Source organism: Polynucleobacter sp. AP-Elch-400A-B2 (assembly GCF_018688355.1).
Lineage (GTDB): Bacteria > Pseudomonadota > Gammaproteobacteria > Burkholderiales > Burkholderiaceae > Polynucleobacter.
Genome location: NZ_CP061317.1, coordinates 340,944 through 396,586, shown reverse-complemented (window position 1 = coordinate 396,586; position 55,643 = coordinate 340,944). Strand labels below are relative to the sequence as shown.

Sequence of the window (55,643 nt, the reverse complement as noted above, 5' to 3'; positions counted from 1 at the left end):
ATGCGGATAGCACAATCCATCTAGGCCACGGCACCGCCCAAAGCCTGAAGCAACACAATAACCATGTTTTACTGGTCGATGAAATTCCCCTGGCGCAACGTAAGACGATGTCTGGATTTTTATATCCCACACGGTATGATTTAGGCCAAGTCTTTAATAATGCAGTGCCCCTAGCGCGCAGTATTCGCCAGATTGATGAACATCTTTGGTATGCCACCAGTACCAAACTGCGATCTGAAGTTGAGCATCGCTTTGCAAAATATCCTCAGCTTGATGTGCGACTTGTTCAAGAAGAAATGGGCATTGACTATGTCATCTTTCCCACGATTGATCCGCAAGCGCAAATTGTGGCGTTTTATGGCAGCAATATTCAGCGGATTTTAGTCACTGCAGGTGATCAAGCATCACTTACTAGGGCCCTGGTAATGTTACGCCAAATGGCTATTTTTCAGGTAGATGAACCACTCGCAGTCATCATTGTTGGCGGGGAAGATGAGGCTGCAGGCACAGCTGCTTTCGAACGACTACAACTTGCAGCCAGGTCTGCCTTGCATGAGGAAATTGAATTGATTGGCTGGATTGCTGCAGTAACTGCGCAGCGGGTCACATTAGATCCAGATGACCTGAGTTGGAATCCGTCAAGCGAGGGCCCGCGAGAAGAATTTGTTTTACCGATGGGCTTTTTCAAAGCAATTTCTGCGAAAATTAGCAGTTAACAGTAATTCACCTTTAACTCTGCCTTTTACCGATTAAGCGATCTGTCATTGAAGCCTTCTAGTTATTTTGCATCTCTTGATATTGATGAAGCCATTCGCACTCATTTACCTCTGGTAAAGCGGATCGCCCATCAAATTTGCTCTCGCTTACCGCCTAATGTTGAGGTAGATGATCTCATCCAGGAAGGTTTAACGGGTTTATTAGATGCTCTCAAGCGCTATGAACCCCAACCCAATTTAGCATTTGAGGCCTATGCGAAAACCCGCATACGGGGTGCTATTTATGACTCCTGCCGCAAAAATGACATTTTGCCGCGCAATCAACGAGATGAATTGGTCGGAATCGAAAAAGTGACTCGCCGCTTGGAGCAAACCTTAGGACGCCACCCATCTGAAAAAGAAATTGCTCAAGGAGCTGATTTAAGTATTGAGGCATACCACGCCATCATCACCAACATGGTGCATTTAATGCCTTTAGATGATTTATCGGATGATCTCATGCCTTCAGATACCGATGAATCTGACCCAATGCGCTCTGTAGCAATGAGTCAATTTGCAGAACGAATAGCCCTTATTTTGTCAGGCTTACCTGATAATGAAAAATTAGTCATGGCCTTGCATTATCAGGAAGATCTCTCTTACCGAGAAATTGCCCAAGTGATGAATATCACCCCTGGGCGCATTAGCCAGATCCATACGCAAGGCATGATCCGTATTCGGGCAAAACTAAAGTCTTAGTACTAAACGCTTTTTGCCCTAGACTTTTCGAGACAGTACACCGCCTACGGATCCTGGAACTCCGCCATCACTTCCGTAAGTAGCGCTAGGAGCTTGCTGAGCAATAAAAGACTGCATGGCAGAGCTGCGCTGCATCGCTAAGCGAATCAGGTCGCCATTGATTTGATGATTAACTGAAGCTTCATCGAGTAGCGCTAATAATTGGGTCGTTTTTGCTGGCTCAAATTGGTGAATATCTTGCTTGAGTTTGTCAGCGCCACCTGGATAATTCTGAATGGCATCCAAAGCTTCATTGGTACTATCAAGCGCTTCTGGAAGTCGGTCCATATCATTTGCTTCTAAGGCACTGCGTAGACTCTCAATAGCACTTGCAATACCCTTTAAGAACTTCAATAGATCGTCAAAAGACATGGATGGATGTGGTTTTACCATCTGAGGGGTAGATTTCTTAGGGTGAAAAAAGGAGAGATGAGTGTGCTCGAGGAAGGAGCAAGGAAATTAAAGCAAAGCCAGTAAATCAGAGCAAATCTTAGCTTTGTGAATGACTTGGTTTTTGGCCAATTGCTGCAACCACATCTTTTAACATTGACTGAGAGATTTTGTTGTAATCAATCTCAAATTGACCAGTAGCAACCTTGTCGCGTAGTTTTTTAATCAGCAATTCGTCGCTTACCTGATTGGTAGCGCTTGTACTGCTTTGCGCTTCGGCCAACTTGGCTGCTAAACCAATGTCTAAATTGACTGCAGGGCGACTGACCGCAGATGCTGAGGTTTGATTTAAAGCTGTATTCGTTGTATTGGCAGTCGAGTTCGAGCCTGGCACAGGTTTGGCTGTTCCAGTATTTGGCGGAATTAGTGGTGCATTCTCGTTAATCTTCATCTCATTCTCCTCAGTGCTGCCTAATAAAACATACCATCTACCTACTGATGTTACCGCAAATTAGCGATTTATTCCATATTAACGCCAATTATTCCAGGCCTCAATACCTTACCTTGTAAAACCTGCCCGTCGGACAAGCGCACTCTGACCATATCCCCAATCATCCCAGGAGATTGAGCAACACCCTCACCGGAAACCTGAAAATCTTTACCTGTCAATTGAATCCTAACAGGATCTCCTACTTTTATTACGGCAGATTCTTTTAAATCGTTTAGCCCAATTGGCATGCCCATTTGCAAGGATTTACCCAAAATCCGCTCATAAGCTGCTTTAGGGTTCCGTAGTACATCATCTGGTAGCACGGTTAAATCGCCCTCTATTACCCGAATATCCCCAATTTCGAGCTTTTGGCCAAAAGGAAGGTAGCGGCTGGCGACAACATAATCTCCATAAGCATGGATATTGACCGGGACATTGATTAACCAGGCAGCTTTAGTGCAGCGCAATTGGATCATCGACCTTCCCCATAAGCGCGCACCTGTAGGGGTCAAAATCTCAATGCTACCGCCTAAGCAGGCTGGGATGGTCAGATTCGGTTCAAGCCACTCTGTCTCCACCCGCAAGCCATTGACAGTGGGACTTTTTTGAATAAACCGCTTAATAGTTTGCTCAAGATCTGGGGGTAAAGCAGCACAAAGGCTTTGCGACAGCGTACAAAATAGCAGCCCCATCAAAAAACGATTAAAAAGCGGCATTATTTGGTAAACCGATCTAAAGCTACCCAAGGATACACATTATTCATGCCATCTAAAGCCATACCGGCTAACCAATACGGTCGCTCTAGTAATTTAGGAATATTGAGGTGGATATTCATATTCTGAACCCCTAAAAATTCATGGGCATAAATAGAGTAACGCTGATTGCCCACAAGCAGATTAATCATCCTGGCGGGATGCAAAATCTCGCCCAATGCATCGACCTTGCTATCCACGGGTTTATTGAGAGCCTCTTCCCCTAAATATTGAATTGCAGAAATGGCATAGTTTTGCCCGTGACGTCCAAAAAAGACCATGGGCATTCTTAATAAACTTGATGGGCACGATAAACGGACTCCTTCATGATGTATTTCAAGTGACCCCCCAATTTCGGCCATCATTTTGCCTGCTGACAAGAGATGTTCAGCCGATAAGGCTATGTGATCTAAATCAATAAAAATCATTAAATCTTGCTGAACTGCAAAAATACTGGGGCAAGGTGGCAAGATGCTAATGATCGTGACCAGTTGCTGAACAATCTCAGGATCAGCATACACTTCATCAATTAAAAGCTCGTCTGTCAAATTCTCAAATACATGACGCAATGATTGTTGACCAGATTTAGTGAGCTCATCTTGCTCACGCCCAAGTAAGAAATCTAGCTCTACAGCATTCCAGTTGTCAGCCTTCGTGACTAAACTTCGTGCTATTTGCATACGGTTGAGATTATGAGTGCGGTCCAAGGAAAAGTGCTTATCTAAGTAACGCTGACTTCCTGAATAATCTAATGAATTTTCACGCTCTAGAGGACGAGTCAAACCTTCAGGAAAAGAAAATGCTTTGGGCTCTGGAGGAGTAAAGACTAACGGAGACTCTTCATGAAGACGCGGCGCAAATAAAGCGCTCAGCTCTGCAAGAGAAGGCTCTGGGAATACCTCGGGCGCAGTTGGGGCAGCAGGCAACTCAGAAATTGACGTCCTCGCAAGGACTTGCTCTTCCTCTTCACCACTGACAGTCTCAATCGCTTCTTGAGTCACCTCAGAAGCTAACTCAGCAGGCAGATCTTGCGCTAATACTGCATCAGGATTTTTGGTGATCGGCAAACCATTTTTGATTTGCGATAAATTAGCGGCAAATAATACTTTTGCTTGATTTAATTGCTCTAGAGTACAAGACGCTCCACTCGCTACCGATGGATGCGTAAATGCAACTTCTGACTTGACTAGACTAACTAGATCATCCAGAACTAAAAAAGCTTGTGCATCATTTTTCTCAAAACACTGCGCTAATTCGTTAGTCATCCCACTTAAATCATCTAATCCAGCGCCATCTAGAGCATTAGCTAAATCAACGCTATGCATGATCAAGGGCTCAATCGATACTGCTGACACCGAACCTTTTTTGGGGGCAGCAGTCTGCAGACCTTCAATAGCACGATCAATATCAATTAAAAACAGGGGTTTTTCTTCGGCCATATTTGCATTACGCCTTATAAAAAATCAATTGCATTAGACCCTTGCTTCTCGTTTTAATTCAGCGAAAGCTTTATTTAATCCATCAAATTCACCTTGCCATAACTGAAGATCGCGCATGACCTGTTTGGCATCCATACTCAGAAGCTCAATAGCCTCTAAAGAAATCTGTGGCGCTTGCACTTCCATAGGCGTTGCTTGTTCCAGTGCGACAGCTAGCGTCGAGCGCATCTTCGATACAGTAGCCTCGACTCTCTCTACTAATAAATTGAGCTGCTCTGTTTCTACGGCAAGCTGTTTACTAGAATGGTTATCTAATATGGCCAAGTAAAGCCGGACACCCTGTTGCTTTAAAGCAGAAAAAGCATCTTGGAGCTGGTCTAAAGGTCCGCCCCTACTAATACCCATCTCTTGGCTGTAAGGTGAGTTACTACTTTTATCAGATACATTTGTACGAATCTGACCACTCTTCTCATGCAGGGTATCAATAGAATGGCGTAATTTGGTATTGAGCTGGGCAAGTACTTTAAAGTGCGTGTCAATTTTTTTAATTTTATTTTTTAAATCATCACTTAACTCGGAAATGACATTCATCACTGTCTTCACATTGAGTTGGTCTGTCGATTGATCAGAATCACTGTTTTGTGAATTAGCCTTGGATGTTTTGTTACTTGGCGCACTAGCAAAGCCTAAGTCAATTGTTTTTAATAGCTGACCGGCAGCCCTAGTCTGTTTAGATGCCCGCTGCAAATCTTGCGCATTACGTTGGGTATTCACAAGCGCCATATAAGCACCTAAGATGATTCCAAAAGCAGCAATGATCGAAACTAAAATTAAACCTAAAAATCCACCAGCATCTTTAAAATCAAAATATTGAATTGATTGAGATTTTTTTTGCGCAGCAAGACGCAAAGACCCATAGTCGTTAGCAAAATCCTTAATTACCCGCATATTTAAAACATATGTATTCAGTACTGCCGTACTTTCTTGCGGCAACTTAGAATACCAAGGACTTTGCGGCACCTTAGGCGCTGCATCTGTGAGCTTGAGGTTTGACTTACCAGCTGTTTTTTTACCGATATCAATTTCCAAAAGCATCTTTTGCTCAAGAACTGCGCCAAGTGCTTTTTGAAGATCTAATATCAGCGTAATATCAGTGGCATTTTTTTGCCAAGCATTTTGTGCTTTGACAAAATTACCTATACTTTCTGCATATTTTTTTACAGCAGATTCAGAGGGCAGTTTATCCAACTCAAGTGGTCCCTTAGGGCCAATTAATACTTCACCAGACCTAGCTAAGACAGTCAAATCATTTAAGCCTTTTTCTTGTCCGAGTATTACTCCGATTGCCTGCTCAGTATTTTTAGCACTCAGCAATACCTCAAGAGGGGTAGAAGGTTTTGGATTTTTCTTGAGATTTTCAGCTTCCTCTGACTGTTCGGATTTCTCATCGTCATTTTTTTTATCGGACTTGACAGCATATTTCTCAGGCTTACCGAAAACGACAGTCATTACCTTAGCGTCCAATCTTTGAAAAAGAGCAACTACCGGATTGTCGGATAGTGGCAACAAAGGAGTAGATGATTCTGCTTCCTTAGTCGTGCTAGGATTTTTTATAGCTGGAGCGGCAACTCCGCTACTCAAAGACTTCAATGCAGAAGGTTCACTTATCCCCTTGGTCGACACAGCAGATGCTGAATTAGGACTTAGCTCAGGCTGGTTCTTCAAGTCTGCTGTTGCTGACTTTAAGAAGATCTCAGCTTTTTTTAAGTTTGTAAAAAAAACAGGCTCTAAGGCAACAGGACCGTTTGTTTGCTGCTGTAACTCTTTTAAGAAAGGAATCAAACGTAACACTTGAATCTGTTCGCCATCAATGGATTGCAGATATTTACCTTCAGATACCCAAGAGCGCGCAGCGAGAAAAGCACCGATACTGGCAGCCAATACCAGCGCAAACGAGACATATGAAACCCACTGCCAAAAAAGAATTGGGTACTGGGAAAAGATATGGCTATTATTTTTCTTATTCATATAAATGATCTCGACTAGCGATTAAGTGACTGATCGGTATTGTCGGCCTTAAGAGACCCCTACCAAATGATAATCAGCGCCGTTGTGATAAAAGAATGAGGAATCAGGTATCGTTTCAGCATAAAAAGGTCCCACAATATTATTAATCCTGAAACCCAAGCCTTCTTGAGGGCCATTTCTCAACACAATAATCCAAGGTGCGCTAGACTGCTTTAGAGTCTGATGCCAATCCACAAAACTATCTCCGCGTTGATCAAAGCGTAGTAGTTGAAAATGATTACGCAAGCAAATGGGTTCACCCTTGTAGACTACAACGCCATTAATGCGTAAATCTTTCATGCCCTGCTCAGGCTCAGGATGCAAAAAGACGGCATGTATGAATTTAGTCGAAATTGCATAACGGCCACCATTAATCCGCATTCCTAACCAGTAATCTTGCATTTGTAGTGTTGTCATGACTTTTTTCCTGATTCACGACGTTGATACCAAAACATGGCAAGTGCCACAACGAAAATGAGCACACTGCACACAAAACCAACAAATGCATCTCCGATCCCCGTCATATATGAAACATTCTTAGCTTCAATCTTGCGTCTCTGGGAAAAGTAAATATCAATATTTTCTGCAACCTTTTTTCCATGCCAGACAACTACATCTTTGGTTTGTAATCTGACTGGATTTACACCGGTTGGATCAATCACGTTTTTTGCAATAGCATTCAGTCGTCTAGCAATTTGCATTAGATCATTAGATACTTCGGCCCGCCAATCTACCGGGATCGCTGACAATACATCACGACGATATAGCTCTGCAAGCCGCTTGGTCTCAACTTCTGTCAGGTAGATAACATCGCCAGGAAGGGTAAATTTAATCCCACAATTGCTTCCCGTGATTATCGACCTATCTGCCATGCGCATTACGACTGTCAAGCTATCTTTTTTATTTCTTAATAATTTAACGTTTACATCTGCGGAAGTTTTTTCGTTCAATGCAAGATAAAAACCTAAGGCAGATTCAATCTTTGTTGCATTAACAGATAAGATTAAATCGCCCGGTTTAATGCCTGCTGCCTCAGCAGGTGAGCCAAGCTCAATTGACTCTACAGCGGGCAATTCAAGTGCAAGCAATGATGCAGAACGTTTGTTTTCAAATTCAGAAAAAAATTGAAAAGCACGATTCACTGCCTCATCTGTATTTACTGGAATAATTGCACCATCGACTAACTTTGGAATATCGCTAGGCTTTAAGCGGCGCTGATTTTTGTTGAGGCGAACATCAATTTTTTGAGTTGCAACAAAATCCTCTAATACCGGCATTGCAACTCTAAGCTGCTTCAACTCCGAAGAAGATTCTGATAAATCGTTTGCAGCCCCAAGTAACACCAATAAAGAGACCGCAAATAGGAATCCAGAAAAGGTTAAAAACCAAAAATAGATATTTTTTTGTGAGTAGAAAGTAATTTTTTCAGTCACAATGATCAATCGCCCTTGCGCGACTTAGCAGTAACTTTATTTGCTACAAGCCTATCGCCAGCGTTATTTAAAATGAAACGCTTTTTTAGCATCTCTACTTCTCGATGCTCAGCCATTAATTGAACCTCAGTTTTGCGCTTATCCATTAACAGTCGGCAACTAGCAAGATCATCTATCCACTCACCGGACTTCATTTCAATAATGGCTGTTTCTAAAATCTCTCTACCGGTTAATTCACTAGCCTTAATGCGAACTACAAATAAGCGAGTGTTATCAACATCTCGTAAAGTCAACTCAACAAAATAGGTTCTAGCAAAGCGATGATTGATGGCGCTGAGCGTATACGGATAATTCTGTAAAGTGAATTGAATAACAGTGCCATCATCTAATGGCATCGGCTCAACCTTAAGCTCTGTAATACCTGCTTTGGCATGCCATTCCAAATCCGTTTGCTGAGCTTCTACATTTTTTCTAGGGAAGGCTCGTGTCTCAAAATAAATCTGATAAAGAGTTTCTGGAAGATGTCGTTCAAATGCTAGGTTTTTTAACACATCAGCCGTAGAAGTAATACGCAAGCGTTCAGCCATTAAATCTAGCTTCATGTTAGCAATCTTTTGATTGATTACTTCTTCAAGCTGATTTGTTTTATTTAAGCTGGTCACCATAATGGGCTCAACCGGGATAGATGGGCCAGTATTTTTTACCTCATCAACCACTTTGCTGTAAAAATCACGAATAAAAAAATACAGCAGTGGAACAAGCATGATCACACTGAGGATCATGATCAATTTTCCACTTGTAAAGTTAGTAAACAAGCTCATGACTTTAGCTTCATCATCTTAGGGTGTAAGCATTATGTTTATTCACACCAACTAGCCGACGCATACCAACGATTTAAGCGTCCTTGTACACGGGCATTTTCAATGGCATTTCTAGTAGACTCAAATTCTTTGAGCGCGGTTTTGCTAGGGTTGTATAGCTCGCAACCCGCTCGAATTCGATCAAGCGCTTTACCAGGGCGGACATTACGGATGATTAAGTCGATACTGCCTGAGCGGTATTTTTGGCGCTCAAAGTATCCTGAATGCCAATAGCGCCCCACTTCAACTTCAGCTGCACCCAAACGAATATCTAGCAAAATCCCATGATCAGAAACATCGGCCACTTTTGCTAATAATTCTTGACCAGCCCCCAGTGAAAGAACGAAATTAAACTGCTCATCACTCGGCCCCAACGTCCTAAATTCTTTACGACGCTGAATCACAGTAAGTTCTTGCGGGAGAGAGCAGGTTATTAAACTACCATCTTCATGCATCCTAAAATCACTCGAAAGAAACTGCATTTTTGAGTTTTCATTACAAGCTACAACAATCTGACTGGTGCCAATGATGCTACTGAACCCCTTAGGAGGCTCGGTCTCTGGCTTTAGCACCAATAATCCTTTGTAGATATCCAGGACAGTGGCTGCAAACTCAGCACCAGATCCATCAACCGCATACACCCCTGCCAAAGGGGTTTTACTAATTTCTCGAAGCATAGTTTTAGTAATAGCTGAGTGCTCTATGTGAAATTTAGGATCTATCTTGTCTGCTAACTCGGGGGGGTAGGTAATGATGGCCATATAAATTGGAATTAAATTAAGGATTGCAAACTTGTTTTTGTATGATTGCTAGAGCGCTATCTTCTGGCACTGGATCATCCGCCAGATTGAAACCGGTTTCTGTTTGTAAAATCTTCTTACCCAGTGCATTTGGCTCGGAGTATTGAACAGCAGCCAAAGTAGAGTAAGTTTTATATTTACAATTAAATACAATATTGCTTCGCACAGATCCAATGCGCTGCTTCGTGGCTTCGTCTATTGTTTGGCGATTGGTAATAATCCACACCTTTTTTGACTCTGGAGGCAATGCTTTAATAGAGCTTTTATAGTAAGCAATGGAATAGCCTTTTTTATCCACAACAGTCACCATATCATTTTCGGCCTGAGCCATTGCGAAGCTCGACTCATGAGAGCCCAAAAGCAAAACAAAGGTAAAAAAAAGGCGACGAGAATAAATCATGCTAATAATCCAAATTAATGGATGATTATACGATTTTATGGTCTAAATTGAACCGCTTAAGATGGTTTTGCTACTTTTAGGGCATTTGCTGAAATATGCTGAATTAGCCCTAAATAAACATCAAAATCAAGCTATCACTGCCCTTCAGGCTTAACGTCTAATAATTCCTCAACAGCAAGAGTCTCTTTATCGATCACATTCTTGACCCAATAGCGTGCCGCGGCAATATTAGTCGTATAAAAAGCAATTTTGTTGTTTTTTTCTATGGCGTAAAAGCGATCACCGCGAATACGGTGCTCTGTAATGACAGGATTTTCCATAATATGAAATGCTTTATAGTGTCTATTGACTCTTTATTACGGCCAGTTTGCTACATTTGCATAGTTTAATTTAGACTAAGGTTTCTGAAAATTCCCAAAAGTTTCCTTAACCCTCTAATTTATATGGATTTTTTATTATAAATGGTTAGAATGAATGAAATCGATTGAGCACTTCTTTTGCAATAGACGAATTGATCAAATTTAGACAGCCGATATGAGCCGAAAGCCTCCCAAAGACTTCTTGTGCGATATTGAATTAGGTCAGCGACGATAGAATTTTCATTAGCGAACCACAAGAAAATATAAAAATGGCTATTTCGCTTAATACTAGAGTTAGTCAGCAGGTTACCCTAACACCTCAACTGCAACAAACAATCCGGTTATTGCAGTTATCCAATAATGAACTAGAGCAGGAATTAGCAAAAGCCGCTGAGGATAATCCCTTACTGGAATTTGAGCCTAATCCAGAAATTGAGTTTAATCTCACTCAATCTTCTGAGCGGGTTGAGCAGACGCAAAACTCATGGACCTCAAGCAATAGAGCGTCGCAGGATGATGACGATGACTGGGCAGAGCGCTATGAGCGCATAGCTCATCAACAAACTCTTTTAGAGTATATCGAGGAGCAAATTCATCTACTTCATGTAAGCCCACAAGAGCAGTCGATCATTACCTATCTGGCGGGCTGCCTGGATGACAGAGGCTACCTAATTGATGATCTCGAGTCAATTCATGCTGAGATCAAAAATGAACTTGATAGTCAAGAATCAAGCTCACTTAATCTAATTGAGTCTGCACTAAAAAAACTACAGTCACTTGATCCGCCTGGTATTGGTGGACGCAATTTAGCAGAATGCCTCTCGCTGCAAATTGATCGTATTTTGGAACAGCCCACCCCGGATAAATCAGCATGGGAACTAGCCAAATATATTGTCAATACCCATTTAAATAAGGTTGGCTCAAAAGATTGGCTTAAGATCAAACAGGCAAGTAGCAAAACTGAGGCGGAAGTCCTCAAAGCAGTAGAGCTCATACGCAGTTTGCAACATAATCCTGGCGCTTACTTTGACCGTGAAAACGATCAATGGATTTTGCCTGATGTCGTGGTCAAATCTATCAACAACTTATGGGTTGTCGAATCAAATCCAAATGCTAGGCCACGCATCTCACTCAATGGCGAGTACGCCAAAATACTCAAAGAGAGTGGCCAAGGGAAGGCTGATGGAGTTTTAAGACAAAAAATTCTAGAGGCAAGTTGGCTTATCAAAAATATTGCTCAAAGAGAGGATACGATCCTCAGGGTTGCGAATGAAATAGTCAAACATCAACAAAAGTTTTTTTCCATGGGCGCAATTGGAATGAAGCCACTTGTTCTTCGTGAAATAGCAGAAACATTAGAGATGCATGAATCAACAATTTCGAGAGTGACAACACAAAAATATCTATCCTGTCCGCTAGGTATTTTTGAATTTAAATACTTTTTTAGCAGCCAATTAAATTCTGATAAAGGTGTAGCAATATCCTCGACAGCAATCCAAGAACTGATTAAGCGAATTATTCAAGAAGAGCCTGCAATAAAACCTATATCTGACAGCAGAATTACCAAGTTACTGGGCGATCAAGGATACGAAATTGCCAGACGAACGGTAGCAAAATATCGAGAAGGGATGCGCATTCCAGCAGTGCATCTTCGAAAAAAATAGACCTCTAAGAGTAAAACTCGGCGCAGTTCTTCCCGGCTTTTTTAGCAAGGTACATTGCTTTATCAGATCTCTCAATCAAGTCCATTGAATTGAGATTCACATCATCCAAGATTGCAATACCAGCACTTGCGCTAAGCATTAGTTGCAATGACTCTTGAGATTTAAGCTGAAGAGGTTGTGAGATTGCTGTTAGCAATCGATTGACCAATTGACTGATTAAATCTTTACTTGTGATGGCTTGCAACACCAAAACGAACTCATCACCACCCCACCGACAGGCTAAATCCTGCGCCCGAATAGATGCAGTGATTCTTCTGCCGATAATTGATATCACTTCATCTCCAGCACTATGGCCATACTGATCATTAATTACTTTAAAGTCATCTAGGTCAACAAATATGATGGCTGTTAAATGATGCGCTTGAAGAGTCTTCGATAAAGTAAATTTGAGTTTTTCCAAAAAACTAGTACGGTCCAATAAGCCAGTTAAATGGTCATACCTAGTTTCTATTCCAAACTCTTCGCCATAAATCATCAGATCCAGTATGCGACGCTGGATAGCTGTTGTGTTGCCACCTTCATGAAAATATCTCAATAAATCATTTTGATTGGCTGTTTGTATAAACTGCTGCAAGTTTGCGACTAAGCTTGAAAAATGCTCAGCTGCTTGAATTGAATCAGCAGCAGAGCCTGTGATTAAATTCGAAGTATTCTGATTCAAGCTTTCTTCCATTTGAATCCTCTGTAGTCAGTGGCCAGGCGTTACGGTAGAAGATGGGCGATCTGAGTACTCACCCTAGATGAACAAATGCCTAACTTAGCTGCAAACAATCTTCTTAATATCCGACTCAGTTGTAGTAGGTTCAATTTTCATGACATTGGATTTATTTTTCTCAGAGTAAATCTCATTAAGCTTTTTCGTCTTAGCATCAAAATACATATAAGAAATTAGATAGTAGAAGGTACTGTTGTCCTTGCAATCCAGGGCGCCACTTGCGCTAAATAAGTTGAAAGTTTGGCTATTTGGGGCAGTTTGATTTTCATTGAAATGCGCGGAAACAGTAAACCAAACATAAGGCCCTTCTGCCTTTCCCCAGCCTGATAATAAATACAGGGTACTTTGAGTATTTTTACTCAATATAGTGTCTTTATCGTTCGCTAACTTTGGTTCAGATTTTTGTAAATTTGATTTAAGAGGTTGGGGCTCCTGTGAAGATTTTGCAGGGACGATCGTCACCCAAAATGACATGATTAAAAAGCTGATGACAATCTTCATCATTGCACTCCTGCTTTCTTAAAGCCTTGCCACTTCTCAAAAGCTAGTGGGATAGTTTTACTATCCTCTAGTCCATAAAAAGTTAACTCCCCGCTTTTTCTAAGAGCTAAATATACTTTGCCATTGGCGGGCTCAATTACAAAAGCGGCGCTAGATTCCTCGCAATCTGACTTTTTACACCCAGCACCTAGCAATTGGCTACCTACATAAATGATGGGTACACTTTCTTCAAGTGAATTTTGAAATGCTTCAACCTCTGCCCCAAGCATATAAGCAAGAATGAATTTTCCATTCGCACGCGTTGTCAATATCGAGGAAGAACTACCAACCAGTAAAGGAGCGTAGGTTGCTAGATTTTTTCTCAAATCATCGAATTCTATTTCTTGTTCTTTGGCAAGGATTTTTGCTGCTTTTTCTTCTTCATATTCGCCCTTATATTCCCAAACTTTGAAAGAGGCGTATGCTAAAACGAGGATGATCAATGTATAAAGAAGCCACTTGGTGAAATTCATCACCAACTTCCTTATTTTTGCAGCAGTGGATATTGGTTGTTTGGGCATAGTTCAGGCGAAATCTAGTTGATCATCCTGCAAATTGAATTTGCTATCATTAACTAACTATAAAGCAAATCTTTTGAGCCCCTCCTAAAGATAGCGGAAAAACACAATGGAGCTCAGCAAACACTAAGCAAATTCGACTTTTTTCTAATAATCACCTACTATAAAGCCATATTTATCAAATCGATGTCTAATTCACCCTATAGCCTTAGCCATCAGTTACGATTAAAAAATGCCGAAAATAATTTATTTCTAGTGTCGGGTAAATATGAGTAATCTGGATGAATCCGTTGTTAATGAGCTTAAAGAAGTTAATAAACATCTTTCGATAATCGGCGATCTCTTGCAACAAAAAGATCAAAAATTGGATGAGAGCTTAAATGTCATCCGTAAGGATCTTTGGAATATTAAAAATATTATTTCTGAGGAAGTAGCCCAAAATAAAAGTTTACAAAATGGTGTGGAAAAAACTATAGAAAATACTATAGAAAAAACACTACTGAAGTCTATAGCCTATGTATTTGCTGCGGGAATAACTTTGTACATAGTAGGCAGATTTTTTCTATAAATATTTGTAATAAGCTACTCAGATGAAAGAAATCAAACCTCGTCATGACGCCTGATACAACAAATCGCCAAAAAAGCTATGCGCATATTGCAAAACTTCTGGATTCTGCGAGCAAATCTTATGAAAATGCAGCGCTTGGTTTAGAACAAGGCGGGAGTGAAGAACAGGCTTACCAGCACATTAAAAATGCACGCGCTACACTAGAGGCAGCATTCCCAGAATTTTTTACTGTACAAAAGCCATCCCCCATCAGTAAAACAGTTTCGCAGAAACGTGATTACTCAATTATAAAAATAGGCTTAATTGCGGGATTAATCATCGGCATCTTATATACATTTGTGGTGTATGGCCCCACAGGGGATTTAAGTAAAAGCTGGAACACTGAGAATTTCCAGAAGAACGTTGCTTATCCCAAATAACTATTTTTAATCTACTGGCTTTACAGATTCGATCTTGACTGAATAATCTGTAGGCCCTGTTAATCGCCGCCAGACTGTATCCTTCTCCATCTCTCGATTGACTACCTGATAGCCTATAGAGTAAGTACCTTGGCTGGTGAGTAGATTAGTAAAACAAGTACGCACCCCATTGCGATGCGACACTTCTACAATATTATTAAAAGCTAGTGTGCGTGACTCTTGAATCAAAGTCTCGTTATTCCGAATCTCTTGGTTTAACAATATTTGTATATATTCGTCCTTACATTCAGGCAAATCCCGAGTGTAGTAGCTATAAAAAAGCCCTCCTGAAGCTAGCAATAAAACAAAGAGACCCAGAAGAAGGCGAGGGATTTTTATTGGGGCAGGCATTCTTATTTCAACACCATAAACTTACGAACGATCTTGTAGATTTTTAATATCACTCTGCTTTAGCCAATAGAACAACATTACTTGGTATCTCCTCATTACTTAAAGAGAGATTTTTTTGCTCAGCGGCATCTGGTAATAAACACCTAAGATTACCGTTGACCTTAGCATCTGGGTGCACATTAATCTGCGCATAAGTAACATCCCCAATGACAACCGCTCCAGGATAAATTTCTACGCGTCCTTTTGCGAAAACCGAACCCTCGATTCTTCCAATAATAATTGCATGTGGGCTGTAAATATTCCCCAATAAGAATCCAGTTGATCCGATTACAGCAGTATGGCCATTGCCAGAGCCCTCTTCCTCAGTCTGGGAAATATCGCCAATTAAATGCCCTAATAAAAGCATGTTTCCACTATGAATAAAGTCACCCTTCATAATGGAACCGGCCCCAACTGTAGTTAAATATGTCAGTTGAGTATCTGTATTGGGATTACTTTTTTTAGAAAATTCAAACATTTGCACACCTTAATTTTGTTTCTTTTAACTTGTGGACACTTTACAAGGAAACTTCCAGTAATTTAATCTGCTTTGCGCCTGCGTTTGGTGGGCGCACTCTCCAACCCTGAAAATACATTTCAACACTATCTAAATCCTGAGTAATCACCACAAATGGAGAGGTGCCTCGAAATGCGTAAGAAGCATTTGACTCTAAATTAACGACGGTTTGTTTCCCAGAATTATCTACAACACAAACGGCTTGCTTAATCAGTGATTTGATATTTACAGTGTCTCCCCGTTTAGAGGGATTGGGCGATTGAAAGCTGGGTAATTGCGCATCTTGTTTATAAGGGCACTGCTCACTAGGAGTAGTTTGAAGCGCTTGAGCTGGCTGAGTTTCTGGCGATTTAACCGCAGTATCAGAACTCTCGGGCTTGAGAGCTAAATCTTCATCAACTTTTACATCCTGAGCATCATTAGCTACTATGGCCTTTTGCGGGGGGCTCACCAGCCCATTAGCTAAATTGATGAGGTTAAACCGTTCATTTAAACCATAAATAGCGCCCGTCAGCACTGAAAAACTAAACAGGATTACCATCACTCTGATGGTTGCAACGCTAGCCCCGGCAGTGTTGAACTTAAACCCATGTTTTCCATCAACATGACTTAGTGATTCCTCAAGATTCAGAACCTGAGGATTTGCAAGCTCTGCGAGAGATATGGTCTCGTTTTTTAACGGGGGATTCTTTGAGCCTGAGTCAGTTCCGACTACCTCAAGTTTTTTAGGGGCGGAAATTTCTTTTTCTTCAATTGGCGTATCTAAAGTGTCGTCAGCAGATTCTGTGGCTCTAGGATCTATCAAATATGATGCTTCATCTAGCTCCAACATCCTACCAACTCGCTTAGCCGTGGCAATCTTTAATTCAAATGTGTAGAAAGAGCTCATGCCACCCTCCTCCAACTCCAAAATCATTTTGGTGGATAAACAACATGAGTTGGCAAACTCTGCCCGGGCTAGATTTTTTTTCTCTCTGGCATCTTTTAATACTGAGCCAATAATTTCTAGTTGAGCATCGTGCTTGTGAGGCCGCATTGTTGTAACGCCATTAAATTATTGCAACGCACAAATTGTCTTGAATATCCAAGACATCCCATATTTCCAGAAATAAGCATTACTTTTATTACATTGCATATTATCAAATTATCTTTAAATAAGCCTATTAAAAAGAAAAAAGTCTCAATACACTGGAATGATAGAATCCACTCATAACAATTCAAGGGCTAACAATGCAGTTAATTTGGATTTCTGGGTCTACTTCATCTATGAAGCAGATAAAAATTACCCGCAAAACCGTTATTAAGATTGCGCTTTTATCCTTTAGCGTATTTATTCTAATTGGCATGAGTATTCATTTTTTTGGCTTTAGGGTGGCAATCCGCTTTAATCCCGAAATGGCAAAACAAATGGGGGGGGCCATTTCCCGCAAGGAGATGGATGATTTAGAACTCATCTACCAGCAGAAAATCCAGACATTTCAGACCCAGCTCCCCATGATTGAGAGCAAAATTCTTACTCTTAAGAATTTAAAGGATCAGTTTGCGGAACTATCCATCCCTACAAGCACCAAAGATTAACTTTTATACCGATAGCTCAGACAGTGTCACGACCCTCCGAGCTTCCCTATAAGTTGTTAGTATTGTTATATTATTAGCTGGTACTAACTTATTCAGGAAATATGATGGCAGATAACAATCCTAAGGGGTCACTTTTTGTAGGTGAAGGGGTCATTGTCAGGGGCACCTTTGAGGTACCAGAAATGGCAGTGGTTGCAGGCCTTGTGGAAGGTGAACTGAATACCAAAGAAGTCTTGGTTGACACCTCAGGAATTGTTAATGGAAGAATCAACGCCGAAGTTGTTGAAGTCCGCGGTGAAGTTACCCAAGGTCTTAATGTCACGAATCATTTGAATGTTCGATCCAGTGCAAAAATTACTGGTCTTACACAATATGCTGAAATGAGTGTAGAAAAAGGAGCGAAGCTTAGTGGTGAGCTACGCTTAATTGATGCCCCCGTATCTTCTGTCAGTCATCCTACTGAAACTGACATTCAGCCAAAAGATGAGAATAGCGATACCGAATAAATGCAGCTTTTAGACAAAATTTCCCTTCTTGTAAGGATCTTTTGAGCACTATTGGCGGGCATTCACAAATTACTGACTTTTAATTTTATTCCAATTTGCCTGGAAAATTGCGGTTGAATCAGTTGCGCCCTCTGGTTCATCACTACTTTTGGAAATCATTAAACCGTTTAACTTGGCACCATGCTCGATTCCGAGTTGGCCATAAGTAATATCTCCACGCACTTCTGCCCCCTCATGCAACTCCACGCGCTCAGTGGCATAAATATTACCCTCAACTCGTCCCGCAACTAGTACCCTAAAAGCATTGATATCGCCTTGCACCACACCAGTGCGCCCGAGAGCAATGCTCACGTTTTTTCCTTGGCGTGATTCTATATTTCCAACCACGCGACCATCAATGCGTAAACTTTCGTTCGCAACAATTCGTCCATGAACCTCGGTAGCTGGGCCCACTATTGTTTCAAAGGACTCCATTGTGGGCTGTAGAAACTTAATAGACTGTGATTTTTTGAAAACCATTTTTCATTCCTTTAACTATCGTGCAATGAAGCAATAAGCTACTTGCTCCAATATTCCCGCCGGACTACTATTTTATCTTTATCTAGACTATCTTTACGAAATTTAAATAGTGGTCTTAATGGTTATTGGAATGTATGGGTAATAAAAGTGAGTATCTACTAACTACATTTCAGATTGATGTGCCATCAACAGCAACTCAGCCAAATGCTTGACCTTGCGCCCAGTCTCTTGCTCAATCTGCTCTCTACAACTAAAGCCATTAGTCAGAATGATGGTCTCTTGCTCGGCAGACCGAATTGCTGGCAGCAAAACGAGTTCGCCAACCGCTTTGGATATGCCGATATGCTCTGGATTAAATCCAAATGAGCCTGCCATGCCGCAGCAACCGCTATCAATAAAGTTTGCTTTAGCACCCAAAGCAGCTAACAGTGCTACATCACCCTTAGTGCCGAATAGTGATTTCTGATGGCAATGTGAGTGGACTAAGACATTACAGTCTAGCGGCGGTGGGGTATAGCCTTGCTCATGTAAGAAATCCCCCAACAAATAGCTACTCGATGCTAAAAGAGTTGCTCTTGGGTCATTTGGGAAAAACTTCAGTAATTCATCTTTAAATACCGACATACAGCCTGGCTCAAGACCGACCACTGCGATAGGCGAATTAGGATTTTCACTAATCTCACTTCCGATTACATCTAGAATTTTCTCTAGTTTCTGCTTGGCAAGATCTAGATAACCGAAATCATATAAAGGACGGCCGCAGCACAAAGGCGTTTTTGGCAAGGTCGCCTCAAAGCCTGCATGAGCAAGTACTTCCACTGCTGCATTAGCAACCTCTGGATGAAAATGCTCGCAGAATGTATCTACCCAAAGAATCACTTTCTTCTGACCAATACTGGAATTCTTGGATTGCCTAAATTGGCTTCTAAATGACTGACTTGCAAACTTAGGCAGGCTACGCTCTTGCGCTACGCCACCAACCCATTTAGCAATATTAGAAATTACGGGCGTTTGCATGATGCCATTCATCAACCAAGAGAGCTTGCTTGCCAGCGGCGCCCAATCACCAATGCGACCCATGGTCAGAGCCTGACGAGGTCTGCTATTGGTCTCGTGATAATGCGATAAGAACTCGGCCTTATAGGAAGCCATGTCAACGTGAGCAGGACAGTCACTCTTACAGCCTTTACAAGAGAGGCAGGTATCTAGAGCTTCTTTAAGCTCTTTACTTTCCCAGCCATCTTGAATAACTTCGCCCTGAATCATTTCCCAAAAGAGGCGTGAGCGTCCACGAGTAGAGAAACGCTCTTCTTTTGTGGCTCGATAACTTGGACACATCGTGCCTACTTTTTCACTACGGCACTTACCCATACCAACACAACGTTCAACCGCTCTCTGGAAGCCGTTGCCCTCTTGGCTCAAGAAATTCAGACGCGTCTTGATATTAACGATCTTATATTCCGGGCCCATGCGTAAATTCTCATCTACGCGATAAGGATGAACCACTTTGCCAGGATTGAGTTTATTTTGAGGATCCCAGATGCGCTTGAACCCATGCATCGCGCCCATCAACTCTTCGCCAAACATAATAGGGAGAAATTCTGCTCTGGCCTGACCGTCACCATGCTCGCCCGTGAGCGAACCGCCAAATGCAACCACTAAGGTTGCCGCGTCACGAATAAAAGATCTAAATTTGGCAACGCCTTCTGCAGATCGAAAGTTAAAGGTAATACGCGCATGAATACACCCATCACCAAAGTGTCCATAAAGCGAGGTTTCATATTCGTAAGAGTCCACTAGCTTCTGGAAAGCTCGCAGGTACTCACCCAAACGCGCTGGATCAACCGCAGCATCTTCCCACCCTACTACTGGATCAGGAGAATTTGGATCAATGGATAAATGGGTGGCAGATGCACCATTTTCACGAATCGACCAAATACGCTTTTGTACTAATGGATCAGACTCTAACCAAGTTGATGGTATTGGGCCCTTAGTCCTTACTTTGAAATACTCCTGTGCTTTTTCAGCCTGAGCAATTGCGCCCTCAATAGTATCATCACCAAACTCCACAACTACCCAAGCATTTCCGGCTGGTAGTAAGTCGATCTCCGCCTTTGCTAAATTACGCTCTTGCAAGCCGCGGATGATTTTGTAATCCAAACCTTCAATTGCAATGGGATTAAAAGATTGGTACTCGGGTACAGCATCGCCTGCTAAATAGATATCTTCGAATCCCAATACCAATACAACCCGTTTAGCAGGGCTCTTCACTAATCTCACCTTGGCAGCGAGCGTTAATGCACAGGTTCCCTCAGTACCAACCAAGGCCTTGGCAACGTTAAATCCATTCTCCGGCAAGAGCTGATCTAAGTTGTAACCAGAGACGCGACGTTTAATATTCGGAAAGCGCGCACGAATGAGATCAGCATAGCGATCACGTAAAGTCAGCAAGTCTTGATAGATCTGACCTTTACGTCCACCAGCAGCAATGATATCTTGCAATTCTTGATCGGATGTTGGGCCAACCCAAAAACGCTCACCGTCGTAAGTCAGAATTTCTAAAGCTTCAGTATTTTCCAGTGTCTTGCCTGCCATCACCGAATGGGCGCCACAAGAATTATTGGCTACCATGCCACCTAAAGTACAACGGCTATGAGTAGAAGGATCTGGTGCAAAAGTTAAGCCATGCAACTCAGCAGCATCACGCAGTGAATCGCAGATGACTCCAGGTTCAACAACAGCATTACCAGCTACTGGATCTAGAGCAAGAATATGGTTGCAATACTTTGAGATATCAAAGACCACCGCATTATTGACCGTCTGGCCATTCATGGAGGTGCCGGCACCACGCATGAGTACTGGAGCCTTATTGCGATGACAAATCTCGATACCTTTAATAAATTCTTCGGTATTTTTCGGAGTAACAACCCCAATCGGAATTTGACGGTAATTAGAAGCCTCTGAGGCATAAACCGCCTGATGAGCCGTATCAAAATGAGCGGAGCTTCCAAGAGCCGCTGTGAGCTCAACGTTGAGCTGCTCCCACTGAGAAATACCACCCATATTCAATCCTTGTTAGATGCAATGACCCCTTTAAGGGCATTGAATATTTTATCAACTCCCAGCCATTTCTGTTTAAGCCCCTTGTTTGACAAAAGCCCCATAGCAAGCAAGAATCTTCCTCATGAACAAAGCACCTAAGGTACTAGCATTTGATGTGTTTGGCACGGTAGTCGACTGGCATGGCTCTATAGCTGCTGAGGTGACTCGACTGGGGCTTCCGGTTGATCCCAATGCATTTGCTACAGCCTGGCGGCAAGGTTATAGGCCGGCGATGGCTCGGGTACGCTCTGGAGAACTGCCTTGGACCAAAATTGATGATCTCCATCACATGATCCTGATGGATGTTCTCAAGACATTCAAAATCGACTCTTTATCTGAAAGTCAAATACAAGATCTCAATCTCGTTTGGCATAGACTGAATCCCTGGCCAGAGGCTGTCGAGGGTCTGCACAAGCTCAAAAGTCAGTTCACGATCGTCACTCTCTCAAATGGCAATATGGGCTTATTAGCTAATATGGCAAAAAACGCAGGTTTGCCATGGGACTTAATTCTTTCAGCTGAAGTTTTCCGTCACTACAAACCAGATCCAGAAACCTATTTAGGCGTTGCGGACATCTTCAATCTTTCTGCTGAAGAGGTCATGTTGGTAGCAGCGCATAAGGATGATCTAGAGGCTGCCCATGCCTGTGGGTTACAAACAGCTTTTATTGAGCGCCCGCTGGAGTTTGGTAAGAATCATTTGCGTAATGATCTACATGTGGAGCAATTTACCAACTACCATGCAAAAGACTTTCTGGATCTTGCGCGCCAGTTAGGCGTATCAGATCCAGATAAACACTAGACGTATTCAGCAACCTCTACGAGATTATTATCTGGGTCACGTAAGTAGACCGAACGAATGGGTCCAAGGGCACCTCGTCTTGGTACAGGCCCAACATCAATAGCAACAGCATGCTTCTGCAGATGCGCAATAAAGTCATCTAAGGGAATTGCTGAAATCAAACAAAAGTCTCCCGAACCAATCGTAGGCACTTTAGCCTTGGTAGGTGTTTCAGTATTTTTATCCTGAAGATTAATTTTTAACTGCCCGAAACGCAATGAATAACGTGGCTGCCCTTCTGGTCCAGTAAAAAACTCGCGCTCAAAACCCAATGCTTTTTCATACCACTGAGTTGTAAGCTCAATATCAGTTACGGTCAGAACAATGTGATCAATGCGATCGATGATATTTTTCAAAACAAGCTCCAAGATGATTGGTAATTATTAAATAAATCTATAAAGCCATCATACCTAAGAATTTACGAGCAAGCTTATTAGTTAAATAAATTTACGTATAAAAAAATGCCCTCAAGAAGAGGGCAAAAAGAGAGCGGCAGGAAAAACTAGTCGATCACTACAGCCATCAAGGCTGTTGCAGCACCAGCACCGAGAGCTGGGATGCCCCAACGCTCAAGAGCAGGCAAGGAGCTGCCGGTGACTACCTCTAACGGAATATCACTGATTTCTAGTAGCTTGGCAGCTGTGGAGTTTTCAAATAAACGGCTCAGAGAGTTTTTCTTTGAAGTACCAAGTACGATGCGATGACATTCAAGTCGCGCAGCCTCATCACGAATAGCAGCACCCTTGTCTCCGCAAACATAGGTAAACGAAAAGTTCAGACCCTGCCTTTCGAGATAAGCGGATGCAGATGCTGACGCTTGAGCTGCCCGCTCAGCATGCCACTCATGAATTGTTTGCTTACTTAAAAATTTTCCGATGTGATGATACAAGGCAGGCTGTACATTGCATAGATGAAAATACGCATTAGGATCTTGACCATAAGTCTTTACAGCATGCTTTACTGCCATCTCTGAATTTTTTGAACCGTCTACTGGAATCAGAATTTTATTCATATTGCTTTCTCCAAAATAAGTGGGTTGCTGTGATGAAACAATATTTGCAGACTCCGGAATAACAACCGAAGGAGCAATGACCTCTTCAAGCGCACGTCTACTTCTAACAAAGCCGCTAGTTAACACACCTAATACAACTACCACTTGAATGAGGTGTTCCAAGACTGGACTCTGAGAAGCAAGCCACTCTTGAGAAATAGGCTCTGAAATCATCATTTTTGCAGCCGTCCAAGCAAGTACAGTAGCGCCCAAGTAAGTCACAGAAGGATAGCGTTCAACGAGTTTGAGTATTTGTGTAGAGCCCCAGATAACAACTGGAATACTGATGAGGAGACCTAATACGACGAGCACATAACTGCCGTGTGATGCACCTGCTACCGCAAGTACGTTATCCAGACCCATGATGGCATCGGCAATCACAATGGTTTTCATTGCACCCCAAAAGGTAGTGGAGGCATTACCGTGCTCATCATTTTCTTGCTCGGGATTCAGTAGACGATATGCAATCCAAACCAACAATAAGCCGCCTATCAGCATCAAACCAGGGATCTTCAATAAATAGACCACCACCAGTGTCATGGCGCTTCTCACTGCAATTGCGCCAACAGCGCCCCAAATGATGGCTTTTTTCTGCAGATGCGCTGGCAGATTTCTCGCAGCCATCGCAATGACAATGGCGTTATCACCCGCAAGCACCAAGTCAATGACAATAATTGCCAGTAATGCCGAAAAAAACTCCGGGCTAAATAGTTCCAATGTCATCTCCCCTAAAAATCATCCATGAATTGCATGGATTTCTATGGGCTTAATTTAGGCCGATTTGATTTAAGTTAAAAGCAGATATATATTGATAGTAATTTCGTAAAAACCTGACAATTAAATGCTCTATAACTACCGTCACCTTTACTACTTTTGGGTAGTAGCCAAAGAAGGCAGCATGTCTCGGGCCGCTGAACGTCTCAATATCGCGATTCAGACGATTAGCGCTCAAGTGCATGAATTAGAGAAATCACTCGGTTATCTCCTATTTAAGCCAGCTGGTCGCGGCATTACGCTTACGGAATCTGGATTTGCAGCCCTAGAAATTGCCGATCAGATTTTTCTCCTAGGTGAGCGACTGCCTGAAGCAGTGAGAGAGGCTGCCAGCTCCCGCAAAATCAAAATTACCGTTGGTGTCTCCGATGGCCTCTCTAAGCTCATGACTCGGAAACTACTAGAACCCATTCTGAAAAAGAATGATGTGCAGTTGATTGCACATGACGGTGAATTTGAAGATCTCCTTGCCGATCTAGCCCTGCATCGCTTAGACATAATTCTCGCTGATAGGCCTGCCCCTGCTAACAAAAATCTTCATGTCTACAGCGAAGAGTTAGTAAAGTCATCAATCGCGTGGTTTGGCCCCAAGGAACTACTCAAGCAATCTAAAAACCCATTTCCGGAATGTCTTAATGAATTACCTATCCTACTACCCACTGCCCACTCAAAGGTGAGACACTTGATAGATCAGTGGTTTGCTGAAAATAGCATCAACCCTAACATTACAGGGGAGTTTGAAGATAGCGCCCTACTAAATACCTTTGCAGCTAGCGGGCTCGGAGTCTTTCCAGCCGGGGAAAGTATCAAGAAAGATTTACAAGAAACCTATCATATTGAAATGATTGGCAAATGTGAGCATGTTTACGAATATTTCTATGCTATTCGCTCAGAAAAGAAAATTCAGCACCCACTCGTAGAAGCAATTATTAGGCGTTAAACCATGGCAAATTTCTTAGATCCCGCAATTCTCTTTTTTCTATTTGGCGCATTTGCTGGCGCTGTTAAGTCCAACCTAGAAATTCCGCCACCGATTGCACGATTTCTTTCGCTCTACCTCTTGATGGCATTAGGCCTCAAGGGAGGATTTGCCTTACATAAGTCAGGCTTTACAACAGAAATCGTCCTCTCACTAGGCCTCGCTATCTTTTTAGCCATCTTGATACCTATCATTGGCTACCAAATCCTCAGAACCAAACTCAATACTTTTGATGCGGCAGCTGTAGCCGCAACCTACGGCTCGGTCAGTGCGGTCACATTCATTACGGCTACCCAATACTTAGATCAACTCGACATCAGTTATGGTGGTCATATGGCAGCAGCAATGGCACTCATGGAGTCCCCGGCGATCATCCTGGCGATTGTTCTGGCAAACAAAGCAAGGGCTGCGCATGCAAAACAAACTCAATCAGGACTTCAACAAACAGGCATCTCAAAAATCCTGCATGAATCTTTCACTGATGGTGCGCAGCTTCTGCTGCTTGGCTCAATGGTAGTAGGCCTCGTGAGCGGAGATGCCGGTCAAAAACTCATGGCACCGTTTTCTATTGATCTTTTTAAGGGGATGCTCGCATTTTTTCTCTTGGATATGGGCTTAATGGCGGCACGAAATATGAAGGGCTTATATGGCAAACCCCCCATCACTCTGATCTACGCCATTGCCTCCCCGCTTTCACATGCCTTGATCGCACTGGGCTTGTGCAAGTTAATTGGCCTGCCACTTGGCAATACTATTTTGCTGATGGTACTTGCTTCAAGCGCCTCTTATATTGCCGTACCAGCAGTGTTGCGACATGCATTGCCGGAGGTGAATCCAGCCCTTTATATGGGCATGTCTTTAGGCATCACCTTCCCATTCAATATTATTTTGGGCATCCCTCTTTACGCCATGATTGCCAAGCTGATAATGTAAGCAGCCCTATTTTTTCTTCGGTTTTTGTGCGGAGCCATCTTTCTGCCCAGCCGAAAATTGATTCATATGCTCCATACTCTTCTCAAAGTTTGAAAATGAATCTGTCATAGCCGCACGAATCTGATCAAAATTCTGCAATGCATTATTAAAAGAGGTTTTAAATATCGAGGTATATGGCTCAGCACCCGCAGGAGAATTTTGTGTTGCCTCGTTCACAAAATGAATTAAGTCATGCTGCGACTCTTTAATCATTGTCTCGGCAATTTTTGCCAACTCTTTATTTCCGCTAGCGAAGGCTTGGAATAGTTGGGACTGATACTCGGCCACCTCTTTTGCTGCATCTTGCAAAACCTCAGCATGTACAGAATCAAATACTGACTTAGGATCCTGCGTTTTCATGAGCTCTGCTACTTTGGCTTGCATTCGGGAGGAGAGCTCTTGTGCAGCTCGCTGATTTAGTTGAGCAATCTCTTGAGCGCTTGTTAGTGCTACCTGGCCAGCTGCCTGAGCAGCCTTCATGCCCTTGGTCTGATTTGCTATTACATTCAGGTCAAATGGATTCTTAATCATGCGTATCTCCCTAGTTCAATTAGTAATTTATTTAATCTACTCCTGAATGCTAGGTATTGAGATAGAGAAATACCACTAGAGACAGGGAGAAATGCAAAAGGGCATTCAGGCGCCTTTTTTTACTGGAGCAAGCTTACTTGTCCTGTTTTAGCGTACGACGATATTCGCACCCTGACGCAATTGGGAGAGAAACTCAAACTGTTTTTTCTGCATCATGGCATTACGAATAGCTGCTTTAGCTTGTTCATAAGTTGGGGGCTTGCTAGATTTTTTGTCTTCCAACTTAATTAAATACCACCCCTGCGGCATCTGAATCGGAGCAGGAGAAACCTGGCCTTTTGATAAGGCTGTAAGAACGCTAGCAATCTGTGGCAAAGTTTGCCCTACCTGCACCCAGCCTATAGCCCCACCTTGAACCTTATTGGGCGCAAGTGAAACACTCTTAGCCACTTTATTAAAAGACTCGCCTTTCTTTATTCTAGCTAGGGCAGCTTGTGCATCAGCCTCAGTAGCAACTGCAATGTCACTTACCTTGTATTCCACAATCATCCCTTGTGGGCCTAAGGAAGCGATCTCACGGTTATATTCCGCTTGCACATCAGCATCACTCACTGGATTTTTAGCCATATAAGTAGACAACTCTAAGTCCGCTAAATAATTTTGCCGAATCAAGGCTAGCTGACTATTCGCCCTGTCAGAATTAGCAAGCCCATCCTTCTCAGCCTGCTGAGATAGGAGTGAGATTTCAATCATTTTTCCTAAGACTGCATTACGAAGTTCCGGAGAATCTTTTTGACCTTGCGCTAAGGCAGCCTGAATACCTTGCTCAACAACATCATTGCTGATGATCGTCCCATTAACGGAAGCAGCAGCATTCACGGGTAAAGTGCTCTGGGAATATGCGGTCGTTGAAAGGCCTAAAGCTATCACTAGGCTTGCAAGGTAAGAAATGGAAAGGGATTTCATGGATAACTCTTTTCTAAAATATAGAAGCAATATTAACAGTTTGCGATCATTAAAAAGTGATAGTCGCGGGGATTGGCTCGAACGGCGCAGCTGATTCAGTGCCCTGCGCTTCGGCCTGCTCCTCACCATCTGGATTTTTGACATAGCGAGCATCAAATGGTTTATTCGGACTCTGCCTGATTGGGGGAGGCTCTGTATACACTGGGCCAGCAGGAGTCTCTATTGGTGCAATAGGCTGACTATTAAATTCCTGAATTTGCTCAGAAGTATAGGGTGAGAAGGTCTGCGCCATTACAGCGAGTGAAATGGTGTAGCTATAAGTAAGGATAAAAATAGTGCTTGCTAGACGCCAAATTGAAATAGTCATGACGCTTTCTTTTTATACTTAAGCGAGTAAGCCATCAGTAATTAATTTAATACTAGACACTAATAAGAAAAATTGGACGATGATGAAGTACCACTTAGCCGAAATCTTTTTGGCCAAATAAAATCCTAGGTAGACGCCTGACGGCACTAAAGGTAAAAACAGTATCGAAGTACTTAATTGATTGAAGTTGAGTAAATCAAGATAGGCATAAGGAACTAGCTTCCCAAAATTCATTACAGTGAAAAAAACACCTAATGTTGAAGAGTAAACGATGGGAGAGACTTTCTCTCTTAGCATATAGATTGTGATGGGGGGTCCACCTAAATGCGCAACAAAAGAGGTGAATCCGGATACACCCCCCATCAATCTGCCAAGCCAAGGAAATGACTTCGCCTCTTTTAGATCAATGCGCGACATCACAACACTTTGGATCAAAAAGAGGAAAGTAAAAATTCCAATCGAAAGAGAAAGAATTTTGGGGGTAATAGCTGAAAAGAAGAGATAGCCCAAAAGCATTCCAAATGCAGCAGGCAATAAAACTAACTTCAGTATTCGCCAATCGGCATTTTTGAGAAATCGTCGCAGCCCAACCAAATCAATTGCGATCAAAAGTGGCAACATCACTGCTAAAGCCTCATTAATACTGGACTGGCTTGCCATCAGCGGTAATGAAAGCACTCCTAGGCCAGCACCGAACCCACTTTTAGAAATACCCACAAGAATGATACTAATCGCCGCAAATACAAAAAAAGCAGTGGAGTGGTCGTTAAAGGCTTGAAAAAAAGAAGTCATGAAAAGTTTACTAAATACATAATAAGTAAGAGTCCATTTTAGGGCTAAAAGCTTTTAACAGAGATCTAGGAAGGTATCCTAAGACAAATAGGCTTTCCAATTTATAACTCATGAACATGTCAATCCCATTTACCAATACGTCCTATAAGCTTGGCGATAGGAGTTATTACCAGATTCGTCCTATCCAAGCAAATGATCGAGGGCGAATCATTGAGCTATTCAATCATCTCTCACCTGAAAGTCGCTATCTCAGATTTGCCCATGCCATCTCGAAACTTCCAGATGACTTTCTCGATGATATTTTGCACTTGGACTATAAAAAAGAAATGGCATTACTTGCGGTAATGACGAGCCATGCCGGCACTGAGGAGATTATTGGAATTGCACGCTATGTGACACCGCCTAATCAAAATGCTTGTGAATTCTCCTTGAGTGTCAGCGATAGCCATACTACGCAGGGTGTTGGTACACATTTGATGCTGGATCTCATTGAATATGCAAAAAAGAACGGCTTACAAGAAATGATTGGATATGTCCTGAGCAAAAATTCTAGAATGCTGCATCTGGTCTCTGATCTGGGCTTTGAGACTCATAGCCAGGATGATGATCCTGACTTTAAAACCGTCAGTCTGCTACTGTGAACCAATCAAACCAAATCCACTCAGAAAATTCAATCTTCATGAGATGCTCGGATTTGAGTGGCTAAAAACAGCTCAAAATCCCGTCTTCAAAGAAGTTCTTGCGCTACTCAAATAATAGGGCTGGGCTAGCGAGTCTTTATTTGCTATTCTGCAGCATCACTTAAAGGATTTTTTATGACGAACGATACTCAAACCCAAAACGACGAAGATTTTGATTACGGGTGCGAATGCGCCATGACACTTTTAAATGAGCCAACAGAAGATTGTTTAAATGATCTGATTGATGAGCTTGATGAAGATGGCATGATCGCTACAGAAGTAGTTTACGGTCTCCTAGCAACCATCCTTATGAGCATTACTTCCGAGGATGAAGATGATGAGGAAGTGCAGTAAAACGAACTAAGCTGAGATTTGTAGGGCGAATTGATCCATGGCACTCGCCATGGCGACATCCAGCTCGGTCAGAGCCTTCATTGAATGGGTGCTCAATTTCACTGATACCTTATTCCAAGCATTTGACCAGTCTGGGTGATGGCCTAACTCCTCAGCGAAGTCTGCACACAGCGTCATGAACCCAAAGGCGCTCTTAAAATCCTTAAATACAAACACCCGCTCCAGCTCTTGAGTATTGAGATGCACCTGCCACTCAGGCAACACTTTTGCAAAGTCAAAATCTTTAGAAAGTAGATTGGGTTTAGACATTGGGAGCTCCTACACTCTGAGATAGTTTCTGTAAATCATCTGGGTATAACCAGCGCCACTCACCCTCAGGCAAATCTGCTGGCATGATGTATTGTCCGATTTCGGTACGGTGTAGCTTGGCAACATGATTACCTGCTGCTGCCATCATTCGTTTTACTTGATGATAGCGGCCCTCAACAATAGTCATTGCTAAAACATGCTCTCCAAGCTGCTGACATGCTGTAGCAAAACAGGGTTTTGGATCATCATCCAACACAACGCCTGTTAATAAATGATCGATTTGCTTTTGGGTAATGGGCTCAGGAGTGGTGATCTCATATACCTTGCCGATGTTTTTCTTGGGCGTGGTCATCCTATGAATAAACTGACCATCATCCGAAATCAAAATTAAGCCAGTAGTGTCAAAGTCTAAGCGCCCGACGCATTGCAAGCCTCGCTCCACAAAAGGTTTAGGCAACAAACTGTAGACGCTGGGGTGATGCGTAGTTTTATGAGAGCACTCATAGTTTGGTGGCTTGTTAAAAGCAATATAGGCCTTTTCATGAAACTCCCAATCTTTACCCTCAACATTGAGCATTAATCCCTCGGTAGCAATCCGTTCATCTGGATCATCGGCTGGAACACCATTGACCTTGATTAAGTCGGCATAGACTAAATCGCTGCAATAGCGCCTGGTGCCAAAGCCTTGGCTAAATAGTATTTTTTCGAGAGAGATTGGTTTGGTCATACCTTGCCGAGAATACTACAAAGCTGCCATCACAGTAGCTGTGGAATGAAGCCGTTATGATGGATATATCTCGCTTCCAAGCCACCTACTTACTACTGCTATGCTCTCAACTCCAGCCCCCAGAAATCCTCTCCACACTCGTGAAATTACTTTTCAGGGCTACGCTAGAGAAGATAGCCTGTGGGACATTGAGGCGCATTTGCGAGATTTTAAATTTCAGCCATTTACCACTGGCGGAAAAACCTGGGAGCCAGGCCAAGCTTTTCACGATATGTGGGTTCGCATTACCGTCAATACTGAATTAGTGATTCAAGCAATTGAAGTGGCTATGGATAGCCACCCCCACCCAGAATGCCCACAAGTGATACCGCCGATGGATGCACTGATTGGTACCCGTATTGGCAAGGGCTGGCGCAAAGCTATTAATGAACACCTTGGAGGCATTAAGGGTTGTACTCATTTACGAGAACTTCTGAGCAACATTGCTACCGCTGCGTTTCAGTCTATTCCAGGGGCACTATTTGACCCGGATGACAACAAGCCACCGCTCTATTTGGGAACCTGTAAATCTTGGGATTTCGATGGACCAGTAGTGATGCGCGTCTACCCCCAGTTTTACAAATGGAAACCTACAATTTAGGTTTTATTACAAATCGCCCCGATGAATATTAAGACCACTGAACGCCTGCTGTACTGGCATCAGCTCGACTAAATTAATATTCATATGACTTGGTAAGTTGGCAGACCAATAAATAGCTTCTGCCACATCATCCGCACTCAATGCTTTCACGCCGGTGTAGACCTTGCCGGCTTTACTATCATCACCCTTAAAGCGCACATTGGAAAACTCAGTTCCAGAGCACAGTCCCGGCTCAACGCAAGTAACGCGTACTGGCGAACCAATTAAATCTGCCCTGAGATTTAAGCTAAATTGCTGCACAAAGGCTTTAGTACCTCCGTAGACGTTGCCACCCGGATAAGGATAATTTGCCGCCACTGAGCCTAGATTAATTACATGGCCACACTTACGCTCTACCATTCCCGGTAAAAAGGCACGCGTCATGTGCACTAGCCCCTTGATATTGGTATCAATCATCCGATCCCAATCCGTGAGTAAAGCTTGATGCGCTGGCTCAAGCCCCAAAGCCAATCCAGCGTTATTAACTAATACTGTCACTTTGGCAAACTGGGCTGGTAGTGTGGCCGCGAGTCCATCAACCATTGCGCTATCGCAAACATCGACAGCTAAAGTAAGTAATTTTTTCTGCTGCTCTACCGGCAAGGATGCTTTTAAAGCCTCCAGGCGCTCGGCTCTTCTGCCCAAGGCGATTACTTGATGGCCATGCGCCAAAAACCGTCTCGCAGTTGCCTCTCCAAAGCCAGCGGTAGCACCGGTAACTAAAACTGTATGTTCCATATTGATCTACTTATTTTTCTAATTGGCTGAGTTATTTATATTACTGCGTATATGACATTGTTACGTATTTTTACTCGCTTCCTAATTTCATTGGCTGAGCACTACTCAAGCAATGTTAACTAGACAATCTTTCTGGATAAAGGCTGCATTCGACTTCACTAAAGCCTCCACCAACCAGACTTGAAAATCTTCAGCACTCATATTGAGTTGCTTGCGTATATTTTGTAATACTGGTGTTCCTGCGATCCATTGCTTTACCTTTGGCATCTCGAGACTTCGCCATTCCAATAGTTTGTACTTCAGGAGCACCTTAGCCCCATGACGTGCATTGCGATCAGGATCACTGGAGAGGTAATCAAGGCGGGATTTTGCGGTCTCAATCGACTTCCTGACATCCGTAAAAGGCTTGCCATGTCCAGGAATAACCAAGGCAACGGGGAGCCCTTCAATCAATTCTAAGGTCTGCGCAACTTCTTCAAAGCCGCCCTCGCCCCAGAGCTCAGGAAAGATAACTCCAAAACCCTCCTCCCACAACGCATCGGCAGAGATCAAGATTTGATGCTGCTCTTGGTACAACATAACTGAATGGTTGTCATGGCCTGGAGCAGCCAGAATTTGCCAGCGATAAGAGCCCAAGATAATTTCTTCGCCAGGCACGAGAATGGCATGGTGTGTGAAGCGTGGACACTCTTGTCCTAGCTCTTCAAAACTGAGTAAATTCTCATCCCAGTCTCGCACCGCGATTGCCTCCGCCTCTGGTATCCATATCTCGCAATCAAATACTTCTGATAAAGCTGCGTTACCCCCGCAATGATCGGAATGCAGGTGGGTGTTGACTACTTTATTGAGCTTATTTAAACCCTGCTCCTGCAGTTCATTAGTGACTAGATCAACAGTCATCTGCTGGTGCGCACAGTACCCACTATCAACCAGTGATATATCTTCCTCACCAAAGAGTAAAACATTGTTTGCTGATAACCACCCGCGCTCGAAAATCTCTATTCCGGATGGGAGCAAGTAATTGCCGATGTGCTTTTCAAATGCCATCAGTTTTCTGCGCAGTGATTTCAAGCTTTTGAATATCGAATTGCTGTTGCTTTAAGCGCTGCAATAAATCGGCATAGACTTTGGGGTCGAGCTGAGGGGTCCTTGATAACACCCAAAGATATTCTCTTTTAGGATCGCTCACAGCCGCTAATTGATATTGCGAATCTATATCAATCACCCAATAGTCACCCCATACCAAAGGCAAAAAAGAGAGCCACTCAGGGGCGAAACGTACCTCTAATTTAGGTGAATCCTTGCTACCAATTTGGCGAGCTAAACCCTCTGCCTCCGAAGTCTCACCAGCGGCAGTTTTGCAGCTATTGAGAACCCGAAGAGTGCCATCTGGCTTCGCGCCATAGACAGCTTTGGTATTAGATGCACATTTTTTCTGAAACCAGTTCGGGAATTTGGCAATCTCGTACCAAGTGCCGAGGTAACGAGGGACATCTAAAGTGGCTATGGTCTTTACTGCCTGATCGCCTTGCTGAGCCATGACCTGCGTGGATCCGAAGCAAATCAGTAGCAAGCCCAATAGAGCAAGCAATGAATCGCGAGAGTGAGGAAATAGGGTCATGAGCAAAATATCTTTAAATGGTAAATCGCTTGCCCAAAAGCTTGCGAATATAAGGAATCCTACAACATAAGAGCAATAGCAAAACCACTGCATAGATTGTGACGGTATCAAAATCATTCTTGCCTGCCTTGTGCCACCAATAGTGGAGGATTGCAGTGCAGGCAATCAGATAAATGAGTCGATGTAAGTGTGCCCAGCGACGACCCAGTTTTCTTTGAGCCCAATGGGTAGAGGTCAGTGCTAGTGGTAATAGCAAAACCAGGCTAATAAAGCCCATCGTAATAAAGGGCCGCTTGACTACGTCTTTGAACATCTCTATGAGATCAAAAGCCTGATCTAGCCAAAGCCAAATTACAAAATGGAGTGATGCGTAAAAGAAACTAAATAGGCCCAACATTCTGCGATACCGAATCCACGTCGTTGAATTCGTGAGTAGGCGTAATGGTGTCATCGACAGCGACAAACACAAGAAGACTAGCGCCCACGTTCCCGTAGAGCGCGTAATGAACTCAATCGGATTCGCGCCCAAGCCATCAGTAAACCCCAACCAAATCAAACGATCTAGCGGGAGTAGCGCTAACAGGAAAATCAGTAACTTCATCCCACTTTACTTATCGTTTTGCATCAATAGAATTTCTTCAAATCCATCCCGGCATACATACTCGCCACTTGATCGCCATAACCATTAAACATTTGGGTTTTTATTTTAGGGGCAAAGGCACCTTTAGAGTCACCGATCCGGCGCTCGGTCGCTTGACTCCAGCGAGGGTGATCTACCGAAGGATTTACATTGGAATAAAATCCATACTCACGCGCATCAAACTGACTCCAGCTAGTCTTGGGCATTTCTTCCGTTACACGAATTTTTACAATCGACTTCGCGCTCTTAAAGCCATATTTCCAGGGCGCTACGATTCTGACTGGTGCGCCATTTTGGTTTGGTAGCGTCTCTCCATAAAGACCGAAAGTGAGCAGTGTCAGAGGGTTCATTGCCTCATCCAAGCGTAGACCTTCGCGATAAGGCCACTCGATAATCTGACTCTTGAGACCCGGCATTTGCTTGCGATCAGCCAAGGTAATAAATTCAACATACTTTGCAGAACCTAAAGGCTGCACCTGATTTAGTAATTTGGACAATGAGTAGCCATCCCAAGGAATGACCATCGACCAACCCTCAACGCAGCGCATACGATAAATACGCTCTTCCATCGGAGCAAGCTTGAGTAAAGCATCTATATCCAAGGTCATCGGCTTTTTAACCAAACCCTCAATCGTCACCGTCCATGGCCGAGTTTGCAAACTATGGGCATAAGCAGCGGGATCTGATTTATCCGTTCCAAACTCATAGAAGTTGTTATAGCCAGTGACATATTGATAAGTAGTTGATTCATCTTTCAGAACAAAGTTTGGGTTTGGCGTAGCAATTAATTTTTGCGTATTACTAGCAAGAGCCTCACGCGAAAACCAAGGTGCTAGTGCTAGACCAAAGGCTCCAGCCGCAGCACTCTTAATTAAGTCACGACGTCCCTCAAAGACTGCTTTAGGGGTAATTTCCTGGGAAAGCCGCTTTTGCTCATTTATGGACATATCAAAGTCTCCTCAATGGATTTAATCTCATAGTGACAATAGGTCTTATTCTCCTACGCCTACCAATTTATTGCTGAGCTACTGTACCGACCCAAAATGCGGACAAGAAAAAGGGTAAACCCAGCGGTTTACCCTTCTCGTGAAGCAAGTTGATCTTAAGTGGCTGATGCCGTTTTTAAGATGCTATTCAAGGTAGCGCTTGGACACATCACTGCCACAAACTTGTCGTGATCAGGCATGTAATAGCCACCAATATCCGCCGGTTTGCCTTGTACCGCCTTGAACTCAGCAACAATCTTTTGCTCATTCTCAGTCAATGCTTTTGCAATCGGGGCAAAGTGGGCTTGCAATTCTTTATCTTCAGTTTGCGCAGCTAAAGCCTGAGCCCAGTACATCGCTAAGTAAAACTGGCTACCGCGATTATCTAGCTCACCAGTACGTGGTGATGGCGACTTATTGTTATCCAATAATGTGCCAGTAGCTTCATCTAAAGTGCGAGCCAAGATTTTGACTTTAGCGTTACCAGTCTTATCACCAATATCTTCTAAAGAAACTGCTAGAGCCAAGAACTCACCTAAGGAATCCCAGCGCAAATGATTTTCTTCAACCAGCTGTTGAACGTGCTTAGGAGCAGAACCGCCAGCACCAGTTTCAAAGAGGCCGCCACCCGCCATCAACGGCACGATAGATAACATCTTGGCGCTAGTACCGAGCTCCATAATTGGGAATAAGTCAGTGAGGTAATCGCGCAAAATATTACCGGTCACTGAGATCGTATCCTTACCGCGAATAATGCGCTCTAAGGTGTAGCGCATTGCGCGAGTCTGCGACATGATCTGAATATCTACACCAGTTAAGTCGTAGTCTTTTAGATAGACTTGAACTTTTTTAATTAATTCAGCCTCATGTGGACGGTACTCATCCAGCCAGAACACGGCTGGAGTATGCGACAAGCGTGCGCGGTTGACTGCTAACTTCACCCAGTCACGAATCGGCGCATCTTTAACTTGGCACATACGCCAGATATCGCCCTCTTCCACATTCTGCTCCAACAAGACTGTGCCATCATCCGCAACAATACGAGCCACACCAGCCTCAGTGATTTCAAAGGTCTTGTCATGTGAGCCGTACTCTTCTGCCTGCTGGGCCATCAAGCCCACGTTAGGTACTGTACCCATCGTTTTTGGATCGAAGTTACCGTGCGTCTTGCAAAAGTTAATGATCTCTTGATAGATGCGAGCGAAAGTACTTTCTGGAATAACCGCTTTGGTGTCATGCAAACGACCATCAGCACCCCACATCTTGCCGCCCACACGAATCATTGCTGGCATCGATGCATCTACGATCACATCACTTGGTGAATGCAGGTTAGTAATGCCTTTGGCAGAGTCCACCATCGCTAACGCTGGGCGGTGCTCATGGCAAGCATGTAAGTCCTGAATGATTTCTTCACGTTTAGATTCTGGCAAAGTTTTGATTTTTTCGTACAAGCTACTCATACCGTTGTTTGGATTGACACCTAACTCATCAAACAACTTGCCATGCTTTTCAAATGCGTCTTTGTAGAAAATCTTTACAGCATGACCAAACACGATTGGGTGTGACACCTTCATCATGGTGGCTTTTACATGCAAGGACAACATCATGCCAGTCTTGTAAGCATCTTCGATCTCTTGTTCATAAAACTCGCAGAGTGCTTTTTTACTCATGTACATGCTGTCAATAATTTCACCAGCAATTAAACTCACTTTTGGCTTGAGAACAATCGTTTTGCCACTCTTCGTTACTAGATCCATCTTTACATCACATGCCTTGGTCATGGTCATTGACTTCTCACCTGCGTAGAAGTCACCACCATGCATATGCGATACGTGCGTACGGGAGGCTTGGCTCCACTCACCCATCGAGTGCGGGTTCTTACGGGCATAACGCTTAACAGCGTTTGGTGCACGGCGATCAGAGTTACCTTCGCGCAATACGGGGTTTACTGCGCTACCCAAACACTTGGAGTAATGCGTACGAATTTCTTTTTCAGCATCATTTTTAGGATCATCTGGAAAATCAGGGATTTTGTAACCCTTGGCTTGCAACTCTTTAATAGCAGCGAGCAACTGTGGAACTGAAGCACTGATATTGGGCAACTTAATGATGTTGGTTTCAGGCAATAAAGTCATACGACCCAGCTCAGCCAAATTATCGGGAACTTTTTGCTCTGCAGTTAAGCAATCAGAGAAGTTTGACAAGATACGCGCCGCAACAGAAATATCGCTTTCTACAACCTGAACTCCTACTGGCGCTGTAAAAGTACGAATGATTGGCAAAAATGCACAGGTTGCCAATAAGGGCGCCTCATCTGTCAGCGTGTAAATAATCTTTGATTTCTCTGAAGCCATTGATGTTTCCTCGATATGGGTAAATATTAGGGGTCGGCCTTATACCGAACCACTCTCGCATTCCGCACACAACACTTCAGGCGCTTTTGGCTATCTTGGGTGTAATTTCACGCACTGGACCGAGAAATCTATTTTAAATCATCGACCCCAGCAATTTCAGGGGTTTTAGGCAGCAAATTGGTTCAATTGCCCAATTTAAGGGAATCCACCATGCCCAGCCTGCACTGACTAACATCGTAAACTGCAATGCATGACGAACAAGCACCCTTTACTCAATAAAAACCTCGTGCTGCTGATTCTTTGCCAGGGCTTGTTTTTGACCAACAATGTGACCTTTATCGCCATTAATGGCCTAGTTGGGCTCAGTCTGAGTCCAGTCGCCTGGATGGCTACCTTGCCCGTGATGGGCTACGTTGTCGGGGGCGCCTTCTCAACCTCCATTGTTGCCAAAACCCAAAATTACTTTGGTCGCAAAATTTCTTTCCAGTTAGGTCTTCTGGTAGCGGTCTTTTCAGCCCTTCTATGCGCCTATGCCGCCGTTTCCAAAAACTTCTGGCTACTGGTGCTCGGTACCTTTATTGCAGGCTATTACAGCGCCAATGGGCAGCTCTATCGATTTGCGGCGGCTGAGTTGACTGCGGTTAGCCAGAGAGATAAGGCAGTCTCTTGGGTGTTAGCTGGCGGGATTCTTGGCGCAGTGATTGGCCCCAATCTTGCCTCATGGACTAAAGACTTCTTTGATACCGCCTTTTTGGGCGCTTACCTCACTCTCTCGATAGCCGGCTTTATCGGGATCATCGTGATGCAATTCATCCACTTTCCAGAAGAGTTCAAGACGCAGCATTCACTTTCAGCCGGCAGGAGTCTTAAAACCATTCTGCAACAACCGGTCTTTCTAGTTGCCGTAATCGGCGCATCTTTGGGCTACGGCGTAATGAACCTCCTGATGGCAGCCACCCCACTTGCCATGCAAATTTGTGAACTCCCGTTTTCGGATACGGCTATGGTTTTAGAGTGGCATGTGATTGGCATGTTCGCGCCCGGTTTCTTTACTGGCTCGCTCATTCAGCGTTTTGGCACACTCAAGATCATGGGCGTCGGAGTCATACTCAATCTCCTGTGTATTGCAATTGCACTTACCGGTGTCGACTTCCACCAATTTTTAATTGCCTTATTTTTGCTGGGCGTTGGCTGGAACTTTTTATTTACCGGCTCCACATCGTTAGCGATGACTGCATACCGACCAGAGGAGCGCGACAAAGCTCAGGCAGCAATTAACTTCTTTGTGTTTGGCACTATGGCTTTCACCTCCTTCGGCTCCGGAGCGCTGATTACCTCTCAGGGCTGGAATATCCTCAATCTAGGATCGCTACTTCCTGTTGCCGTCACTGCTGGTGCTTTGATTTGGCTGAGCGCTAATCTTAAGAAGACTAGCGCCTCATCTAGCGCTTAAGAAGCTTTTGCTAAAGGTAGATTGAAGAGCAGGTTTTGCGGTTTGAGTTTGAGCTGCTTCTCATCATTCATGGCAATGCCCATGTATACCGGCTTTCCAGCCTGAGCTTGAGTCACTGCAGCCTCATCAATAAAGTCCAAACGGAATAAGCAAATCACCTTCTCAAGTTCGTCGGTGTCAACCGTCTCTTTGTTGTAAAGCTTATTGAGGATATCTGTCGCTGCAGCATCTAGGCCAACATGCCAAGACCATTTTGGATCGGAGATTTGCTGCATTGGCGTAATACGCACTTGTGCACCTAAAAAGTGCTGCACCCATTTTTCGAGGACGCGGCAAAAATGATTAATAGGCGGCTGACCAAAGTTCAACTGCACTGCAAAGTCATAGTCCTCGCTCTTATCCCAATAGAGTTCCGCGTTTTCTTCATGCAAGACATCTAAGTCGATCGAGCGCATAGACATCGACTTACTTTTGAGCAGATCTAAGATATTGCCAGTCTCCCCTGCCTGAGCATTGCGAGTCACGACCTCATCATCTGCGCCCATCACCACACCGTCCTCCAACACAGTAATCTTTTGAGTCCGGAAGAAGAGTTCACCCATGCGTGCATCCAAAGGATGGCAATCCTCCCCCAAAATATGTCGAATAAATATTTGCGCTAATTGAGAAATAAATAAGGGCGGTACATCTACGCCATCACCCTTAAACAAGCTCATGTAAAAGTTCTCTAAAGAACTAGCGGCTAATAGCTTGGCCCGATACCTGAGCCACACTTGGTAGTTCACCTGAATATCGGAATCTGCCATGCCAGCAATTTCCTCATCGGCAATCACTGCGCGGGGGTTCTCACTTAAACGCTGATGTAGGGCGCGCTCAACATTACAGGATTCAGGAACGAGGTTTAACTCAGGGCGTAGTAAGTAAGTACGCAGAAAATCATCAGTTACCAGCAGTTGCTTATCAGACCCCACCGTCAGGGTTTTATACGCAGAATGAGGCCAGAAGTTTGTCATGTTAGTTTGCTCGAACAAAAAGGTTACGCTCAGAATATACTAGCCCCTCAATTTCAGCCAAAGAGGAAGATAAACGTGAGCGAACTCCAAAAAATAGATACCGTTGTGGGCGATGGTAAAGAAGCGACTGCCGGCAACCATGTAGACGTGCATTACACCGGATGGTTATTTGATGAAAACGCGCCAGATCATAAAGGTCAAAAATTTGATAGCTCCTTAGACCGCGGCCAGCTGTTTAGTTTTCCTTTGGGCGCTGGCCATGTTATCAAAGGCTGGGATGAAGGCGTACAAGGCATGAAAATTGGTGGCAAGCGCACCTTAATCATTCCATCTGAGATGGGTTATGGTCCACGTGGTGCCGGTGGTGTGATTCCCCCAAATGCAACACTGATATTTGATGTGGAGCTTCATGGCGTAAATTAATCCGCCCTGCATTCGCAAGTAATAAGGCCACTCGTTTAAATAAACTGAGTGGCCTTTATTTTTTCTTGGGAAAAACTGTAGATCTTATGAGCGTAAATCTTTACCGTTCAAAGTGAATTTGTTGGGCGTTGCTGGCTGACACAAGCTAATCAAACGATTTCTTTCCGCCATCACCTTGTCGGTATAGCCGCCATCGTTCTCTGCGTTGGCAGCACCAACATAGTATTTCAAGCCATTACGCAATGAGCCGCTAGTGGCAATCAAATACTTCAATATATAAGCGCCTACCCGAATATTCACCTCAGGCTTTACCGCATCAGAAGCGCCACCATACAAGGCGTACTTGTCCTTATGAATCGCGGTCATTACCTGCATCAAGCCTTCAGCACCAGCGTGGCTCTTAATTAGGGGGTTAAAGTTGGACTCTACCGAAATCACGGCAAGCAAGAGTACTGGGTCAATATTGACTTCCTTTGCAATCAACACAGTATTGGATACATATTCCTCGATCTTGGCGCGATCCAACTTGTACTTCTTCTCAAAGAAGTCAGCTACTGCGCGTTGATTTTGAATGGATACCATCAACTTTGAATCCAGCGCCTGAGGATCAATTTTTGAAGTGGGAATGCGATCAGCCAAATGGGAGATCGGCTTTACTTGGGTATGCGCAACTGAGGGCATCAACAGGGCAACTGTTTGTTGCTTAGCACTAAATAAACTACTGTCAGGCATAGCTAATGTATTTCCGTAAAGCACATTGGCAATTTCTTCATCGGCAGATGCCTTAGCAGTCGCTTCTTGATACTGATCGAGCATGCCGAAACCGTTTTGCCAAACTATATGGCGAGCTTCGTCTGGAACCAGGATTCGAGCTAAATCAAATGCACCTGCTTGAGTTCCGTTACCGGAAAGCCAGAGTCCGACGGTCATGAACACGGTCACAATCAATAGACCATTCATGACCCTGTAGACAGGGGATAGAGCATGAGCGAGCAAATTCTTAGCGTGAGCCGTTGCTGGCTGTGCTAGTTGCGTGTCACTCGAATTGGCAGAAAAACATTTAATCATTCGTAGTCTTGCAAGCCCTCAAAAAATCAACACTCAGATTTATGTTGCATTGCAATAAGTAAAAAACATGAGTCACTGTAAAAAGGTTCTTATATCAAGTCAAGAATAAGGAAACTGATTTTCATAACTTATAGGTCTTGAAATACGGATGATCCCTATGAAAGCCTGAGGATTTGATATTTATCCATTTAAATTCAATAGTTTAAAGAAGTTAGTGGGGACTTATTTCATATAATAAAAAAGTGCTTAAATTCCGATTTTTTTACCTTTTTTGCTCTTCAAAAGAGACGCCTGACCCGTACATCTAGTATTTTGATGGGCTAAATTTTCTACCGGTAGTGTTTTTTCGTTCATGAGCTCAAGTTACGCCTTGGCCTGTTGAAATTTGTTTTGCTCAAATGAAATATCAGATAAAAGAGTTCTAAGCACTCATCAATACCAGCCTTAGAGCTAGCTTGATCGCCACGTATGGGCAAAATCTTCGCCCCCTGATGACAACACTCACTACACTCATATGTAATGAAAGTCTTGGCCAAACCCCTCTTATTAATCTTGATTTGGCTACCACTGAGCGCGTCAGCTCTCTTCGATCAATGCCAGGATCTATTCCCAAATCAACAAATACCCAGCACCACACAGGTGGGGCGAGACCTTTGTTTTGATGATTTCGCGATCTACTACTCGCCTTCAGATAAAAAGCCCATTTATACAGTTGAGAGGTTAAGTAGCCAACAACTCCAGGAGCCACACCCTCGCCGCACCAATCAGTTCTACGAAGAGGCCAGGCTCCCAGCACATGAACGCTCCGTACTGGCAGACTATCGCGGCAGCGGATATGACCGGGGTCACAACGTGCCAGCTGGTGACATGACAAGTGAGAGGGGAATGGCGCAGTCCTTCTCCCTGGCAAATATGATGCCGCAAGCTCGGCAAAACAATCAAGGCATCTGGGCTAAACGAGTTGAAGAGTCCACGAGGATGTATATCAAGCGCGTTCAAGGCGATGTCTTTGTCTTTACTGGATCGGTGGGTCATGCCGGCAGCATTGGCAGAGGCAAGGTCACCATTCCGAGTCATCTCTACAAGCTGGTATACGATCCTGCCAAAAAATTAGCTTGGGCTTATTGGGTCGAAAACACCGATGATGCACAAATGAGTGCACCGATCTCCTATGCCGAACTCATTCAAAAGACCGGCATCGACTTTCACCTTCCGATAGAGGGTAATGAAAGTAAGTCCAGTAAATCAGCTGAAAAGAGTAGTTCGGAGGCCAGGCCTATGGTGGGTGGGTGGTATCCCGTTTTTTTTGATCAGTATTCGGGTGAGAAGGTTTTAGCACTGGCCTCTAACATCAAAGCGGGGAAGGTTAGCAGTGTGCAGATTCAATACGACCGCAATCTAGGGTTGGCTCAAAAGCTGGCGCAAGAAATTCAGGCGCAAAGTGCATTGCAGGCCACCCTCTTCCTGAGCAGCCCGCCAGACTCACCTAGTGTGATCTATGAACGCAATCGCGTCATAGTAATAGTGCGCTCTAAATAAAGCTTTATTGCTCGCGATTGCGAGGAGCAATTCCATGAGCTCGTTGGATAGGGGCCAATAATCCGCGTAAGCCATTATGGTCTAGGGTGTGCATCAACCCCAGCAACTGGCCCAGCTCGCTCTTAGGAAATCCCTCACGAGCAAACCACGCCAAATAATTGCTAGGCAAGTCTGCAAGCGCACGGCCAGCATGTTTGCCGAAAGGCATCTTCATTGTGACCAGCTTCACCAGGGCTTCTGAATCCATAGATCCAAATCTTACAAGCTCGGGGGCATTCCCAGGCAAAAACTCAACAACAAAGCGCGCAGGGTCAATTTCTCAATTGAGAATTGTTCTCATTTACTGTATATTGAGAATCATTCTCATTTACTTTTATTGACCACCCCACTAGACCATGAAAATGACTATCAAAAGACTTGTTGCCTTTAGCATCCTCTTAGCCACAGCCCTGCACTTCTCATTCGCCAATGCGGGCGAAGGTGCATTTGGTTGGATTTACACCCTCGACCTGCAACCCAAAGGAAAACTCGAGTTTGAACAACGCTTACAACTCAATAAACAACAAGCTGCCGGCACCTACGATGCGTGGACAGCTAGAACCGAGTTGGAGTACGGTCTGACCAATGATTTACAAATTGCTGGCTACATTAATTCCTACTACACCAGCGCGAGTCAGAATTACACCAACTCAGAAGCTTGTGGCGATAGCCCAAGCTGTACAGGTGGGTATGGGGTGCCATCTAGCCATGACCCAGCCACTCCCTACAGAAAAAGTGGCATTGAGGGTGGATCACTAGAAGCAATTTATCGACTTACTAATCCAGTGACATCACCCGTTGGTGTCGGTCTCTATTTAGAGCCAACTATTGGTAGAAATAAAAATGAAATTGAAGCGCGCCTACTATTGCAATCGAATTTCATTGATGATCGTTTAATTTTGGCAGGTAACGTAGTTGTAGCGAATGAACGCTTAAAGTTTATTGAAAATGGCAACGTACCAGAATCGATGCTCGACTTCCTTGTGGGCGCGAGCTATCGATTTGCACCTAAATGGTCTGCCGGTGTTGAGGCACGTTTCCACAATGACTACTCAGAATTGAATTTACGCAATCAAGTCCAACGTGCCACTTTTGTGGGGCCCAATATGCACTACGCCGCTAAGGACTGGTGGGTAACGGGTGCTTGGCGCTATCAACTTAAAGGTGGCACCTGTATGGGTGGTGGAGAAGCCGAATGCTCAAATGCGCGTGTTTGGGATAGTCATTCAGTGAATGAATTTATCGTCAAAGTTGGATTCCCTCTGAACTAATGAAATAAATATGAACTGGAAACCTAACCCCCTATTCATCATTGGTTTAACTATGACAACCGCACCAATCATTGCACAGGCCAAGATTTATGTATCGATTGAACAAGCTCAAAAGATACTGCTACCCAATAAATCGCTTGTTAAAAATCCCATGATCATCACCGATGAGCTGCAAGACAAAATGCGCTCAGCTTCGAGTATTCGACACCCCTTTCAAGGAGACCGAATTTGGAGGGCGACTGACGGAAGCTGGTTCATCGTAGATGAGGTAGTCGGTAAACATGAAATGATTACTTACGCAGTTGCACTCAATCCATCGGGCGCAGTAACTGGAATTGAGATTCTAGAATACGTTGAATCTTACGGATACGAAGTAGCAGAAGCCAACTGGCGTAAGCAGTTTGTCGGAAAGACGGCTGCGGACCCCATTAAACTTAATCAAGATATCCAGAATATTGGTGGCGCCACTCTCTCCTGTAAACATCTGACTGATGGCGTAAAGCGGGTTGCGGTCTTATATGAGATCGCCTTAAAAAATCAGACCTTAAGCCTAAAAGCAAAATGATTCGTTGCAAGCCACTTTTAGGCACCTTCGTAGAAATTAGGATTGAAGATCCATCACCCCCATTAAAAGCACTAGATGAGGCTTTTTTAGCTATTGAAAAAGTGCAATCTTTGATGGGCTTTCATAATCCTGATAGCGAGCTTTCCCAGATCAATGCTAGATCCTATTTCAAACCTGTTCGGATTCACCCTTGGACAGCTGAAGTTCTCAGGATTGCAAAAGAGGTTTACCTCCAATCCCAAGGTGTATTTAATTGTGGAGTTGGTCATCGTCTAGTGGAGGCAGGCCTACTCCCAAGGCATCACACCCTCAATGATTGCTCATTTGGAGGCATTGAAGATCTCCAATTTATTGAACTCTCCTTGGTTCGATCGTCACTACCACTTTGCCTTGATCTTGGCGGCATTGCCAAAGGCTACGCAGTAGATAAAGCCGTTGAAGCTTTACTTGCTAATGGCGTCCAAGCTGGATCAGTCAACGCGGGCGGGGATATCCGCATATTCGGGGGTCGATCTCAAGCTATTCAAATCCGCAATCCATCTAAACCGCATGAACTCATCCAGATTGGTAGCATGTCAGCAGGTGCGATTGCCACTAGCAGTCTCTACTTTGCAAACCGTAGTAGCAGCTCAAAGAGCTTTATGGTGAACCCCCTGAATCAAGGTCATATTGAGTTTTCAGAGTCTTACTCAGTAGTCGCCACTAGATGTGTCTACGCAGACGCCTTAACTAAGGTGGTGAGTATTTCCAGAAATACTCACCATCCTTGCTTAAGTCACTTTTCTGCCCAAGCAATCTGCATCCCCAATTCCCAATCCCTATGAAGAATACAAATCGCCTTGGCAAGATGCCAGTATGGCAAAAACACTTTGTTCAAATCGGTATATTGAGTTGCTCCCTCACTGGGACAGTTTATTTACTTGGTCATGAATTCCATATTGAACGAGCTGTCTTGGGAACCCATTCAGTATTGGCATGGCACGGCATTGCTGCCATATTGGCTACGATGGCTCTAGGCTCAGTCTTACCCTTTCATTTGAAAGCGGGCCTGAAGTCCAAGAGAAAGCTATGGAGCGGCTTAAGTCAATTGGCTTTTTTAGCCCTCTTATTAGTATCGGGCGCCATGTTGTACTACGGCCCTACAGAAATTCGGGATGGGGTCATTGCAACCCACTGGATGATTGGTATTGTCTTCTTTGCTATCTTTCTGCTGCACGGTGTCTATGCTAAAAAACTACCGTCTTAAATACAAAATAAGACATATTGAGTCACTTGATCTCAATATGTCTTAATCAAAACTTGCGGTGCTCACTTAGAGCAAAAATTATTTCCCAGTAATAAGTAGGCTGGGCAGAAACGGAAAATACCAGTAGCCATAGGGATGAGTCCGAGCCAACCCCACCAACCTACGATACCGTTAGCTGCAAGTGCAACTAGCACAATGCCTACTGAGATTCTTAAAATACGATCGATACCGCCGACGTTACATTTCATATTGAACTCCCTTTGAAAACGATTAAAGAATGATTACTTCTTACAGAAATGCTTGTATAGCAAACTCATCACTGCGACAGCAACCTCACTAGATAGGGTGTAATAAATTTGCTTTCCTTCTCTACGCGTTTTAACCAGCTTTTCTTTACGCAATACGGTAAGTTGCTGCGAGAGAGTAGGCTGATGCAAATCTAGTGCCGCCTCTAACTCACCAACACATTTTTCTGCTTGACCGATTTCACATAAGAGCATCATCCGATCTCGGTTTGATAGGACCTTCATGAGCTTGCAGGCATCATCTGCGGATGACTGTATCTTCTTTAATTCTGCTTTGGAGATAGGCATATTCATGGTTATTCTCTGATCAGAGCGCATTCAAAGGAATCTTTAAATACGAGACTCCATTGCTATCGGCATCAGGAAAATGTCCAGCCCGTATATTGACCTGAATAGAAGGCAAGATGAGTGTTGGCATCTCTAAGGTGTTATCTCGTGTAGTGCGCATTTCCACAAATTGCACTTCAGTCACCCCATCATGCACATGAATATTATTTGCCTTTTCATCAGCAACAGTACTCACGCCAGTTGCAGGTCGATTATTTGGAGGATAGTCATGGCACATATACAACTTAGTCTGGTCAGGATAAGACAAAATCTGTTGAATAGATTGATAGAGCGTCTTCGCATCACCACCAGGAAAATCACAACGAGCTGTACCTACATCTGGCATAAACAGGGTATCGCCCACAAAGATGGCATCGCCGATTTCATAAGCCATACAAGCAGGTGTGTGACCCGGCACAAAGAGCGCCTTTAAGGAGAGGTTTCCGAAAGCAAGCGATTCGCCTTCTTTTACCAAGCGATCAAATTGAGCGCCGTCCGTTTTAAAGTGATCATCTAGATTAAAGACGTCTTTAAATACCGCCTGCACATTGGTAATGTGATCCCCGATCACCAACTTGCCACCTAAGTGACTTTGTAAATAAGGGGCAGCCGTTAAATGGTCTGCATGAGCATGGGTCTCTAGGATCCAATCCACTTGGAGCTGGTGCTTCTTAATAAAGGTAATCACCTCATCAGCAGACTTGGTGCCAGTCCTGCCTGATTTAGGGTCATAGTTCAAGACAGAGTCGATGATGACGCATGGACTTCCCTCATCCTCATAGACCACATAGGTATAGGTCCAGGTTTCTGGGTCAAAAAAGTCTTTTATCAATGGGGTGGGCTTTGTCGTCAATTGATTCTTTCGGGTACCTAAATAATATATATATTTATATACTATATTAATATAAAATAAATTGCAATGGATTACTCAACGCTCATCAGCCCAGCACTAGGCACTCTAGTTGGCATCCTCATGGGTCTCACTGGCGCAGGGGGTGGAATTTTGTCAGTACCCCTCTTAGTTTTCTTTCTGGGGCTATCCATTACAGAGGCAGCCCCAATTGCCCTATGTGCAGTTGCCCTAGCTTCTACTATTGGCGCCATTCTGGGTCTCAAAAATAAGATCTTGCGCTATAAAGCAGCAGGTTTTATGGCGATCTTTGGTTTAGCGCTATCGCCACTAGGGCTTTGGCTTGCGCCTCAGATTCCGAATGCGCCCTTACAGATTCTGTTTAGCCTCATCTTGTTATTTGTTGCTATTCGTTTGTTAAGCCAGGCTCGCAATCAGATTAAGGGCATCCCAGAAGAAAATAGAAAGCCTCCGCCCTGCCTCATCAACCCTACTATTGGGAAACTCCAGTGGACCCTGCCTTGTGCTCGCGCCCTTATGCTCGCTGGTAGTATTGCAGGCTTCCTATCTGGTCTATTGGGTGTTGGTGGTGGCTTTATCATCGTGCCTGCACTGAAGCGTTATACCGACTTACCTATCAAATCAATCGTTGCCACCTCGCTGGGAGTGCTGGCCATCATCACTGGTGGTGGGGCAATATTCTCGGCAGTTAGCGGGAGCTTAAATATCTTCGTTGCTGCGCCTTTTGCACTTGCTGCCTTAGGCGGGCTATTGATTGGGCTGCTAGTGGGTAAAAAATTAAGTGGGCCGCATACCCAACTCATTTTCTCGATCTTCTCCCTCATCATTGCTATTAGCCTGCTAATTAAAAGCATGCTAAGTTTGAATCTGTGAGGCTATCTTACTAATTCAAAACTAGAGAGTTAAAGAGCTGGTTTAGTCACCAATAGAAAAAGCCCTCTTTCGAGGGCTTTTGAATAACATAGTGCTGCCCAATCTTAGTGGCTGCTAGCTCCACCCAAGTAAGCCGCTTTCACAGCAGGATCATGCATTAACTTATCAGCTGGGCCATGCGTTGCAATCTTACCGTTCTCAAGAACATAACCGTAATCTGCAACCTTCAAAGCCGCCGCAGCGAACTGTTCAACCAATAACATCGTCACACCTTGTGATTTGAGATTAGAAATAATTCTGAAAACTTCCTCAACCAAAATTGGTGCCAAGCCCATTGAAGGCTCATCTAAGAGAATGATCTCTGGATTGAGCATCACGGCACGGGCCATCGCCAACATCTGCTGCTCACCACCTGACAATGTTCCAGCCAATTGATTGCGACGCTCTTTTAAGCGCGGGAACATTTCGAGAGATCTCTCGAGATCGTTCTTAATGTCGCCTTTTGGACGGCTGCCTGTAAAACGTGGAAATGCCCCCAACAGGAGATTGTCATTCACAGACATCGTCGTAAATACACGACGACCTTCTGGGCTATGCGCCAAACCAAGACGTGCGATTTTATGAGAGTCGTAACCATCAATTTTTTCGCCGCCCAGGGTAACTTCACCGCTGGTTGGTTTAATCATGCCGGTAATGGCACGCATAGTAGTTGTTTTACCAGCGCCGTTTGACCCGATCAAAGTAATGACCTGCCCTTTAGGAACATCAATATTGATGCCGTGCAGAACTTTTACTTTGCCGTAGCCTGCTTCAAGATTCTTAATAGATAACATGGTATTTACCGATTCAATATGGTTCTAGTGATTAAGTACCCAAGTAGGCATGAATCACCTTCTCGTCTGCCTGAACTTCAGCTGGTTTACCTTCTGCAATCTTCTGACCGAAGTCCAATACAGAGACGGTATCGCAGACTGACATCACCACATCCATATGATGCTCAATCAGGATGAAGGTAATACCGCTATCGCGGATCTTGCGAATAATGCGCAAGAGTTCTTTAATATCCGGAGCTGTCAAACCAGCAGCTGGCTCATCCAACAAGAGCAGCTCTGGATCCAAAGCCAAGGCGCGGGCAATCTCTAAAGAGCGTTGTTTACCGTATGGCAAATTACGCGCCTCTTCATTCGCTAAATCTTCCAAGCCCACAAACTTCAATAAGGCCATCGCGCGGGCATGTGCTTCTTGCGATTCCTTTTTGTAGCGTGGCAAGTTCAGCGCAATCTCCAACATATTGGATTTAAAGGTGTGATGCAAGCCAACCAAAATATTTTGGATGGCAGTCATTTCACCGAATAGCTGAACGTTTTGGAAGGTACGTGCGATACCAGACAAGGCAATATCAGAGGAAGTGCGACCAACTACGCTTTCACCGGCATACAGCACGTTACCAGCCGTAGGCTGATAGATACCAGTAAGGACGTTCATCATGGTGCTCTTTCCGGAGCCGTTTGGTCCGATCAAGCCGTGAATGGTTCCGCGCTTGATGCTGAGATCCACATTGTTCAAGGCCTTCAAACCGCCAAACTGCATCAGCACAGAGTCAACCTTAAGAAGCTCAGTGCCTGCATTTTGATTGTTGACTGCGCTAATGAAGCTGATTGAATCATCAATTGCGTCTGCTTTTTCACCACGGGTGGTGACTGTTTTACCGACGATGGATTGGTAGAAGCTCTTCGCAAAACCAACGATACCGTTTTGAAGGTAATACACCACCAACAAAATCATGAATCCGAAAATACTCAAACGCCAATCGGAGATTCTGTCTAACCAGAATGAGAATGCTGCTAGACCAACTACTCCTGCCAAAGGCACCATCACGCGTCTTGGTGTGGTGACTTTCTTGGAGAGGGCCATAGCCGCACCAACTGCAACTACGATCGCGATCGTAGAAGCAACAATACGGAATAAATTAATATCGTCGAGAAGTTTAGGTAGCAGAACAATAATGGCCGCGCCTAGTAATGCACCCAAGCGAGACTTACGACCACCCATAATGACTGCCAACAAGAAGAGAACAGCTAATTCATTGTTGTAGGTATTTGGGGAGATATATTGCTCCGAGTAGGCATACAAGCAACCAGCCAGGCCAGCAAAGCCAGCACTAATTACGAACGCAATGACTTTGTAGCGATAAACCGAGACACCCATACAGTCGCAAGCCACCGGACTATCACGTAAGGCCTCAAAAGCACGGCCCATCTGGGATTTAACAAAACGGTCAACCACCACCATCGCAACAATCAAAACAATACAGACCAACCAGAAAAACTGTGCCTTTGACATGGGAGCGCCCATCAAATCAGGCTTAGGAATTTTGATTCCTAATGGGCCTTCTGTGAGCCATGTCATTTCGTTAATTAAGATCTGGGCAATTGTTCCAAATGCCAAGGTCACCATGGCTAAATAAGGTCCAATCACTTTTAGTGCAGGCAGGGCCAAGATTCCGCCAAAGATCGCTGTGACAACGATTGATGCTGGCAAGGTCAGCCAAATTGGAGTGCCGAAGTGGAAAAACAATACACCGGCGGTGTACGAACCAATTCCGAACAAGGCAGCGTGGCCCAAAGAAACTTGACCAACGTAACCCACCACAATATCTAAGCCATACAAGAGAATGGTGTAAATCAGAATCGTTTCTATCAAGTGAATGTAGTACGGATTACTGATAAATAAAGGTAGGCTAAATAAGCCAACAATTGCAATTAATAGAGGTAATAGAGACTTCGATTTCATTATTAAACTTTCTTGATTGCAGTTTTACCAAAGAGACCGGATGGCTTAAATGCAAGCACTAATAAGAGCAAGATCAAGCCTGGTACGTCTTTGTAGCCAGTAGAAATATAAAAGCCTGTAGCAGTCTCAACAATTCCAAGAATCAAACCACCCACAATGATTCCCATACCACTTGAGAGGCCGCCAATAATGGCCACTGCAAATGCTTTTAAACCCAAAGCGCCGCCCATAGCAGCGCCGGTTAATGTCAACGGCGCAATCAGTACACCCGCAAAGGCAGCAGTTAAGGATGAAAGTGCATATGAGAAGGTAATTACCAAACTGGTATTAATACCCATTAAGCCAGCAGCATCGCGATCGTTTGCTGTTGCGACAACCGCTTTACCGTAAATTGTTTTACGGTTAAAGAACTCCACTAACAACATCATGACTAAGGCGCCAACTACAACCAAGATTTCCATTGGCAAAATGTTTGCCCCAAGGAATTCCATTGGCTCCATTGGTAGCGGGGATGGAAATGGCAATGCATCACGTCCCCAAATATTTTCAGCGACGTTTTTGAAAATAATGCCCAGTGCGATCGTGGACATAATCCAACCGAACTCAGACTTAATCTTAATCGCAGGACGCACACCAATCAGCTCAACGAAGCCACCTTGCACCATTCCGAAAAGGCAGACTATTGGAATCATGAGCCAGTAGTTCATACCGAGCATGTCAACACAGGTAAGGCCAACCAAGGCGCCCAACATTAAGGCCTCGCCTTGACCGAAATTCAACGTGCCAGAAGTAGCAAAAGTCAGCTGAAAGCCGAAAGCAATGACCGCATAGATCATGCCGACCGCTATACCGCTGGAGAGGATTTGTGCAAACATTTCCATGATGTAGACCTAAAAAATTCTAAAACTGTTTTATGAACGATTCGACATTGTAAGCAAAACGCCGCTTTGTAGGCGGCGTTTTGCTTATTTATAACTCTTTAATTGCTGCAGTGCGGAAAATTTCAGTTTCCGCACCCAATCTAAGAAAGATTACTTCTTCTTAGCTGTAGCATCTTCAGCATTCAAGAACTCAACCTTACCGTCCTCAACAATGCCCATCACTACGTCTTTAGCTTTAATAGCTTCATGATCGGCTGCAGAAAATGGCTTGTTATATGACATTACAACGCCATCAATAGGGGTTTTCAGGTCTTGCAATGCGGCCAAGATCTTTGGTCCTTCTGTACCCTTAGCTTGCTTGATAGCGGCTGCCAAGAGGTATACAGAATCGTAACCTTGAGCAGCTGACACTGGGGAAGCGATGATGCCGTTCTTTGGCTTGAAATCTTTCAGGTATGCCTCAACGAAAGCTTTACGCTTTGGTGTTGTTGGGGGATTCTGAATGAAAGTCTCTGGCATGGTTGCGCCGTTACCGTTCTTACCAGCTGTATCAATAAAGCTAGCCATAGATAATGTCCAAGAACCAATCAGTGGTTTTTTCCAACCCAACTTCGCCATACCGTTCGCAATTTGTGCCAACTCAGGTCCGATTGCGTAAGTCAAAATAACTTCTGCACCCGCATTTTTTGCCTTGAGCAACTGTGAAGTCATATCCACGTCACCAAGGTTGAACTTTTCAGTAGTCACTGGAGTTACGCCATAAGTCTTGAGCGCTTTCTCTAAGTCTTCACGACCTAACTGACCGTAGTTAGTAGAGTCAGCCAAGATAGCTACTTTCTTCAAGCCACGCTTCTCAACCGCTTCTTTAGCGATCATTGGAGCCTGGATGTTGTCAGCAGCAGAGGTACGGAATACATAGTTCTCAGCAGCGTTAGGGAATTGCTTAGTAATCAAAGTGCCAGTAGCAACGTTGTTGATGACTGGGATCTTTGCCTCTTGGAAGAAACGCTGGGAAGCCAAAGCCACGCCAGTGTTGATGTAACCCAAAGTAGCAGCTACTTTTTCGTTATTAATCAATTCTTGAGCAATTTGTACACCACGCTCGTTTTTAGCTTCGTCATCGCGCTCAACTAAAACAATCTTGTTGCCGTCAATGCCGCCAGCAGCGTTAATTTCTTTCGCAGCTAAACGCACGCCATCACGCATACTCACGCCCATTGAAGCTGAGCCGCCAGTGAACGGGCCAATTACGCCTACTTTGATATCGGCAGCATAAGCGCCGGTTGATAACATTGCAGCAGCAGCCACTGCAAAAATGTGACGACGAATATTCATAAAGTCTCCATGACTAAAAATGCTAATTAAATAAATTCTATTTTTGGACACAACTTAAAGCGAATAGCCATCTTACAGTCAATGTAGAGGCAAAAAAAGAGGTTTGTATTAGGGTTTTACATTAGCTCCTAGCGATAAAAGTCGTTTTAAAAAAAATGACGACTTCGCTCCCGCAATGCAGGCCAGAAAAGATTTACCACTAAACCAGCAATTACGAGGCCTGCAGCCATGATTTTCCAGTTTGGCAAGGCCTCGCCCAAGAAAAAGGCTGATGCCCCCATTCCAAAGATAGGTACTAGCAGGGGGGCGGGGGCCACTACGGCTGCTGGATGCTTTGACAGTAGCCAGCCCCAAGCAGCATAGCCAAACAGGGTATTTGCCCATGCCTGCCAGAGCACTCCAATCCAAGCTCCGAGAGGTGCTACTAGGGTGATTTCCCATAAATGGCTGGCGCCACCCTCAAAAATGAGTGAAACAAGTAGTAATGGAGGGATAGAGAAGGCGCTGGCCCAAACCACATAAGACAGCATATTGATGGCGCCAGCCTTACGACTCACTGTATTAGCGACCCCCCAAGAGAAACCCGCAAACACGACTAAGGCCAGACCCAGGAAAGTCGTTGTGGCATCGGTGTGCAATGCAATGATGACCAAACCCGTCATTGCTACCGCTACGGCCACTGCCTGATAAAGCCTCAGACGTTCTTTAGCGAAGAACATCGCAAAGCCAATCGTAAAAAATACCTGCGTCTGAATAACCAGTGATGCTAGCCCAGGAGAAATACGCCCATCAATCGCGAAATACATCACGCCGAACTGCCCCACCCCAGTTGCCAAACCATAGATACATAGGTTAGTCCAAGAGACCTTGGGTTTAGGCATAAAAAATACTACGGGCAATAAAGCAAAAATGTATCGCAGAGCAGCGAACAAAAATGGTGGGAAGCTCTCAAGAGAAACTTTGATCACTACAAAGTTAGTTCCCCAAACAGCAACAATGGCGAGCGCTAATAATAAGTGGCTTGCAGGAAGCCCAGGATGCAACTGCGAACTGCCTGATGATTTTGAACTACTCACCAGTAAACAGTTCAACAGCGCGTTGCGCAATCATCATGGTAGGTGCTGCAGTATTGCCTGAAGTAATTGTTGGCATAGCAGATGCATCCACCACCCTTAGATGATGAATGCCCCGAACTCGTAATTGTGTATCCAGTACTGCCATCGGATCACCATCGCGCCCCATCTTGCAGGTGCCTACAGGATGGAAAATCGTTGTGCCAATATCGCCAGCAGCTTTGATAAGTTCCTCATCGCTTTGATATTGCTTGCCCGGCTTGTACTCATCTGGTGTGTACGGCTTGAGCGCAGGGCTCTCCACAATCTTGCGCGTGAGGCGCAATGAGTCGGCAGCAACTTTGCGATCTTCATCAGTAGATAAATAATTTGGTGCAATCACTGGCGGTGCCTCTGGATCAATCGAGCTGATATGCACACTACCACGAGATGTTGGGCGCACGTTACAAACGCTCGCAGTAATTGCATTGAAGGAATGCAAATCATCACCGAACTTTTCCAGCGATAGCGGTTGAACGTGATACTCCAAATTGGCAGAGGGCTGATCTGGTGAGCTGTATGCAAATGCACCCAGCTGCGAAGGAGCCAT

The 55,643-nt window shown here is 44.0% G+C and carries 66 protein-coding genes and 1 pseudogene (2 of these 67 cut by a window edge); 21 read left to right on the top strand and 46 right to left on the bottom strand.

What is annotated here, in order from left to right; genetic code table 11:
* Both FD977_RS02150 and FD977_RS02145 read left to right on the top strand, forming a co-directional pair.
* Window positions 1-716 carry the 3' portion of a hypothetical protein gene (locus tag FD977_RS02150; protein ID WP_215305948.1) on the top strand. The gene continues 97 nt to the left of window position 1, outside the view, so the window shows 716 of its 813 coding nt (coding positions 98-813); the start codon falls outside the window, past its left edge; it ends in the stop codon at window positions 714-716.
* A 48-nt stretch (window positions 717-764) separates the two neighbouring features.
* Window positions 765-1,454: a FliA/WhiG family RNA polymerase sigma factor gene (locus FD977_RS02145; RefSeq protein ID WP_215305947.1), complete on the top strand. Its 690-nt coding sequence runs from the start codon at window positions 765-767 to the stop codon at window positions 1,452-1,454.
* Between the two features lie 18 nt (window positions 1,455-1,472).
* On the opposite strand, the gene FD977_RS02140 is transcribed toward FD977_RS02145, so the two are convergent.
* The 11 genes from FD977_RS02140 to FD977_RS02090 form a co-directional block, all read right to left on the bottom strand.
* Window positions 1,473-1,886, bottom strand: a complete 414-nt coding sequence (locus FD977_RS02140; protein ID WP_215305946.1) for a flagellar protein FlgN — start codon at window positions 1,884-1,886, stop codon at window positions 1,473-1,475.
* Window positions 1,887-1,983: 97 nt separating this feature from the next.
* Window positions 1,984-2,334, bottom strand: a complete 351-nt coding sequence (locus FD977_RS02135; RefSeq protein ID WP_215305945.1) for a flagellar biosynthesis anti-sigma factor FlgM — start codon at window positions 2,332-2,334, stop codon at window positions 1,984-1,986.
* Between the two features lie 68 nt (window positions 2,335-2,402).
* The gene (flgA, locus tag FD977_RS02130) at window positions 2,403-3,089 is read right to left on the bottom strand and encodes a flagellar basal body P-ring formation chaperone FlgA (protein ID WP_215305944.1); all 687 of its coding nucleotides are present in this window, start codon (window positions 3,087-3,089) and stop codon (window positions 2,403-2,405) included.
* Complete coding sequence (locus FD977_RS02125) at window positions 3,089-4,564, bottom strand: hypothetical protein (protein WP_215305943.1); 1,476 nt, start codon at window positions 4,562-4,564, stop codon at window positions 3,089-3,091. The genes flgA and FD977_RS02125 overlap by 1 nt, the downstream gene beginning before the upstream one ends.
* Window positions 4,565-4,597: 33 nt before the next feature.
* Entirely contained in the window at window positions 4,598-6,592 is a 1,995-nt protein-coding gene (locus tag FD977_RS02120) for a hypothetical protein (RefSeq protein WP_215305942.1), read from the bottom strand.
* A gap of 48 nt (window positions 6,593-6,640) precedes the next feature.
* Window positions 6,641-7,048: a hypothetical protein gene (locus tag FD977_RS02115; RefSeq protein ID WP_215305941.1), complete on the bottom strand. Its 408-nt coding sequence runs from the start codon at window positions 7,046-7,048 to the stop codon at window positions 6,641-6,643.
* A complete protein-coding gene (locus FD977_RS02110) occupies window positions 7,045-8,064 on the bottom strand; it encodes a PDZ domain-containing protein (RefSeq protein ID WP_215305940.1) in 1,020 nt (339 codons plus the stop codon). The genes FD977_RS02115 and FD977_RS02110 overlap by 4 nt, the downstream gene beginning before the upstream one ends.
* Before the next feature lie 5 nt (window positions 8,065-8,069).
* Window positions 8,070-8,885 carry a hypothetical protein gene (locus FD977_RS02105; RefSeq protein ID WP_215305939.1) on the bottom strand — a complete coding sequence of 272 codons (816 nt, stop codon included), beginning with the start codon at window positions 8,883-8,885 and terminating at the stop codon, window positions 8,070-8,072.
* A gap of 38 nt (window positions 8,886-8,923) precedes the next feature.
* Window positions 8,924-9,601, bottom strand: a complete 678-nt coding sequence (locus FD977_RS02100) for a hypothetical protein (RefSeq protein WP_215305938.1) — start codon at window positions 9,599-9,601, stop codon at window positions 8,924-8,926.
* 100 nt (window positions 9,602-9,701) lie between these two features.
* A complete protein-coding gene (locus tag FD977_RS02095) occupies window positions 9,702-10,055 on the bottom strand; it encodes a surface-adhesin E family protein (protein WP_215305937.1) in 354 nt (117 codons plus the stop codon).
* A gap of 203 nt (window positions 10,056-10,258) precedes the next feature.
* Complete coding sequence (locus FD977_RS02090; RefSeq protein WP_215305936.1) at window positions 10,259-10,444, bottom strand: hypothetical protein; 186 nt, start codon at window positions 10,442-10,444, stop codon at window positions 10,259-10,261.
* Between the two features lie 308 nt (window positions 10,445-10,752).
* Between FD977_RS02090 and rpoN the strand changes: the two genes are divergently transcribed.
* A complete protein-coding gene (gene rpoN, locus FD977_RS02085) occupies window positions 10,753-12,147 on the top strand; it encodes an RNA polymerase factor sigma-54 (RefSeq protein WP_215305935.1) in 1,395 nt (464 codons plus the stop codon).
* Between the two features lie 4 nt (window positions 12,148-12,151).
* On the opposite strand, the gene FD977_RS02080 is transcribed toward rpoN, so the two are convergent.
* The 3 genes from FD977_RS02080 to FD977_RS02070 form a co-directional block, all read right to left on the bottom strand.
* Window positions 12,152-12,880 carry a GGDEF domain-containing protein gene (locus tag FD977_RS02080; RefSeq protein WP_215305934.1) on the bottom strand — a complete coding sequence of 243 codons (729 nt, stop codon included), beginning with the start codon at window positions 12,878-12,880 and terminating at the stop codon, window positions 12,152-12,154.
* A gap of 84 nt (window positions 12,881-12,964) precedes the next feature.
* Complete coding sequence (locus FD977_RS02075; protein ID WP_215305933.1) at window positions 12,965-13,426, bottom strand: surface-adhesin E family protein; 462 nt, start codon at window positions 13,424-13,426, stop codon at window positions 12,965-12,967.
* Entirely contained in the window at window positions 13,423-13,983 is a 561-nt protein-coding gene (locus FD977_RS02070) for a hypothetical protein (RefSeq protein WP_215305932.1), read from the bottom strand. The genes FD977_RS02075 and FD977_RS02070 overlap by 4 nt, the downstream gene beginning before the upstream one ends.
* 265 nt (window positions 13,984-14,248) lie before the next feature.
* On the opposite strand from FD977_RS02070, the gene FD977_RS02065 reads away from it, so the two are divergent.
* Both FD977_RS02065 and FD977_RS02060 read left to right on the top strand, forming a co-directional pair.
* Window positions 14,249-14,548, top strand: a complete 300-nt coding sequence (locus tag FD977_RS02065; protein ID WP_215305931.1) for a hypothetical protein — start codon at window positions 14,249-14,251, stop codon at window positions 14,546-14,548.
* A gap of 44 nt (window positions 14,549-14,592) precedes the next feature.
* The gene (locus tag FD977_RS02060) at window positions 14,593-14,967 is read left to right on the top strand and encodes a hypothetical protein (RefSeq protein WP_215305930.1); all 375 of its coding nucleotides are present in this window, start codon (window positions 14,593-14,595) and stop codon (window positions 14,965-14,967) included.
* A gap of 6 nt (window positions 14,968-14,973) precedes the next feature.
* On the opposite strand, the gene FD977_RS02055 is transcribed toward FD977_RS02060, so the two are convergent.
* The 3 genes from FD977_RS02055 to FD977_RS02045 form a co-directional block, all read right to left on the bottom strand.
* Window positions 14,974-15,228 (bottom strand): hypothetical protein, encoded by a 255-nt coding sequence (locus FD977_RS02055; RefSeq protein ID WP_215305929.1) that lies wholly within the window; start codon window positions 15,226-15,228, stop codon window positions 14,974-14,976.
* Window positions 15,229-15,406: 178 nt separating this feature from the next.
* The gene (locus FD977_RS02050; RefSeq protein ID WP_215305928.1) at window positions 15,407-15,874 is read right to left on the bottom strand and encodes a polymer-forming cytoskeletal protein; all 468 of its coding nucleotides are present in this window, start codon (window positions 15,872-15,874) and stop codon (window positions 15,407-15,409) included.
* A gap of 40 nt (window positions 15,875-15,914) precedes the next feature.
* Window positions 15,915-16,949, bottom strand: a complete 1,035-nt coding sequence (locus FD977_RS02045; RefSeq protein WP_215305927.1) for a RodZ family helix-turn-helix domain-containing protein — start codon at window positions 16,947-16,949, stop codon at window positions 15,915-15,917.
* Window positions 16,950-17,179: 230 nt separating this feature from the next.
* Here FD977_RS02045 and FD977_RS02040 point away from each other — a divergent pair, with 230 nt between their 5' ends.
* Entirely contained in the window at window positions 17,180-17,491 is a 312-nt protein-coding gene (locus FD977_RS02040) for a hypothetical protein (protein WP_215305926.1), read from the top strand.
* A 101-nt stretch (window positions 17,492-17,592) separates the two neighbouring features.
* Entirely contained in the window at window positions 17,593-17,997 is a 405-nt protein-coding gene (locus FD977_RS02035) for a polymer-forming cytoskeletal protein (protein WP_215305925.1), read from the top strand.
* A gap of 69 nt (window positions 17,998-18,066) precedes the next feature.
* Here FD977_RS02035 and FD977_RS02030 read toward each other — a convergent pair whose 3' ends face one another.
* Both FD977_RS02030 and FD977_RS02025 read right to left on the bottom strand, forming a co-directional pair.
* Window positions 18,067-18,516, bottom strand: a complete 450-nt coding sequence (locus FD977_RS02030; RefSeq protein ID WP_215305924.1) for a polymer-forming cytoskeletal protein — start codon at window positions 18,514-18,516, stop codon at window positions 18,067-18,069.
* 162 nt (window positions 18,517-18,678) lie between these two features.
* Window positions 18,679-21,579, bottom strand: coding sequence for an FAD-binding and (Fe-S)-binding domain-containing protein (locus tag FD977_RS02025; protein WP_215305923.1), 2,901 nt, complete (start codon window positions 21,577-21,579; stop codon window positions 18,679-18,681).
* A gap of 121 nt (window positions 21,580-21,700) precedes the next feature.
* Here FD977_RS02025 and FD977_RS02020 point away from each other — a divergent pair, with 121 nt between their 5' ends.
* Window positions 21,701-22,420: a haloacid dehalogenase type II gene (locus tag FD977_RS02020; RefSeq protein ID WP_215305922.1), complete on the top strand. Its 720-nt coding sequence runs from the start codon at window positions 21,701-21,703 to the stop codon at window positions 22,418-22,420.
* Here the strand turns inward: FD977_RS02020 and FD977_RS02015 are convergent.
* From FD977_RS02015 to FD977_RS10790, 3 genes and pseudogenes are all read right to left on the bottom strand, one after another.
* Window positions 22,417-22,815, bottom strand: coding sequence for a VOC family protein (locus tag FD977_RS02015; RefSeq protein ID WP_215305921.1), 399 nt, complete (start codon window positions 22,813-22,815; stop codon window positions 22,417-22,419). The two genes, FD977_RS02020 and FD977_RS02015, sit on opposite strands and share 4 nt — an antisense overlap.
* 146 nt (window positions 22,816-22,961) lie before the next feature.
* A complete protein-coding gene (locus FD977_RS10795; protein WP_256442659.1) occupies window positions 22,962-23,471 on the bottom strand; it encodes a universal stress protein in 510 nt (169 codons plus the stop codon).
* Window positions 23,472-23,564: 93 nt separating this feature from the next.
* Window positions 23,565-24,233, bottom strand: a pseudogene (locus FD977_RS10790) (TerC family protein); the annotation flags it as partial.
* A 118-nt stretch (window positions 24,234-24,351) separates the two neighbouring features.
* Between FD977_RS10790 and FD977_RS02005 the strand changes: the two are divergent.
* On the top strand, window positions 24,352-25,224 hold the full coding sequence (locus tag FD977_RS02005; protein ID WP_215305919.1) for a LysR family transcriptional regulator: 873 nt from the start codon (window positions 24,352-24,354) through the stop codon (window positions 25,222-25,224).
* Between the two features lie 3 nt (window positions 25,225-25,227).
* Complete coding sequence (locus tag FD977_RS02000) at window positions 25,228-26,196, top strand: sodium-dependent bicarbonate transport family permease (protein ID WP_215305918.1); 969 nt, start codon at window positions 25,228-25,230, stop codon at window positions 26,194-26,196.
* A gap of 6 nt (window positions 26,197-26,202) precedes the next feature.
* Here FD977_RS02000 and FD977_RS01995 read toward each other — a convergent pair whose 3' ends face one another.
* From FD977_RS01995 to FD977_RS01980, 4 genes are all read right to left on the bottom strand, one after another.
* Window positions 26,203-26,766 (bottom strand): phasin family protein, encoded by a 564-nt coding sequence (locus FD977_RS01995; RefSeq protein ID WP_215305917.1) that lies wholly within the window; start codon window positions 26,764-26,766, stop codon window positions 26,203-26,205.
* A gap of 147 nt (window positions 26,767-26,913) precedes the next feature.
* Window positions 26,914-27,732, bottom strand: a complete 819-nt coding sequence (locus tag FD977_RS01990) for a peptidylprolyl isomerase (protein WP_215305916.1) — start codon at window positions 27,730-27,732, stop codon at window positions 26,914-26,916.
* A gap of 49 nt (window positions 27,733-27,781) precedes the next feature.
* Window positions 27,782-28,099 carry a hypothetical protein gene (locus FD977_RS01985; RefSeq protein WP_251369515.1) on the bottom strand — a complete coding sequence of 106 codons (318 nt, stop codon included), beginning with the start codon at window positions 28,097-28,099 and terminating at the stop codon, window positions 27,782-27,784.
* 18 nt (window positions 28,100-28,117) lie between these two features.
* A complete protein-coding gene (locus FD977_RS01980) occupies window positions 28,118-28,891 on the bottom strand; it encodes a sulfite exporter TauE/SafE family protein (protein ID WP_215305915.1) in 774 nt (257 codons plus the stop codon).
* 110 nt (window positions 28,892-29,001) lie between these two features.
* Between FD977_RS01980 and FD977_RS01975 the strand changes: the two genes are divergently transcribed.
* Both FD977_RS01975 and FD977_RS01970 read left to right on the top strand, forming a co-directional pair.
* Window positions 29,002-29,532: a GNAT family N-acetyltransferase gene (locus FD977_RS01975; protein ID WP_215305914.1), complete on the top strand. Its 531-nt coding sequence runs from the start codon at window positions 29,002-29,004 to the stop codon at window positions 29,530-29,532.
* Between the two features lie 174 nt (window positions 29,533-29,706).
* Window positions 29,707-29,925 (top strand): hypothetical protein, encoded by a 219-nt coding sequence (locus FD977_RS01970; RefSeq protein WP_046329638.1) that lies wholly within the window; start codon window positions 29,707-29,709, stop codon window positions 29,923-29,925.
* Window positions 29,926-29,931: 6 nt separating this feature from the next.
* Here the strand turns inward: FD977_RS01970 and FD977_RS01965 are convergent, their stop codons facing one another.
* The gene (locus tag FD977_RS01965; protein WP_215305913.1) at window positions 29,932-30,234 is read right to left on the bottom strand and encodes a 4a-hydroxytetrahydrobiopterin dehydratase; all 303 of its coding nucleotides are present in this window, start codon (window positions 30,232-30,234) and stop codon (window positions 29,932-29,934) included.
* The gene (locus FD977_RS01960; protein WP_215305912.1) at window positions 30,227-30,961 is read right to left on the bottom strand and encodes a pseudouridine synthase; all 735 of its coding nucleotides are present in this window, start codon (window positions 30,959-30,961) and stop codon (window positions 30,227-30,229) included. The genes FD977_RS01965 and FD977_RS01960 overlap by 8 nt, the downstream gene beginning before the upstream one ends.
* 100 nt (window positions 30,962-31,061) lie before the next feature.
* On the opposite strand from FD977_RS01960, the gene FD977_RS01955 reads away from it, so the two are divergent.
* Window positions 31,062-31,601 carry a DUF2889 domain-containing protein gene (locus FD977_RS01955; protein WP_215305911.1) on the top strand — a complete coding sequence of 180 codons (540 nt, stop codon included), beginning with the start codon at window positions 31,062-31,064 and terminating at the stop codon, window positions 31,599-31,601.
* 6 nt (window positions 31,602-31,607) lie between these two features.
* Here the strand turns inward: FD977_RS01955 and FD977_RS01950 are convergent, their stop codons facing one another.
* The 6 genes from FD977_RS01950 to FD977_RS01925 form a co-directional block, all read right to left on the bottom strand.
* A complete protein-coding gene (locus tag FD977_RS01950; protein WP_215305910.1) occupies window positions 31,608-32,378 on the bottom strand; it encodes an SDR family NAD(P)-dependent oxidoreductase in 771 nt (256 codons plus the stop codon).
* Between the two features lie 105 nt (window positions 32,379-32,483).
* Window positions 32,484-33,449 (bottom strand): MBL fold metallo-hydrolase, encoded by a 966-nt coding sequence (locus tag FD977_RS01945; RefSeq protein ID WP_251369514.1) that lies wholly within the window; start codon window positions 33,447-33,449, stop codon window positions 32,484-32,486.
* Complete coding sequence (locus tag FD977_RS01940; protein WP_371743115.1) at window positions 33,415-33,999, bottom strand: lipocalin family protein; 585 nt, start codon at window positions 33,997-33,999, stop codon at window positions 33,415-33,417. Before FD977_RS01940 ends, FD977_RS01945 begins: the two co-directional genes overlap by 35 nt.
* A 13-nt stretch (window positions 34,000-34,012) precedes the next feature.
* Window positions 34,013-34,600 (bottom strand): protein-methionine-sulfoxide reductase heme-binding subunit MsrQ, encoded by a 588-nt coding sequence (msrQ, locus tag FD977_RS01935; RefSeq protein WP_215305909.1) that lies wholly within the window; start codon window positions 34,598-34,600, stop codon window positions 34,013-34,015.
* A gap of 23 nt (window positions 34,601-34,623) precedes the next feature.
* Window positions 34,624-35,586: a protein-methionine-sulfoxide reductase catalytic subunit MsrP gene (gene msrP / locus FD977_RS01930; RefSeq protein WP_215305908.1), complete on the bottom strand. Its 963-nt coding sequence runs from the start codon at window positions 35,584-35,586 to the stop codon at window positions 34,624-34,626.
* Between the two features lie 155 nt (window positions 35,587-35,741).
* Window positions 35,742-37,979 (bottom strand): NADP-dependent isocitrate dehydrogenase, encoded by a 2,238-nt coding sequence (locus FD977_RS01925; RefSeq protein ID WP_215305907.1) that lies wholly within the window; start codon window positions 37,977-37,979, stop codon window positions 35,742-35,744.
* A gap of 250 nt (window positions 37,980-38,229) precedes the next feature.
* Here FD977_RS01925 and FD977_RS01920 point away from each other — a divergent pair, with 250 nt between their 5' ends.
* Window positions 38,230-39,432: an MFS transporter gene (locus tag FD977_RS01920; protein ID WP_215305906.1), complete on the top strand. Its 1,203-nt coding sequence runs from the start codon at window positions 38,230-38,232 to the stop codon at window positions 39,430-39,432.
* Here the strand turns inward: FD977_RS01920 and FD977_RS01915 are convergent.
* Entirely contained in the window at window positions 39,429-40,445 is a 1,017-nt protein-coding gene (locus FD977_RS01915) for a DUF6352 family protein (RefSeq protein WP_215305905.1), read from the bottom strand. The two genes, FD977_RS01920 and FD977_RS01915, sit on opposite strands and share 4 nt — an antisense overlap.
* Before the next feature lie 75 nt (window positions 40,446-40,520).
* Here FD977_RS01915 and FD977_RS01910 point away from each other — a divergent pair, with 75 nt between their 5' ends.
* Window positions 40,521-40,868, top strand: a complete 348-nt coding sequence (locus FD977_RS01910; protein WP_215305904.1) for an FKBP-type peptidyl-prolyl cis-trans isomerase — start codon at window positions 40,521-40,523, stop codon at window positions 40,866-40,868.
* A gap of 84 nt (window positions 40,869-40,952) precedes the next feature.
* On the opposite strand, the gene FD977_RS01905 is transcribed toward FD977_RS01910, so the two are convergent.
* Window positions 40,953-41,936, bottom strand: coding sequence for a transglycosylase SLT domain-containing protein (locus FD977_RS01905; protein ID WP_215305903.1), 984 nt, complete (start codon window positions 41,934-41,936; stop codon window positions 40,953-40,955).
* Between the two features lie 519 nt (window positions 41,937-42,455).
* On the opposite strand from FD977_RS01905, the gene FD977_RS01900 reads away from it, so the two are divergent.
* Window positions 42,456-43,475, top strand: a complete 1,020-nt coding sequence (locus FD977_RS01900) for a DNA/RNA non-specific endonuclease (RefSeq protein WP_215305902.1) — start codon at window positions 42,456-42,458, stop codon at window positions 43,473-43,475.
* Window positions 43,476-43,479: 4 nt separating this feature from the next.
* Here the strand turns inward: FD977_RS01900 and FD977_RS01895 are convergent, their stop codons facing one another.
* Complete coding sequence (locus FD977_RS01895; protein WP_215305901.1) at window positions 43,480-43,722, bottom strand: DUF3820 family protein; 243 nt, start codon at window positions 43,720-43,722, stop codon at window positions 43,480-43,482.
* 154 nt (window positions 43,723-43,876) lie between these two features.
* Here FD977_RS01895 and FD977_RS01890 point away from each other — a divergent pair, with 154 nt between their 5' ends.
* Genes FD977_RS01890 through FD977_RS01875 form a run of 4 tightly spaced genes read left to right on the top strand, consistent with a single transcriptional unit; the run spans window position 43,877 to window position 46,596 of the window.
* A complete protein-coding gene (locus FD977_RS01890) occupies window positions 43,877-44,785 on the top strand; it encodes a DUF6662 family protein (protein ID WP_251369513.1) in 909 nt (302 codons plus the stop codon).
* Window positions 44,786-44,795: 10 nt separating this feature from the next.
* Window positions 44,796-45,350, top strand: a complete 555-nt coding sequence (locus tag FD977_RS01885) for an FMN-binding protein (RefSeq protein ID WP_215305899.1) — start codon at window positions 44,796-44,798, stop codon at window positions 45,348-45,350.
* Window positions 45,347-46,174 (top strand): FAD:protein FMN transferase, encoded by an 828-nt coding sequence (locus tag FD977_RS01880; RefSeq protein ID WP_215305898.1) that lies wholly within the window; start codon window positions 45,347-45,349, stop codon window positions 46,172-46,174. Before FD977_RS01885 ends, FD977_RS01880 begins: the two co-directional genes overlap by 4 nt.
* Window positions 46,171-46,596 (top strand): hypothetical protein, encoded by a 426-nt coding sequence (locus FD977_RS01875; RefSeq protein ID WP_215305897.1) that lies wholly within the window; start codon window positions 46,171-46,173, stop codon window positions 46,594-46,596. Before FD977_RS01880 ends, FD977_RS01875 begins: the two co-directional genes overlap by 4 nt.
* 62 nt (window positions 46,597-46,658) lie before the next feature.
* On the opposite strand, the gene FD977_RS01870 is transcribed toward FD977_RS01875, so the two are convergent.
* From FD977_RS01870 to FD977_RS01860, 3 genes are read right to left on the bottom strand one after another with little or no spacing between them, the layout of a single operon-like run.
* The gene (locus FD977_RS01870; protein ID WP_215305896.1) at window positions 46,659-46,844 is read right to left on the bottom strand and encodes a DUF2892 domain-containing protein; all 186 of its coding nucleotides are present in this window, start codon (window positions 46,842-46,844) and stop codon (window positions 46,659-46,661) included.
* Between the two features lie 33 nt (window positions 46,845-46,877).
* Complete coding sequence (locus FD977_RS01865) at window positions 46,878-47,195, bottom strand: metalloregulator ArsR/SmtB family transcription factor (RefSeq protein WP_371743114.1); 318 nt, start codon at window positions 47,193-47,195, stop codon at window positions 46,878-46,880.
* A 13-nt stretch (window positions 47,196-47,208) separates the two neighbouring features.
* Window positions 47,209-48,081, bottom strand: coding sequence for an MBL fold metallo-hydrolase (locus FD977_RS01860; RefSeq protein ID WP_215305895.1), 873 nt, complete (start codon window positions 48,079-48,081; stop codon window positions 47,209-47,211).
* Window positions 48,082-48,147: 66 nt separating this feature from the next.
* Between FD977_RS01860 and FD977_RS01855 the strand changes: the two genes are divergently transcribed.
* Window positions 48,148-48,972, top strand: a complete 825-nt coding sequence (locus FD977_RS01855; protein WP_215305894.1) for a sulfite exporter TauE/SafE family protein — start codon at window positions 48,148-48,150, stop codon at window positions 48,970-48,972.
* 104 nt (window positions 48,973-49,076) lie between these two features.
* On the opposite strand, the gene FD977_RS01850 is transcribed toward FD977_RS01855, so the two are convergent.
* The 6 genes from FD977_RS01850 to FD977_RS01825 form a co-directional block, all read right to left on the bottom strand.
* Window positions 49,077-49,805 (bottom strand): ABC transporter ATP-binding protein, encoded by a 729-nt coding sequence (locus FD977_RS01850; protein ID WP_215305893.1) that lies wholly within the window; start codon window positions 49,803-49,805, stop codon window positions 49,077-49,079.
* Window positions 49,806-49,836: 31 nt separating this feature from the next.
* Window positions 49,837-51,765, bottom strand: a complete 1,929-nt coding sequence (locus tag FD977_RS01845; protein WP_215305892.1) for an ATP-binding cassette domain-containing protein — start codon at window positions 51,763-51,765, stop codon at window positions 49,837-49,839.
* Between the two features lie 2 nt (window positions 51,766-51,767).
* Window positions 51,768-52,646, bottom strand: a complete 879-nt coding sequence (locus tag FD977_RS01840) for a branched-chain amino acid ABC transporter permease (protein WP_215305891.1) — start codon at window positions 52,644-52,646, stop codon at window positions 51,768-51,770.
* Window positions 52,647-52,796: 150 nt separating this feature from the next.
* Window positions 52,797-53,981, bottom strand: coding sequence for an ABC transporter substrate-binding protein (locus FD977_RS01835; RefSeq protein ID WP_215305890.1), 1,185 nt, complete (start codon window positions 53,979-53,981; stop codon window positions 52,797-52,799).
* 146 nt (window positions 53,982-54,127) lie between these two features.
* Entirely contained in the window at window positions 54,128-55,057 is a 930-nt protein-coding gene (locus tag FD977_RS01830) for an EamA family transporter (protein ID WP_251369512.1), read from the bottom strand.
* Window positions 55,050-55,643, bottom strand: partial view of a GMC family oxidoreductase gene (locus tag FD977_RS01825; protein ID WP_215305889.1) — the 3' end only. 1,050 nt of this gene lie beyond the right edge of the window; only the last 594 of its 1,644 coding nucleotides appear in the window; its start codon lies off the right edge, out of view; its stop codon occupies window positions 55,050-55,052. The genes FD977_RS01830 and FD977_RS01825 overlap by 8 nt, the downstream gene beginning before the upstream one ends.

Bases quoted from the DNA above. Each gene is read 5' to 3' on its own strand.
- FD977_RS01940 (WP_371743115.1), bottom strand. From the start codon at position 33,999: ATGACCCTATTTCCTCACTCTCGCGATTCATTGCTTGCTCTATTGGGC.
- FD977_RS01840 (WP_215305891.1), bottom strand. From the start codon at position 52,646: ATGGAAATGTTTGCACAAATCCTCTCCAGCGGTATAGCGGTCGGCATG.
- FD977_RS01955 (WP_215305911.1), top strand. From the start codon at position 31,062: ATGCTCTCAACTCCAGCCCCCAGAAATCCTCTCCACACTCGTGAAATT.
- FD977_RS02105 (WP_215305939.1), bottom strand. From the start codon at position 8,885: ATGAGCTTGTTTACTAACTTTACAAGTGGAAAATTGATCATGATCCTC.
- FD977_RS01885 (WP_215305899.1), top strand. From the start codon at position 44,796: ATGAACTGGAAACCTAACCCCCTATTCATCATTGGTTTAACTATGACA.
- FD977_RS02040 (WP_215305926.1), top strand. From the start codon at position 17,180: ATGAAGCAGATAAAAATTACCCGCAAAACCGTTATTAAGATTGCGCTT.
- FD977_RS01835 (WP_215305890.1), bottom strand. From the start codon at position 53,981: ATGAATATTCGTCGTCACATTTTTGCAGTGGCTGCTGCTGCAATGTTA.
- FD977_RS02065 (WP_215305931.1), top strand. From the start codon at position 14,249: ATGAGTAATCTGGATGAATCCGTTGTTAATGAGCTTAAAGAAGTTAAT.
- FD977_RS01845 (WP_215305892.1), bottom strand. From the start codon at position 51,765: ATGAAATCGAAGTCTCTATTACCTCTATTAATTGCAATTGTTGGCTTA.
- rpoN (WP_215305935.1), top strand. From the start codon at position 10,753: ATGGCTATTTCGCTTAATACTAGAGTTAGTCAGCAGGTTACCCTAACA.
- FD977_RS02005 (WP_215305919.1), top strand. From the start codon at position 24,352: ATGCTCTATAACTACCGTCACCTTTACTACTTTTGGGTAGTAGCCAAA.
- FD977_RS01920 (WP_215305906.1), top strand. From the start codon at position 38,230: ATGACGAACAAGCACCCTTTACTCAATAAAAACCTCGTGCTGCTGATT.
- FD977_RS01915 (WP_215305905.1), bottom strand. From the start codon at position 40,445: ATGACAAACTTCTGGCCTCATTCTGCGTATAAAACCCTGACGGTGGGG.
- FD977_RS01880 (WP_215305898.1), top strand. From the start codon at position 45,347: ATGATTCGTTGCAAGCCACTTTTAGGCACCTTCGTAGAAATTAGGATT.
- FD977_RS02090 (WP_215305936.1), bottom strand. From the start codon at position 10,444: ATGGAAAATCCTGTCATTACAGAGCACCGTATTCGCGGTGATCGCTTT.
- FD977_RS02000 (WP_215305918.1), top strand. From the start codon at position 25,228: ATGGCAAATTTCTTAGATCCCGCAATTCTCTTTTTTCTATTTGGCGCA.
- FD977_RS10795 (WP_256442659.1), bottom strand. From the start codon at position 23,471: ATGAATAAAATTCTGATTCCAGTAGACGGTTCAAAAAATTCAGAGATG.
- FD977_RS01925 (WP_215305907.1), bottom strand. From the start codon at position 37,979: ATGGCTTCAGAGAAATCAAAGATTATTTACACGCTGACAGATGAGGCG.
- FD977_RS01895 (WP_215305901.1), bottom strand. From the start codon at position 43,722: ATGGATTCAGAAGCCCTGGTGAAGCTGGTCACAATGAAGATGCCTTTC.
- FD977_RS01865 (WP_371743114.1), bottom strand. From the start codon at position 47,195: ATGAATATGCCTATCTCCAAAGCAGAATTAAAGAAGATACAGTCATCC.
- FD977_RS01950 (WP_215305910.1), bottom strand. From the start codon at position 32,378: ATGGAACATACAGTTTTAGTTACCGGTGCTACCGCTGGCTTTGGAGAG.
- FD977_RS02080 (WP_215305934.1), bottom strand. From the start codon at position 12,880: ATGGAAGAAAGCTTGAATCAGAATACTTCGAATTTAATCACAGGCTCT.
- FD977_RS01890 (WP_251369513.1), top strand. From the start codon at position 43,877: ATGACTATCAAAAGACTTGTTGCCTTTAGCATCCTCTTAGCCACAGCC.
- FD977_RS02095 (WP_215305937.1), bottom strand. From the start codon at position 10,055: ATGGCTCAGGCCGAAAATGATATGGTGACTGTTGTGGATAAAAAAGGC.
- FD977_RS02115 (WP_215305941.1), bottom strand. From the start codon at position 7,048: ATGACAACACTACAAATGCAAGATTACTGGTTAGGAATGCGGATTAAT.
- FD977_RS02050 (WP_215305928.1), bottom strand. From the start codon at position 15,874: ATGTTTGAATTTTCTAAAAAAAGTAATCCCAATACAGATACTCAACTG.
- FD977_RS02100 (WP_215305938.1), bottom strand. From the start codon at position 9,601: ATGCTTCGAGAAATTAGTAAAACCCCTTTGGCAGGGGTGTATGCGGTT.
- FD977_RS02135 (WP_215305945.1), bottom strand. From the start codon at position 2,334: ATGAAGATTAACGAGAATGCACCACTAATTCCGCCAAATACTGGAACA.
- FD977_RS02075 (WP_215305933.1), bottom strand. From the start codon at position 13,426: ATGATGAAGATTGTCATCAGCTTTTTAATCATGTCATTTTGGGTGACG.
- FD977_RS02035 (WP_215305925.1), top strand. From the start codon at position 17,593: ATGATGGCAGATAACAATCCTAAGGGGTCACTTTTTGTAGGTGAAGGG.
- msrQ (WP_215305909.1), bottom strand. From the start codon at position 34,600: ATGAAGTTACTGATTTTCCTGTTAGCGCTACTCCCGCTAGATCGTTTG.
- FD977_RS01850 (WP_215305893.1), bottom strand. From the start codon at position 49,805: ATGTTATCTATTAAGAATCTTGAAGCAGGCTACGGCAAAGTAAAAGTT.
- FD977_RS01905 (WP_215305903.1), bottom strand. From the start codon at position 41,936: ATGATTAAATGTTTTTCTGCCAATTCGAGTGACACGCAACTAGCACAG.
- FD977_RS01970 (WP_046329638.1), top strand. From the start codon at position 29,707: ATGACGAACGATACTCAAACCCAAAACGACGAAGATTTTGATTACGGG.
- FD977_RS01990 (WP_215305916.1), bottom strand. From the start codon at position 27,732: ATGAAATCCCTTTCCATTTCTTACCTTGCAAGCCTAGTGATAGCTTTA.
- FD977_RS01875 (WP_215305897.1), top strand. From the start codon at position 46,171: ATGAAGAATACAAATCGCCTTGGCAAGATGCCAGTATGGCAAAAACAC.
- flgA (WP_215305944.1), bottom strand. From the start codon at position 3,089: ATGCCGCTTTTTAATCGTTTTTTGATGGGGCTGCTATTTTGTACGCTG.
- msrP (WP_215305908.1), bottom strand. From the start codon at position 35,586: ATGTCCATAAATGAGCAAAAGCGGCTTTCCCAGGAAATTACCCCTAAA.
- FD977_RS01980 (WP_215305915.1), bottom strand. From the start codon at position 28,891: ATGACTTCTTTTTTTCAAGCCTTTAACGACCACTCCACTGCTTTTTTT.
- FD977_RS02120 (WP_215305942.1), bottom strand. From the start codon at position 6,592: ATGAATAAGAAAAATAATAGCCATATCTTTTCCCAGTACCCAATTCTT.
- FD977_RS01965 (WP_215305913.1), bottom strand. From the start codon at position 30,234: ATGTCTAAACCCAATCTACTTTCTAAAGATTTTGACTTTGCAAAAGTG.
- FD977_RS02060 (WP_215305930.1), top strand. From the start codon at position 14,593: ATGACGCCTGATACAACAAATCGCCAAAAAAGCTATGCGCATATTGCA.
- FD977_RS02030 (WP_215305924.1), bottom strand. From the start codon at position 18,516: ATGGTTTTCAAAAAATCACAGTCTATTAAGTTTCTACAGCCCACAATG.
- FD977_RS02070 (WP_215305932.1), bottom strand. From the start codon at position 13,983: ATGCCCAAACAACCAATATCCACTGCTGCAAAAATAAGGAAGTTGGTG.
- FD977_RS02140 (WP_215305946.1), bottom strand. From the start codon at position 1,886: ATGGTAAAACCACATCCATCCATGTCTTTTGACGATCTATTGAAGTTC.
- FD977_RS01975 (WP_215305914.1), top strand. From the start codon at position 29,002: ATGAACATGTCAATCCCATTTACCAATACGTCCTATAAGCTTGGCGAT.
- FD977_RS01855 (WP_215305894.1), top strand. From the start codon at position 48,148: ATGGATTACTCAACGCTCATCAGCCCAGCACTAGGCACTCTAGTTGGC.
- FD977_RS01985 (WP_251369515.1), bottom strand. From the start codon at position 28,099: ATGACTATTTCAATTTGGCGTCTAGCAAGCACTATTTTTATCCTTACT.
- FD977_RS01995 (WP_215305917.1), bottom strand. From the start codon at position 26,766: ATGATTAAGAATCCATTTGACCTGAATGTAATAGCAAATCAGACCAAG.
- FD977_RS02045 (WP_215305927.1), bottom strand. From the start codon at position 16,949: ATGCGGCCTCACAAGCACGATGCTCAACTAGAAATTATTGGCTCAGTA.
- FD977_RS02025 (WP_215305923.1), bottom strand. From the start codon at position 21,579: ATGGGTGGTATTTCTCAGTGGGAGCAGCTCAACGTTGAGCTCACAGCG.
- FD977_RS01870 (WP_215305896.1), bottom strand. From the start codon at position 46,844: ATGAAATGTAACGTCGGCGGTATCGATCGTATTTTAAGAATCTCAGTA.
- FD977_RS02125 (WP_215305943.1), bottom strand. From the start codon at position 4,564: ATGGCCGAAGAAAAACCCCTGTTTTTAATTGATATTGATCGTGCTATT.
- FD977_RS01960 (WP_215305912.1), bottom strand. From the start codon at position 30,961: ATGACCAAACCAATCTCTCTCGAAAAAATACTATTTAGCCAAGGCTTT.
- FD977_RS01900 (WP_215305902.1), top strand. From the start codon at position 42,456: ATGAAAGTCTTGGCCAAACCCCTCTTATTAATCTTGATTTGGCTACCA.
- FD977_RS02020 (WP_215305922.1), top strand. From the start codon at position 21,701: ATGAACAAAGCACCTAAGGTACTAGCATTTGATGTGTTTGGCACGGTA.